The sequence below is a fragment of the Candidatus Magnetominusculus xianensis genome (assembly GCA_001541255.1).
In the GTDB taxonomy this organism is placed as follows: domain Bacteria; phylum Nitrospirota; class Thermodesulfovibrionia; order Thermodesulfovibrionales; family Magnetobacteriaceae; genus Magnetominusculus; species Magnetominusculus xianensis.
Genome location: LNQR01000018.1, coordinates 1 through 57,671, shown reverse-complemented (window position 1 = coordinate 57,671; position 57,671 = coordinate 1). Strand labels below are relative to the sequence as shown.

Below are 57,671 nucleotides of genomic sequence, written 5' to 3'. Positions count from 1 at the left end.
TAGAATTTTTGCTATTGACCGGTAAACAAGTATCTCTTCACAGAATTTACGAAATTCTCAACCTGTGGAAACAGTTCCAAGACATCCTCATCTAATATGTCTGCATATTCCACATAGTCGCCTTTTTGTCTAAGCTCAAATACGCGATGTAAAATCTTAGACATAGATTTATCGAAAACATTTGTCTTAATGAATTCCTTATCGAACAAAGCAATTGCACCAGAGTGTTTTGACGTTCCCATCTGTTTTGTTTGAAGCAGCGCCAACACGCTGTAAAACAACGCAAACGGTTTAGTATTGCACGGTTATTCATGCCTTCTTTTTGCAATAATAGGGCTTCTTTAAGGCAGTCCTCTGCCTGTTCAAGTCTATATTTTACAAGAAGAAGTATTTCCTCATTCATACCAGAATGCCTTCCCTGTACACCGTCTTAATAAATGACGATTCCCGTATTGGGCTGTCTCTCAATTCACCAATGGTAATCACTATGGGAACGACAACGATGTCTTCGGGAAACCCTGCCTCCCACGCACATCCGCTTATTATACTTTCTATATAGCGGTTGGATTCATTTACAATGACTAAAATATCCAGATCGGAATGCTCCGCTGAATCCCCCCTAGCCCATGAACCGAACACAACCAGCTCACAAACCATGATTTTATCTGACAAGAGAGATTTAAACTTGCCTATCACATTGTTTATTTTTTTTTCCATGTGACCCCAAGCTGCAACGAGACATACTCCGAGTAGTGCATGACAGTGGTAGTTTAACTGATTCTGGCGGTGAGGTCAATAGGTCAAATTGGCCTACATCCAGAACAGATAAAAACATCGGCATTGCTGCTATTGATAACATACCTCATAAATGATTATCATATGGGTATGGAAGAGAAACTCGGGCTGAGAGAGAGGGAGTAAATAATGAGCGAAGAACATAAACGGTCTGAATGGGATATCGCAAAGGCTATTGAAAAATTATATCTTGAAGACAAGTTAGATGAAAATGAGATTATAAAAAGAATAGATGTTAGCAAGTATGAGTTGCGCGGGAGTTTGAGGGCTCTGGCCTTAGCCAACCAATATCGTGAGTCTGATTATGGTGATCAGTTCAAGGAATCAATGTTTCCGCTCTTTCTTAAAGCTGTACGCATTCCAGCGTTGAAGGAGTGGCTTGGCTGGGATGACACTACGAATATCGCAGCCAATAACGTAAATCGCGCTCTTTTTTTTAGCTGGCTCTCATACGAACCATTGGAAAGCAAATATGACTCACCATTAATACAGAAACGTGATGATGTCGTTAGCATTTCAAGAATCCTTAGGAATGAACAGGCTTTTGACTATTTACTAAACACACGTGATCTTGCTGGTGCAGTTAGAAATACAGTGACTATCAGTGATTACATCTTAGCACTGCGTAAGTCATTTGGGAAAACATTTGGACCATTTCTGAGCTTATTTGATAAGGCGAATGGTGCTAGCCTTTCAGGTGTTGAGCAGACTAATATTTTCTCTGATAAAATCGATTCTCATTTTAGCTCGATTACGATTGAATCCTATAAATGCTTACGGAATATCTGTATAGACAAACTTGCTCGTATCAATCTCGTGGCTGGTTTGAACAATTCTGGAAAGACATCCTTGCTTGAGGCCATTTATCTGCTTGCCCGCCAGAATGATTTCGACGGTATACTTGGAGTAATTCAGAGGCGCGGTAAAATCCCTGAAGAGCGCATTCAAGCAGAATGGCTTTTGAATCAGATTGCAAGGCCAATTTCTATTAAAGGCGTTTTTGACGGCAAACAGGCCGATGTAACTATCTCTGTCATTCAGGAAGGTGGTGAATCTCTGGATATGTCAAAATATCTGCAATCGGTAGAAATTACCTCCCAATTTGACAGCCACAAACAAGAATCGCTAACTCGCATTTTCAAAGGGCGGGAGAGGGTTTCGCAAGCTGATTCCATTAAGCTCCTGTGCAAAGCAATATACAGCAGTCCATTCTTTCTAAATGAATCCCGACATTATTCAAGTTCTTATCAGAAGAGCGTTCGCTCTAAGGCTCTCCCTAAGATATTCGATTTCATAAGACTAGAGATTGAGCCAAACATTAGTGACATTCGTTTAGTTGAAGATTCTCAGCGGTTCCTTGTAACCGATTCAAGGTTTGATGAGACCCCTGACCTTACCTCCTATGGAGAAGGACTTCAACGCATATTCTTTATGTCACTGCTCTTTGCATCAGCCCAAAATGGTATTTTGTTGATTGATGAATTTGAAAACGCTATCCATGTTGATCTTATGGCAAGATTTGCACCATTTGTCTATAAGCTCGCAGTAGAATTTAATGTTCAGGTATTTTTAACCAGCCATAGTAAGGAATGTATTGATTCATTTGTCCAGAATATTGATAAAAAAGAAGACATATCCTGTTACGCGCTGGTTCCAAATTCAGAGGGAGCCTTAGAGGTAAGGGGATTTGGAGGTCAGAAATACTCAAATCTTTTACGCATAGCTGATGTTGATTTGAGGAAGGCTCAATGATTAAAAGTATCAATGCCCTTCTTACGTTTTGTGAAGGGCCGCATGATGTAGCTTATGTCAGAATGGTTCTACGCAAACTACTGAATTTTAAAATAGTAAAAGCAAAATTTAAAGAGCTTCCTTCACCTTTTAATGCGATATTCAAGAAGACTGTACAAGAATACGTGCAAGGTGATTTATCTTTGGATATGGCCCATAAGTTTTTTCTACCAGATACAATTTTGCAAAATGGTAACCATATGATTCTGTTATTCAACTGCGGTGGGAAAGATAATTATGACAAGGTAAGGACTTTAATATCAGATTATTTAGAAGCCCTGCAGGATGCCAGAACTTTTCCTCAGGGTGCAGAGGATGTCGTTGATTCTACTCGATATTTGTTTGTCTATGATGCTGATGCTAAAGGAATCAAAGATATTTGTTGCGATGTTACAACTAACTTCTGCTCAATAAATAATGGCGAGGATTTTATCACTCAGGATTGGGGAAAGGCTCCTCACTCAGACTTTGGCAGAGTTGCTGGCGATAAAGCTGTTTATGTGTGGGGAGAAAATCCAGGCAGAGGAACATTAGAAGATATTCTTATCCCATTATTTGCTAATGATAATGAGGAATTAATGACGAAGGCAACATCTGCAGTTGTTAAAATGTTTCCTCGGGATACAGACAATAACGACGCCATAATTGCTGTGCCCGCGTTAGCAAAACAAAAGAAGTCAATTTTAACTTTACTGGGTCAAGGGGAAAAGCCGGGTTCATCAATTGCGGTCATCCTTGAACAATCTAAATTGCTTACCGACACTACACTTAAGGACGATGAGAGAACAGGAGCATTTACAAAATTCGTTGCTGAATTCATAAATCTCCGATCAACACGTGTGCTGGAAGTCATGTAACAGACCCTCATTTCAAAACTATCATTCTATCCTTTTGGGTCAATCTCGAATTGTTTAACAAGGGATTTATTAATTTCAGGCTTTCGTTGTATAATACAAAAGGTTTGTAATGAATAACTGGCTGGAATGTCAGCCGTAGAGGGGTATATGGGTATGCGGAATAAAAAGGTACTTGTAATAGATGATGAGTATATTGTGCGGGTCAGTTGTCAGAGGGTGCTGGAGACAGACGGCTATAGTGTGTTTTTGTCTTCCAATGTCATGGACGGCCTTAAGCTCATAGAAGACGAAGGATTTGACCTTGTGATAACCGACCTGATAATGCCCGGAATGGACGGTTTTGAACTGCTGAAACAGGTACGAGGCAGATGGCCTTCACTAAAGGTAGTAGTGATGACCGGTTATGGCACGACAGAGACGTCAGACAAGTCTTTAGAACTTGGGGCAGACGGCGTTATAAAGAAACCATTCCTGCCTGAGGAACTTCTCTCAGTCGCCGGTACAATCCAAAGTAATTATGTAAATTAAGACGCGGAGGCAATATACATGGAAGGAAACATACTAATAGTCGATGATGATGATATAGTGGTCAAAAGCTGTGATAGTGTTCTCGCCCCTGAAGGCTTTACGATTACCGGCACAACCGACTCCAGCAAGGCCATAGAACTTATCAGGGACAACGACTACGATATTGTCATAACGGACTTGAATATGCCCGGCATAGACGGCTTCGAACTGATAAGACAGATAAATGCGCTTAAACCATCGACTGGGATTGTTGTCATCACGGGTTTTACCTCTCAGCAAAACATCAAAGACATCCTGCAGCTGGGAATAATTGATTATATATCAAAGCCATTTTCCCCGCATACACTCCTTGAGACAATATTGAAGGCCACATATCTTATAAAGAAAATAAAGGCCTTATCTACCGCTGAACCAGATACCGAACCTGACGCCAAAAAGAAGACCGAGGCCCTGAACAATATTATAGACGAGTACAAGTCTGTTCCAGGCTCACTGTTGAGGGTTCTTGAGTCTGCCCAGGACCTGATAGGCTATCTGCCACCTTCCGTGCAGAGATTCATAGCCAACGGATTAAGGATTCCTGTTAGTGAGGTATATTCAGTAGTGTCGTTTTATCCTTACTTCACAATGAAGGCGCGAGGCAAGCACCACATAAGGGTATGCGTAGGCAACGCCTGTCACGCAAAAAAATCAGGCCAGATATTGACCAGATTAAAAAGAAACCTGAATTTTAATGAAGATAACATAACAGCCGACGGGAAGTTCTCCTTTGAAACCGTACGCTGTCTCGGTGCTTGTGGCTTTGCCCCTATTGTGGAGATTGACTACGATACCCACGGCGCCGTTGACCCTGATAAGACATTAGATATATTAAAAGATTATCACTGAGGAGGCCCGTATGCCTGCGATTAAAGTTAGAGCCACTGACAGAAGCATTAAAAAATTAACCATAGAAGACTTAAAGATAATCAGAGAAAAATACAAAGACCCCAGGACTATCGGCACAAAGGCGTCTATTCTCGTCTGCGGCGGTTCTGCATGTGCAGCTCGTGGCAGCTTAAAGATTCAGGAGAATCTGTCCGGCGAATTGGAAAAAAAGGGTATTTCATCATCAGAGGTCTCCGTCTATGAAACCGGCTGCAATGGCTTTTGCAATCAATCCCCTGTGATCAACGTCTATCCTGATATGACATTATATCAGGCATTCAAACCCGAAGATGTCCCTGCTATCGTTGACGAACATTTCATAAAGGGCCAACCGGCTGATAGATTTGTATATAAAGACATCAAGGAAAAAAAATCAATCCCTAACCGGCAGGATATTCCATTTTTTAGCCTACAGACAAGACGTGTACTCAACAAAAGCGGTCTCATCCAGCCTGACGACATAGAGGCTTATATATTCCACAACGGTTACACAGGCTTGGTCAGGGCGGTTACTGCTATGAAACCTCAGGAGATAGTAAAGGAGATAAAGGACTCCGGCCTGAGGGGAAGAGGCGGAGGTGGTTTCCCAACCGGCTTAAAATGGGAAATCAGTATGAACAGGCCTGACCATACGAAATATGTTATCTGTAACGCCGGCCCAATCTCAAGAAGCATAATAGAAAATGACCCGCATTCCATCATTGAAGGCATGATAATAGCAGGACGGGCAATCGGTGCCGCAAAGGGCTTTATTTATGTAAGAGAACCGGACAACCTCTTCATACTGAGGCGGCTGCATACGGCAATAGAAAGGGCGCGTGGCTGCGGCTTTCTTGGAGATAATATTTTTGACAGTGGATTTGATTTCACAATAGACGTGTCCTTCGGGGCAGGGACATTCATCTGCGGTGAGGAGACGGCACTTATTCGCTCAATGGAGGGAAAGCGCGGTTTTCCCACTCCTAAGCCTCCATATCCGGCCCAAAGCGGCCTGTGGGGAAGGCCAACAATAGTTGACAACGCGGAGACATTTGCCAATGTGCCGCTTATTATAGCAAACGGTCAGGCATGGTTCAGGTCAGTTGGAACGCATTCCTCCCCGGGGACAAAGATATTTACCCTCGGCGGTGCAGTCAACTTAAACGGCCTGATAGAAATCCCCATGGGAACGACATTCAGGTCAATAGTATATGAAATAGGCGGGGGACTGAAAAAGAAAAGCACACTCAAGGCAGTTCATATCGGAGGCCCGACAGGTGGAGTTATCCCTGAGTCTCTAATCGACACACCTGCTACGTATGAGGATATAACGGCGGCTGGTGTTATCGTCGGCTCAGGCAATCTAATCATCATGGACAATAATACCTGCATGGTCAACGAGGCCTTAGGCGCTATGGAGTTCGGACACGGCGAGTCATGCGGTAAGTGTGTCCCATGCCGTATAGGGACAAAGGTAATGTACGATAAGCTGCTCGACATAACCGAGGGGCGCGGGAAGCTGGAAGATATTGACATGCTTGCCGAATTAGCCTTTGAGGTAAAGCGCACTACGCTTTGCGGACTTGGACAGACATCTCCTATTATGGTGCTGACTGCCATAAAATATTTCAGAGAGGAATTTGAAACGCATATTAAAGACCACTGGTGTCAGGCTGGCAAGTGCAGGACACTGTCAACCTTTGTAATAGAACCGAAGACCTGTACGGGGTGCGGCTCATGCGCCAGGAAGTGTCCGCAGGGGGCTATAAGCGGCGAAAAGAAAAAACCCCACCTGATAGACCAGGCACTGTGCATACAGTGCAGGAGCTGCTTTGAGACCTGTCCGTTTGTTTCTATTCGCATTGAGCCAAGCGTAGCCGAGGAGGTTGATTCATGGTAAACTTAATTATAGACGATAAAAAAATTCAGGTCCCCGATGGGACAACAATACTTGTTGCCGCTAAGGCAAACGGCATAGAAATCCCTACCCTGTGCTGGGACAAGCGACTTACACCGTTTGGTGGCTGCCGCATATGTCTTGTAGAGATAGAAGGGCGTTCAAAGCTCTATACGTCGTGTTCGACGGCGGCTGAAAATGGCATGGTAGTGTATACCTCTACGCCAGATGTGCTGAAGGCAAGGAAGACGGTGTTTGAGCTTCTGCTTGTCCACCACCCGCTGGACTGCCCGATTTGTGACAAAGCCGGTGAGTGTAAACTCCAGGACATGTCATACATGTACGGCTCCAGCAGCAGCAACTATGCTGGGGAGAAAAAGGCCGACCCTGAAGACATAGCCAATCCACTGATAGATATAAACACCAACAGGTGTATAATGTGCGGACGTTGTGTGCGCGTGTGCTGGGAACATCAGGGTGTAGGAGCTATAAACTTCATTGGCCGGGGGTTTGGCACAAAGGTAAGCCCACCGTTTGAGGAAACTCTAAACTGCGAATTCTGCGGGCAGTGCGTGGACGCTTGTCCTGTAGGGGCGCTTGGTAGTAAACCATTCCGCCACCGTGCGCGGGCCTGGTTCCTCGAACAAAAGGACAACATCTGCCCATACTGCGGCGTGGGCTGCACCATTACGCTGGATATTAGAGAAGGAAGGATTCTCAACGCCAGAGGCGTAGACGGCAAGGGTGTAAGCAAGGGAGACCTCTGCACAAAAGGCCGCTACGGCACGGACTACATATACTCCAGCAACAGATTAAAGACCCCGATGGTCAGGAAAAACGGCGAACTCGTCCCATCCTCATGGGAGGAGGCTATGTATGTGATAGCCAGCGGCATGAAACAGGTATTAACCGCTCACGGCCCGGACAGCATTGGGGCGATTGGCTCGTCACGCTGTTCAATCGAAGACAACTATGTGCTGCAAAAATTCATGCGCACTGTTATAGGCACTAACAATATAGACTCCTCGGCATACTTCGGGTATGCAAAGATATTTAAGGCAATAGAGACGGCATTTGGCCTTCACGAACTTCCTATTGATTTTAACTCTCCACTTGCGAAAAAAGTACTGCTCGTGCTGGAGACAGACATAGCGGCAACACATCCTATTTGGGGACTGAAATTCATCGAGGCACGGCAGCACGGGGCGCACCTCATTGTGGCCAGCGCCAGAGAGACAAAACTCACAAGACACGCCAACACATGGCTTAGAATCAAACCCGGCACGGCGCAGGCGCTTGTCTATGGCATCATGAAGACGGCTATTGACGAGGGGATACATTTGAAAAATGAGTCAGCAGGGAATATCGCGAATTTTTCAGAGATGGCGGGGCTGCTAAATGACTATACCCCAGATAAGGTCAGCGAATTAACAGGGATAGGCAGGGATGAGCTGATTGACACAGCAGCCAGGTTCTTATCGGCTGAGAGTAGGCTTGTTACGACTGCTGCCACACCGGCAAGTAATCTTGAGGGATTAAACTCGCTGCTTGCTGCCGCGAATCTCGTAATGCTGACAGGCGACGGCCCGCGTGCCCTTCAAATGCCAGCAGAGTACTCAAACACATTCGGCCTATGGAAGATGGGCGTAACTCCGGGCTATCTGCCCGGCTATGTGAAGATAACTGATAAACCAGGCAAAGACCTGTTTAACATGCTATATGAAAAAGACTCAATCAAGGCGCTCTATCTGATGGGTGAGGACCCGCTGGTAACATATCCTGATTTAAAGAAACTTGAGGATAAGTTTCAGTCGCTTGAGTTTATCGTAGTGCAGGACATACGCATGACCGCCAGCGCACGATACGCACATGTGGTGCTGCCGGCATCGAGCTGGTCAGAAAAAGAGGGCACATTCATTAATATGGCCGGAATTTATCAGGACGTCAATAAAATTGTTGCCTCAACAGGGGAATCAATGCCCGATTGGCAGATTCTCAGAAACCTTGCAAGGGTAATGAATGTCCCCATAGGGGCAGACAGCCTCAAGACCATACGTGAAGAGATTGATTCTATAAAGGTAGACTTGCCGCATGAGAAATGGAAATACGCCCCCGTGCCTTTTGAACTAGCCGAAAAACCTGACACTAAATACCCACTCGTATTGGTTACGGGAAACCTGATGCAGCACTCAGGGGCGCTCTCAGCTATGTCAACAAGCCTTACGCACGTCATATCGGACGCATTTGTACAGGTCAGCCCTCAGGATGCAGATAAATACCTGCTTGAAGACGGCGGAAATGCAAAGGTTGAGTCCAAAAACGGGGCTGCCACGATGAAGGTACGCATCTCTGAGGAGATACCTGCGGGGATGATATTTGTCCCGCTGCACTTCTTCCGCTGGCGCGTAAACGAACTGACCTCTGTGACGCAGGGCCCTGGTGTGCCCATTACTACAGTGCGCGTGATACCGCAGGACTAATTAAGCGTGCTCAAGTCACACTCAAGTCACAGGGTTTAGCCCACGAATGCAGGTGGTTTGGGGTGGTTCAGACTACGGGGCGTGGCCTTCAAGTTTTTCGAGGGGGGACCACTCCAGCTTAATTTATTTTATTCAATGGTATTAATTTCCACTATACAAATGCCGATAAGTAGAGCTATAGTAAATAGAAGAGTTTATATCTTGGAGGTTAGGGATGAGCAACATCGCAGATGAAATCGAACAAAGGACAAATCTGGCCATGTCAAACCAATTGGAGATGCTGACATTTTACCTCAGCGATGACCAGTTATACGGGATAAACGTGTTTAAAATAATCGAAGTCCTTGAGTGTCCGCCCAAAATAACCAAAATGCCTAACTCCCACCAAGCTGTAAAAGGTACAATAAACTTTAGAGGTAGATCCATTACCGTTATTGATTTGTCAGAAGCACTGGAGATGGAACCAGTTGACTATAAAAATAATATAAGCTATGTCATAGTGTGTGAATACAACTATCTTATTCATGGATTTTTAATAAATTCACCGAATACACTTATTAACAGAAGCTGGGAGGACGTGAAAAGCCCCTCGGCTATCATGAGCAAAACGGCGTGCCTGACCGCCCTTGCATATACGGACGACGGCAAGACGATTCAACTGCTTGACGTAGAAAAAATACTCGCAGAGACAATAGGCGTCGAAGAAGAACTCTCCGGTGATTTTCAGGTTAACCTCGAAAAAGAGGCTGTAGCCATTAACTTTAAGGACTACCATCTGCTCGTCGTCGATGATTCAAAGGCAGCAAGGATGATGTTGAAATCAGTCATGGACAAATTGGGCGTCACATATACAATGATGGAAAGCGCGGTTAATGCACTTCAACTACTGGAGGACTTTTCAAAGGGGGACGTCCCGATTACAGACAGGTTTGCCATGATAATATCAGATATTGAGATGCCGGGCATGGATGGGTTCACATTTACGAGAAAGATAAAGGGGGATTCAAGGCTCTCAGGGCTTTATATCATACTGCACAGCTCACTAAGCAACAAGTCCAACGTATCAAAGGCCAAACAGGTCGGCGCTAACGATTTTCTCCCAAAATTCCGTCCAGACGAGATAGCCGGTAAAATCCTGGACAGGATACACACAATTGCAGGTAAGAATTGACCCCGGTAAATTTCATATGATAAAGTATAATTGAATATTAACAGTGTCCTGATGACACTGAGCCGACAGGCACAAACATGGAGGTTTTTCTTAATGGACAGCGCTGCAGTAGGACTAAGGTATATGGCAGACGTTGGTGTATTGGCAAAGTCGTTAGACATTGGGCGCTTCACTGGGGCCATGGCGATGAAGCTCGTTAACTCGGTCCCATCAAACGGGGAGTTGCGGGCACTTGCAACTCCACCATTTAATCCGGTGGGCACAGGTAAACACGTGAGCATATACGCCTGAGACTGCTGCCGCCGCCAGTGCCGCCGCCCTTGCCAATTTTGCCGCAATGTTGATGTCACGATGCGGCTAATAAGGTAGGAAAGGCAGTGAGAGGAGGGCAGGACGGCGCTGGCGTGCGTGTACCATGTCTTAGTCAAGCAGTTTGAAGATGTGTTCCTCTTCGAGGAGTTTTGAGAATTCCTCCGGTGGAATTGGCTTGTTGAAAATATAGCCCTGAACCTCATCGCAATCAAAAATCCTGAGCAGCTCGAGCTGTGCTATTGTCTCCACACCTTCGGCTATTACCTTGATGTTCAGGCTATGTGCCATCGAGATTATCGTTGATGTGATTACGGCGTCAGACGGGTCTGTAGTACAGTTTCTTATAAAGTTCTGGTCTATTTTCAGTATATCGATTGGGAAGCGTTTTAAATATATCAACGACGAATATCCCGTTCCGAAGTCGTCTATGGAGATGTTTACGCCAAGTTTACGCAGTTCGTTCATTATTTGTATACTTAGTTCAACGTTTTGCATCAGGCCGCTTTCTGTTAATTCGATATCGAGATATTTGGGGTCAAGGCCTGTTTCCTCAAGTATTGTGGTTATTTTTTTAGCAAGTGTAGCGTCTTTGAATTGATGAGCGGAGAGGTTTACGCTTACTCGCTGCGGCGGGAAGCCGCTTTGCTGCCACAATTTGTTCTGAGCACATGCCTCACGCACCACCCACTCCCCGATTGGACATATCAGATTTATCTCCTCGGCCAGCGGGATAAATCTGACAGGAGATATCATTCCCATTTCGGGGTGCTGCCATCGAATAAGGGCCTCACATCCTACGAGTTTACCATTCTTAATATCTATTTGCGGCTGGTAGTGCAGCAATAATTCATTATTCTTCAGTGCAGAGGTGAGCGCCTTCTCAAGGTTTATTTTCTCTAAGATGGCCACATCCATAGAAGCGTCATAGAATTTAAACGAGTTTTTTCCATGTTCTTTTACCTGGTACATCGCCATGTCAGCATTTTTTGTCAGTTGCTCCATGTTATCCCCGTTGTCGGGATATATGCTTATGCCAATGCTTACACCAATGTTACATTGCTGCCCGTCCAGAATAAACGGCTCGTTCATTGCCTTCACTATTTTCCCCGCGATATTGGCGGCATCAGTGGGTTTTGTGATTTTAGCAAGGAGGATTTGAAACTCATCTCCTCCCATGCGGGCAACCGTGTCGGATTCTCTAACAGATTCTCTGAGCCGCGCTGCTACTTCTTTTAAGAGCAGGTCTCCCATATGATGCCCCAGCGTATCGTTTACGAATTTGAACTTGTCAAGGTCTAAGAACATGACGGCAAAGTTGAAGTCAGTCCTTTTGGCCTGCAGGAGCGTCTGTCTCAGGCGGTCTTCGTAGAGAGAGCGGTTTGGCAAGCCGGTGAGCATGTCAAAGTGGGCGAGTTGTTTAAGGCGTTCCTCGGCGTGTTTGCGCTCGGTGTCGTCAATTTTTACGGCTATAAAATGCGTTATATTTCCCACTGTGTCTTTTATTGGCGCTATTGAGAGGAATTCCCAGTAGAGTGTGCCGTCCTTTTTTCTGTTACACACGTCGGCACGAAACTCCTCACCTGCCGTTATCGTATCCCACAGGCGTTTATAAAACTCCGGGGGGTGCTTGCCGGACTTCAATATACTTGGGTTTTTCCCTTTAACCTCAGAGAGCGTGTACCCGGTACATTCTGTGAATTTTTGATTTACGAATTCTATACTGCCGTATTTGTCGGTAATAATAATTGAGCTGAGGCTTTGTTCGACGGCAATGGACAGTTTTCTTAGCTCGTCTTCAAAGCGTTTTCTTACGGTGATGTCAGCGGCTACACAGACGATGTCACCGTTTTCAGTCCCTTTCATCATAGAGAAGCTGCACTGAACTGCTATCTTCCCACCGCTTTTGGTTATTAACCATAATTCTATTCTGCTAATTTTTTCCAAGTGGTCAAGTATGCGCACTTCTTTAAGTTTCTCTTCAATAACATTGCCATCTGAAAAGAGATTTGCTGCCCTTTTGCCAATAAGCTCATCCGCGTTATACATCAGGATGCTGCATACAGTGTGGTTAACTGTTTTTATTTTACCATAGATATCTATGACGAAGAGCATATCGCCCATCGCATCAATAACACCGTTAAGATAGTCCTTGGATACAGCCGTGTTTTGCAGGTTATGGGCCATGTCGTTAAAGGCAGAGGCAAGGTCCCGGATCTCGTCGTTTGACTCCGGCAGGGCAATCTCCTGTGAGAAATCCCCCGCTCCGACCTTGCTGACAGCATGGGCAAGTGTCCTTAGTGGTCTCATAAGATTATAAACCTTCAGTCCTCCAAATATGAATATCAGAACACCGGCTGCCGTCATGAAGAGGAGTATGACTCTCAGATGTTCATTTTTATAACCAGAGATAGACTCAAGTTCGTTCGTTATTCGGTTGCTTATGTTAAGGAGTGCAGTACTTTCTTCAAGATATATTGACTTGAGCCTGCTGTTTTGTGCATCTACCATATCTATATCCATAGCGCTGCCCTTGAATGTCTCAAGCATGGAGATGTTTTCCTTAAACACAGCATCCATTCGTGCAGGTGCGGGGGGATATTTAGCCCCGGATATAGTTCCACCCTTGTAGAGCGTGTGAAGATTTAGTTCATACTCGGTGACGGTTTTCGCGAGATTCTCTTTGTCGGAGAAGTCTCCGTATGCGGCTGAGAGTGCGTACTTCGCAGCCATTTGAGAGAGCATTCGCTGTTTGCCCGCAAGATTTATAACTCTGGAGTCGTCCTTTTGCAGCAGTTGGTAGTAATATATGGTGGACAGCTCCAGGACGCCTGTCAAAGTAATCAGAAACAAAAGGATATTTATTTTCTTACTTAGAGATAGTCTCATAAGACGTATTATAGCTTATACATACAAATAATTTCATTGACTGCAAGAGGCGGGGCTGGTAATAAATTTATAGTTTGCCTGAGCGCAGTATTGATATTATCAGCCAAATGCCCAGGAAAAACGCAATTGTAAAGCCCAGAGTTCCTATTGCCGGGATGTCGAATATCTTCGCACCCGTCCCTGAGAGTGTCAGTATCGATGAACTCATTATTATTGATGCTATAACAATACTGAAAGACAACCTGTTGGATGACTTTTCTAAGTCCCTTGTCAGACGGTCTATGCCTGCTATTTGAGACTTTATTGTGAAGTCTCCGGCAATCATCCGCCTTAGAAGTACACGGAGTTTTTTTGGTGTGTCTATTAGTGAGTCGGCGAGGCCGGACAGGTGTCTCTCAAGTTTATCAAACACCCTCTTAGGGCCATATTTTTTCATCATCAGTGTGGATGTGTAGGGTGCAGCGGCAGTGATAAAGTTAAAGGTAGGTGCCAGCTCCCTTACCGTGTTGTCTACGATAAGCAGGCACTTGTCTATGAGCAGCAGAGACGATGGTACCTTCAGCTTATGTTTTATCGCAAGATGCGTCACAGTGTTCAGGTACTCGGCGAAGTTAATCTCCGCAAGCGCACTGTCATAAAGCGGCAGGAGAAGTTCCATCATATCTGACAGGAAGTCCTGTCTGAATCGGTCTACATCCATCTCGTCTGTTATCATCCCCAGCTCAACGAACTGGTCTATCAGTGACTCGAAATCCTTGTGTACAAGGGCAATCAGGAGCGCTGCGATGCTTTCCATTACTACAGGGGTCAACCACCCTGCCATTCCGAAGTCAACGATTGCAATACGCCCGTCATAGAGGACGAACAGATTACCCGGGTGCGGGTCGGCGTGAAAGAATCCATCATCAAGTATCATCTTAAAATACGCGTTTACAAGTGCTGCCGCTATTTCATCCCTGTCAAGCCCTGCCCTGTCTATTGAGTTAATATCGCTTATCCTTATGCCCTCGATTCTCTCCATTACCAGCACCCGTTCGGACGTGAATTCCGGGTACAGCAGGGGAATCTTAATAGTCTTGCCGTCTTTGAAGTTCTTTGAGAAGCGTTCGATGTTTTTTGCCTCTTCAAAGAAATTCAGCTCTTTTTTTATCGTCTTTGAAAACTCAGAGATTATTCCCAGCGGGTTAAAGATCTCTGTGTCCGGTATATACTTGAGCATCAGGCTGGACAACATCTTCATAATGCTTATGTCTGTTTCAACTGTCTCTTTTATTTTAGGGCGCTGCACTTTTACAACCACTATGGAGCCATCCTTAAGGGTTGCCCTGTGTACCTGGGATATTGATGCGGCGGCTATCGGGGTTTCTTCTATCTCCGCGAATATCTCTTCTATGGGTCTGCCGAGTTCTGTTTCGATTATCTCTTTGGCGCTTTCATAGGGGAAAGGCGGTACCTCGTCCTGGAGCTTCTCAAACTCCTGGGCATAGCGCTCTGTTATCAAATCAGGACGTGATGACAGTATCTGTGCGAGTTTAATAAACGACGGGCCGAGTTCCTCGAATACCTGCCTGAGGCTTGCTGCAACTGTGTTGTCTAGGACTACCCCGCCAGTTAGCAGCTTGATACGTTTTCTGAATGGGATCAGCCCATATAGGTTCAACTGTTCAATAAACTGTCCGAAGCCGTGCTTCACTAAAACATTCAGAATCTGTGTTATTCGGTTTATGTTCCTGTAAGTCTTTCTTATTTTGAGGAGTTCGCTGAACATCGCTTCTATTTGGCGTCAGCGCGGCTGTCTTCATAGGCGGCAAGGCGTTGTGAGAGGGCAGCAACTTTTTTATTAAGTTTTTCGATGTCTTCCTTTGTGGCAAGGTTCATCTTACCGATGACCATATCTATTAGCTCTGAGATGTTGATGTTTATACCAGAACCTGCGCTGGTAATCTTTTCAGACCAGTCGCTTAACATAGTCTTGCCCTGAGATTCGCTTAACTGCCCTTTTTCTACCAATCCTTCAATAAACTCCCTGAGCATTTCCTGCGCCCCAAGGGCTGCCATCATTGTGTTTTTTACCATCTCAAATAACATATTGCCTCCTTTAGCACTAGCCATAGGGGATTCTAACATAAAAAGGTAGTTTAATACCAAACCCCTGGGAGTATTATACTTGAATAAATCATCGGGGATTTGTTAGTTTTACATGGGTGACATTAACGGGGATAAATAAGGATAACGAACGATGGAATATATGATAAGGGGCATGATGGCGAGGTTGTTATGGGAGACGGGTGCGGTAAAGGTCTCAGTGGAGAAGCCGTTTCATTTGGCGTCGGGGAATTATAGTCCATTTTATATAAACTGCCGGGCGTTGATATCAAATGCAGCAGTGATGGATATAATCACGGCCTTCAGTCATTACATATGTATGTCGAAGGGGCTAAATTTTGATGTAGTAGCGGGTGGTGAGACGGCTGGGATACCATTTGCGTCATATATAGCTGGCAGGCTGTCAAGACCGATGGTATACATAAGGAAGAAGCCGAAGGGCTACGGGATGGGTTCGCTCATCGAAGGTATATTAAAAGAAGGGGACAGGGTATTACTGGTAGAAGACTTGATAACGGACGGCGGGAGTAAAGAGGGGTTTATAAGTGCAATCAGGGCAGCAAATGCACAGATAAGCGACACGCTGGTGGTATTCGACAGAGAGCAGGGGGGCAATGATTTTTTAAAGCGAATGAACGTTGAATTGCATCCGCTATGCACACTAAAAGGCGCAATAACTGACTGGTCAAAAATGGAACTAATCCCCGACGACACAAAGAAAGAAATCGAGTCCTACCTTGAAAATCCGCAGGACTGGCACGAAAGCCGGGGGCTTGCGTTTAAGTAGGGGGGAGGCGATACCCCTATCAGTCTATTTGTAATTTCCAAATGCGTTTGCCCTGGGCAATGTGCTATTGCACGTGATATTTTTTAACTAATCATGTATACTATCTATGTGTCAGCGTTGAGCTACCACCGGAGGAGGAAGACAGATGTTGAGGTATTTGTTTTTAGCCCTGTTGTTGTGTGCTGCGGTAGTAAGTTCAGTCAGTGTTAGCGCGGCGGAGGAGGGCGCAGCCCCGGAGGTAAAACAGTTCGGCCCCGATGACATCCATACCATCATCGAACTCGACGGCAGCAATGCCATGGTAATGTCTTTTGCAGAGCTGGGCATTGTTGATCTGATTACCGTATCATATTCATATACCAGCGGCGAGGACAACACTACTGTCGAACATGTTCTGGTAAACGCTGCCCCATCAATAATTCCTGTTGAGAAGACTGCCATTGCTAAAATCAATATCAAAGATGACCCGAAATACTCTAAGTTTATTACAATGACTCCTAATATCATATTTTCTCCAGTTGGGGCAAAGTTTGAAAAAGTTCAGACTGTTGAGGCTGGTACTCAGCGTTATTACTTCCTCTTTGTCCTTAGGGATGGCTGCGATGACTGTAATGCTGCCGGATACGCCCGAATTGCCTTTGATTTCGACAAAGACGGTAATTTTATAAAGGTCGTTTTGGTCAAATTGATGAAGACACGCCAACCCCTCTGACCAGTTTAACTGCCCAAAACAAGTGTTTAGAACTATCACAATAACAATCTCCACTCTTCTCTTAGTGGCAGCCCTTATTGGTAGTGCAGGTGTTGAAACTCCTGCCGCCGCAGTTGCGGCAAAGACTTATACCGTTGGGTTCATCTCCGAACCCTGCTATATCAGTAATACACCAGAGGGATACGTCGAGGGGCTTATCGCCGAGATATGGATAGAGATTGCTAAACGGGCCGGCGTGAACTACACGTTTCGGGAATTCAAAGACGCTGCAGGGCTGAGAGAGAAACTAATCTCCGGAGAGGTTGATTTCTTTTTAAACGGTATCAAAAGGACATCAAAAAACGCTGACATTGCCGTGTTTTCACAAGTCTTTCATGTATCGAACCTTTCAATTCTCCTGATAAAGGTATGGAACTTGCGGCTTATTGAAAATTTTAAGGCCGTATCAGTCGTATGGTCTGGGGTTGTGATGCAGATATTTGCTATGTTTATGCTGGTTGCATTTATTTACGCCAACATTCTATGGTTTTTGGAAAAAACTCCAGGTGCGGTAAAAAGCTATAAGAAAGGCATTTTTGATGCAATGTGGTGCGTTGTTGCTATGGAGACCACTATAGGGTTTGGAGACATCGTACCGAGAAAGTTGTTGGCGCGCATGTTTTCTGTTGTAGTGTGGTTTACAGGTCTTTTGCTCATTACACTTATATCTGCTGAGATAATCTCCGAGTTTTCTACAAATAAGATACTCTACACTATCAGGACTTTCTCTGACTTAAAAAACAACACGGTAGCAGTCCCCAACGACCTCAGTATTATCAATGACATGAAAGCCATTGGGGCTAAACCTGTGGTTGTTTCAAATTATAAGGACATCTACGATATATTAAAGAAAGGAAAGGCTGACGCCGCAGTTCTTAATTCCCTGCCTGCCATTGAACTTGCTAAACAAGCATACGGGCTTGCCCCGAACACTATCGATAGTACAACACATGAAGTCCAGTGGCAGGCCGGTATGTCCACAAAGACATTCGATAAAAGGCTTTTTGATGAGATCAACAATATTATATTAGATATGCGCTACGACGGCTCCATTAGCGCTATGCACGACAAATGGCTGCACTGAGAATCCTCATACTAATTCTATCCATCTATGCCCCCGCTGACGCTGAACAAGAGAGCTACAAGGTTGGTGTGCCTTTAGTTCCGGGTATCTGTCAACGGCACCCGGATAATGGATTGAGCGGCTTTGCCGTTGATATGTGGCGGGAGACTGCCCTGCGCTCATCGCTTAAATATGAGTTAGGCTCGTGCGGCAGCATCCCTGAGTGCATGGCAAAGTTTTTTTCTGGCAGCCTTGATATTGTTATTATTGGTATCCAGCCCTCCAGAGAAAACTCGGCAATAGCCGTGTTCAGCCGACCAGTTTATGTCTCAGGCATTCGGATTCTGACGAGGGATAAGCAGCAAAACCCGTTATTAGCTGACATCAATGCGCTGACGACCTTGTACTCACCAATGGTGATACAGTCGATGCTTGTCTTTTTAATATTTGTTTTAATATTTGGCAACGTACTTTGGCTTTTGGAGAGAAAAGACGATGCCTTGATTTCCCGCAGCTACAAAAGCGGTATCTCCGACGCAATGTGGTGTGTACTGGCAATTAAGACAACTATAGGATTTGGTGATGTGGTTCCGAAGAATTCTCATGCCCGATTGTTGTCCATACTGATATGGCTTGTTGGGCTTTTGCTGATTAACCTGATCACAGCAGATATCGTATCTGAATTTGCGGCAACCAAAATGAAAAGCAGCATCATCGGCCTTGAAGACCTCAAGGGTAAGAAAATTGCCGCGGTTAATGACAATATAACAATTTCAGAGCTTAATAAAATTGGCGCTGTAGTTGTCGTCAAACCTACCCTTGAGGCAGTATATGAAGAAATGAAAACAGGGAAAGCTTTCGGAGCAGCCCTCTATGCCGGAGTAGTCACTGTTTATGCGAAAAGGGCAGCGGCTGACGGCCTGTCTGTTAAGATTATTCCCGGCAGGTACAACAACCGCTATACATCAATAGCAATACGAAGGACTGCCATGCTGAAAGACCCCAATCTGCTCAATAAAATAAACCGTGCTATTGACGATATGTACGAAGACTCTTATATGCTTTTTCTTAAATCGAAGTGGCTTGATGAGGGCAGTCGGTAATACAGTAATTGGTATTACTCTTCTATTTTTACTGTATTGCCTATGACCTTGAGTTTCCCTTCGGCATATAGCCTAATCGCAAGGGGATAGATGCGGTGTTCACAGGTCAATATCCTCTCAGAAAGGGAATCCTCACTGTCGTTTGACAGCACCGGCACGGCCTCTTGAAGTATTATAGGGCCGGTGTCAACGCCCTCGTCAACGAAATGCACTGTACAGCCTGCAATCTTTACCCCATACTCAAGCGCCTGACGCTGCGCGTGCAGCCCCTTAAACGACGGCAGCAAGGCCGGATGTATGTTCATGATGCGCATCGGAAAGGCCTCTATCAGCGGCTTTTTAACCACACGCATAAACCCGGCAAGCGCTACCAGTTCCACACCGCAGACTTTTAACTCATCGGCTATGCGTCTGTAAAACATGTCTTTCCCTGTGAAGTCTGCCGGATTCACATACACATGCGGGATATTGTGGCTCTTTGCCCGCTCAATAGCATACGCCTCCGGGTTGTCCGTAATCAGACAGGCAACCCTGGCATTGAGAGCGCCGCTTTTGATTGAATCTATAATAGACTGAAAATTTGAGCCTCTGCCAGAGGCAAGCACGCCTATGTTAATCATTCGCTCCCCCCTTAGATATGTCCTGTCCTTCTATGCTTTCCTTATACAGTATCTTTTTGCTTATGCCGGTTGCCGAGGCTATCTGCTCAACGGCCTCTTTGCGCCTCATGCCACCTTCAATCAATTGCCCTATTTCACTTAAGGCATCCTCGATGCTCAGCCCGGTCTCCTTAAACCCCTCAACAATGACTACATACTCGCCTGCTATCTTTGAGTTTTGCAACTGGTCTATCACATCTGAGACAGTTCCCCTTTTTGTATCTTCGTGGAGCTTTGTCAGCTCATGGCAAAGGGCAATCTTCCTGTCTCCAAATACCTCTAACAAATCGTCGAGAAAATTCAGTATCCTGTGCGGGGATTCGTAAAACACAAGCGTGTGTCTTTCTACCCTGAGCAGTTGTAAGTCCTTTTTTCTCTGAAGTGTTTTTGGTGAGAGAAACCCTATGAATGTAAACCGGCGAGTGGACAGCCCTGAAACAGAAAGCGCCGCTATTGAAGAGGTCGGCCCGGGGATTGGAAATATCTCTATCCCCTCGTCTATCGCATCACGAATCAACACCTCACCGGGGTCTGATATGCCAGGCGTCCCGGCGTCCGTTATCAGAGCTACTGTGTAGCCTGCGTTTAACTTGTCTATTATTACCTTTGACTTTACCTTTTCCTTTTCCCTCCAGTAGCTTATCATCGGACGGGCAATCTCATAGTAGTTGAGGAGTTTTACGGAGTGTCTGGTGTCCTCAACGGCTATGAAGTCCGCCTCCTTGAGGATTCTCAGCGCCCGAAGCGTTATGTCCTCAAGATTCCCTATTGGTGTGGAAACTATATACAGGCAGCCTTTCATCTAGTGCTGGGCGCTGTGGTCTGCCTTATACTTGCTCAGCCATACGATATGGTGTTTCTCCTCTTCGATGATCTCTTCTACTATGTGTTTTTCTTTTACGGCATCCCTTATCGTGTAAAAGTAGAGCAGGGTCTCTTTTTCAAACCCTATGGCAAGGCCCACTGCATTTAACGGGTCTGCAACATTTTGCATGTGAAGCATGGCCTTGTCCTTACCAAGGAAAAAGGCGCTCTCAACGAATGCCCTCATGTACTCAGACACCTCCTGCCAGTTCTCCGGCTCTGCCTCGCTGACTTTTTCTTTTAGCGCTGTGAAGGCTATTATGTGGTTTTTCTCAGCGTCTGCAAGCTTTGTAAAAAGCTCATAGACCTCCCTGTTTCCTCCCTTAAACTTTGTTGCTAACTCATTATAATATGAATTACCAAGCACCTCTGTCCTTACGGCCATCTCTATTACTTCTCTTATCGAAAATGTAGTCATATGACCTCCCACTGGTTAATTTGGGAATTCCTTCTGTAATTCCCTGTTTATTTTAATTATCTCCTTCACGTCAGTACCCACGATGTCCCAACTGTACTCTCCTTTAAAACTCCTTTTCAGCTTTACGTTAATCGCCTTTTTCGCTGGTTTTGCTGCTGTGATATTGTCTTTTGTAATCTCGATTTCGTCATGTCTGGCTGGTGTAGGGCTTGGGGTTACTACAAGCGGAGGCGGGGTGTTTACCACCAGCGCTGGCTGCTCCTTGTTGCAACCTGCAAAGACTAACATCACAGCCAATGCTAAAATAATCGCATTCACCATTTAAAACCCTCTGTAGCCGTTTGTGATGGGAAAACGCCTGTCTTTACCAAATGCCCTTCCTGTTATCTTAATACCAGGGGGCGACTGCCTCCTCTTGTACTCGCTGCCGTCTATCAATGACAAGGCCTTTCGCACGGTTAGCTCATCTATTCCAAGAGCGGTTATCTCCTCAAGACCCATCTCCTTTTCAACATATGACTCGATGATTATATCAAGGATTTCGTATGGCGGGAGGCTGTCGCTGTCTTTCTGATTAGGACGAAGCTCGGCCGTCGGTGCCTTAGTCAGCACACGCTCAGGGATTACTGCCGCCACAGAGTTGCGCCATCTTGAAAGCTTATAGACCATCATCTTTGGTACGTCCTTTATAACTGCAAAGCCCCCTGCCATGTCCCCATATAACGTGGCATATCCGGCTGACATCTCAGACTTATTCCCTGTGGTCAGCACCAGAGGGCCGAATTTGTTTGACATGGCCATCAGGATATTTCCCCTGATTCTTGCCTGAAGGTTTTCCTCTGTAGTATCAGCGGCTTTACCATCGAATGCGGCTGTAAGTTCACCCAGGTAGGTCGAGAAAATCCCTGCTATCGGGATTTCTGTTGTCCTGATTTTGAGATTTTCTGAAAGTTCACAGACATCCTCCCGTGAATCCTGAGATGTATAGGGCGACGGCATAAAGATACCTCTGACGTTTTCAGGCCCGATGGCATCAACGGCAATACAGGCGACGATTGACGAATCAATCCCGCCGCTCAGTCCAATCACAACCGACTTAAATCCATTCTTTGTTACATAGTCCCTTGTGCCGAGGACAAGGGCATTATATATCTCCTCATAGCGGTCCATCTGTCGAACCGGCATTCGTTTAATTAGTTTAAGCGGGGATTTTTCTCCCGGAGCCCTGTCGCAGACAAAGACCCTTTTTATTTCATTGTGACACTCATTGTGACACAGGGCCTTGACCTTTTGTCGTCTTCGTGGGTCATGTAGACGGGAGACAAACACGCCCTCCATATCGAGGTCAACGACGATGAGCTCTTCAGTGAAGCTCCCAGCGCGAGCTAATACCTCCCCCGTAGAGTCATACACTGTTGAGCCGCCGTCAAAGACGAGTTCATCCTGCCCTCCAACCGTGTTCAGATACGCCAGTATGATGCGGTTGTCAAAGGCGCGGGCAGATAACATCGTGTCTTTGGCCTTGGACTTATTGAATCCATAGGGAGAGGCATTGATATTAATAATCAGTTCTGCACCGGCAAGCGACTGCTTATAGGCTGGCCCATCAGGGTACCAGATGTCTTCGCATATGTTAAGCCCCACGAGGCAGCCTGCTATCTCATATACCGGAGACAGAGTTCCGCTCTGAAAATACCTCAGCTCATCAAATACGCCGTAATTGGGTAAGAATATCTTGTGGTATATGTCTATTATCTGATGGTTATAGAGCAGTGCTGCGGCATTATATATATCGTCCTGCTTATCGGCAAACCCTACGACAGCCGTAATGTCGTTAGTGTGTCTTTTTATTTCATCAAGCGCCTTTATGTTGTCTTTGAGAAAGGACGGTTTAAGGAGCAGGTCCTCCGGTGGATAGCCAGTGATGCAGAGTTCTGGGAATGCCACAATGTCGGCAGAGTGCCTTCTGGCGTCTTCTATGAACGAGATAATCTTTTCACTGTTTCTCTTAATACTGCCAACAGTTGGATTAATTTGAGCAAGGGCCAGCCTCAATGTCTTCACCATCTTCCAATTATAACAAAAAACACTCTCAGGTGATAGTAAAATATTTAAGAATAAGTTAGAATATACAGATATGATACAGACAGGCCGACAAACCGGTGAAGGAGGACAGACATGAAATTAAAAGGCTTAAGATATACAACCGTTGCAATAATAATCTCGTATTCATTAACTGCCTGCGCGACACTTCCACCTGCGGGGACGCCGCTTACGCATGAACAAAGGCAGGAGGCACAGGTATCCTGCATTGCCCAGCATACGGCAGCTGGGGCAGTCATCGGAGGGCTTGGCACATTGGCACTGGATGCCATCCTGCTTGGTCGCACGCGTGGTGACAGGGTGGCGGCTGGGGCAATTATTGGAGGTTCAATCGGCTTTGCCCTTGCATGGGGCAGATGTCTGTACTTATTTGCCGACATCAGGAGTTACCCTGTTGCTGGCACTACCGAGACGATGAACCGTACTGGCTATATGTCATCTTATGGAAGTTATGTAAGATTTGCAAGCATGACCATAAGCCCTGATTACGCCGCACCGGGCGGCAAGGTACGCTTAAACGCCGTTTATTACCTGATGGACTCAGATATGTCCAGACAAGTTTACGTAACAGAGCTTACCACCTTGTACTACTACGATGAAGGCAAGAAAAACTGGGTAGACCTCGGCACAGCCAGCGAAAACAAGACCGTCGAGCTTGGAACAAGAAGGGGTGAGATAAACTTTGACATACCAAAAGACGCCCCAGAGGGGTATTACAGAATCATGCTGAAGGTAACGGCAATGGGCAAAGAAGACTACATAACAAGAGACCTTGCAGTGCGAAAGGGGTAGAGCAGGATTTATCTTTAGAAAGAGCTTTACACAAGGCATTAATCGTTTTAGATGAGGTTATAGAATCCCGCAGGGGATACCAACGTCGGGGCTGCTGGCACATATATTAATATCAAAGTTTGTAGATGCACTGCCGCTATATCGGAAAGATAAAGATATATCAGACAATAGGAGAGAGCGTGATATTTAATAAAGTTTTAGTGACTGTTGTTTGTGTCCTGGTAAGCTTAGTGGTTAATATAGGGGTTGGTTTAGCGGATGGGGGTTATCAGTTTGAGCGTCTGTGGCCAAGGCTGCCACAGCCGTGGTATTTTCAAGCCCCGTCTGCTGTAGCAGTGGATTCGTCAGGCTTTGTATACGTAGCAGATACAAATAATAACCGAATCCAAAAGTTCTCTGCTGATGGAAAATTTATAACCAAGTGGGGAACTACAGGAAGTGGTGATGGGCAGTTTTCATACCCCAAAGGCATAATAGTGGATTCATCAGGCTTTGTATATGTAGCAGATACAGGTAATGGGCGAATCCAAAAGTTCTCTGCCGATGGGATATTTATAACCAAGTGGGGAACCACAGGAAGTGGTGACGGGCTGTTTTTATACCCCATGGGTATATCAGTGGATTCATCAGGCTTTGTATACGTGGCAGATTCATTTAATTCTCGAATCCAAAAGTTCACCACCGATGGAAAATTTATCGCCAAATGGGGGAGTGAGGGAAGTGGTGACGGACAGTTTTCCTATCCCGATGGTATAGCAGTAGATTCGTTAGGCTCTGTATACGTGGCAGATTCATTTAATTCTCGAATCCAAAAGTTCACCACTGATGGAAAATTTATCGCCAAATGGGGAAGTAAAGGAAGTGGTGACGGACAGTTTGATAACCCCAAAGGCATAGCAGTGGATTCATCAGGCTTTGTATACGTGGCAGATTCATTTAATTCTCGAATCCAAAAGTTCACTCCTGACGGAAAGTTTATTGCCATGATAGGAAGTTATGGAAGTGGTGAAGGGCAGTTTAATTACCCCACAGGTATTTCAGTGGATTCGTCAGGCTTTGTATATGTGGCAGATGCAAGTAATGGGCGAATCCAAAAGTTCACCCCCGATGGGATATTTATAACCAAGTGGGGAACCACAGGAAGTGGTGACGGGCAGTTTACCTTACCAATAGCTGTAGCAGTGGATTCGTCAGACCTTGTATACGTTACAGATTCAGGTAATCACCGAATCCAAAAGTTCACCCCCGATGGGATATTTATAACCAAGTGGGGAAGTCAAGGAAGTGGTGATGGACAGTTTTATCACCCCATTGGTATAGCAGTGGATGATTCGTCAGGCTTTGTATACGTGGCAGATACAAATAATAACCGAATCCAAAAGTTCACTTCCGATGGAAAATTTATCGCCAAATGGGGAAGTGTGGGAAGTGGTGACGGACAGTTTTCCTATCCCGTTGGTATAGCAGTAGATTCATCAGGCTTTGTATACGTTACAGATGCAGGTAATTCTCGGGTCCAAAAGTTCACCCCCGATGGGATATTTATCGGTAAGTTGGGGATTTCAGTAAATGGGGGCGGGGTGTGGGGTATTTCTGGCATAACAGTGGATTCATTAGGCAATGTTTACGTGTCAGATACATCTATTAGCAGTAAAATCCTGAAATTCAGCCCTTTCGGGCAGTTTATAACTAATTTGGGAGGTTATGGAAAAAGAGATGGGCGATACATCAGCCCCTATGGTATAGCAGTAGATTTGTTAGACTTTGTATACGTGGTAGATTTCTATCTTGACAGAATCCAAAAGTTTTCCTCAGAAGGAATATTTATTGAGAAGTTTGGAAGCACTGGAAGCGACGATGGACAGTTGTTAGCCCCTGGTGGCATAGCAGTTGATTCGTCAGGCAATGTATATATAGCTGATCTTTGGAATCACCGAATTCAAAAGTTCACCCCTGTCGGAGAATCTATGACCAGAAAGAGATAGGTAGATAATTATAACCGACAATATCTACAACGATATTGTCGGTAGCTGCAAGCGTCTACACACTTTGACTTTTCCCTGTCCTTAGAAAATACTATGAACATTACCTTGGGTTGAAAGATTCGCGCTGAAGGTTTTGGTATACCTGGCTGTTGAGATAGTGGTAATTTTATGACTTGTCTGCCGTCGGCTGGAATTCTGTATTAATAACCGCGAGGACTTTTTCGCACTCTGCTTCAATCTTGCCGACATGCCTTACTATAGTTTCAATATCTGATTCAGTTATTGGATTTGGGAGCTTTCTTAAGTCCAGTTCAAGTTTAAACGCGCGGTTTTTTAACTGTACTGCACCCATGTTTGCAGACATACCCTTTATTGTGTGTGCCTGTTTTTTCAGCCCATCTATGTCTTTAGCGGCACTTAGTTCTTTTAATTTGGTTATTTGTTCGGGTGCATCTACTAAAAATGCCTTTATCATTATGTTCAATATGTCTTTGTCACCACCTATGCGCCCCAGCACCTCGTCTTTGTCTATGACAGGGAGGATTTTCGGGACTTTTACAGGCTCTGGCACATTTTCTGCCCCAGCTTCAGGCTCAATCACTGTCCTGCTCTCTGTGTATTGCTCTACTATTTCATAGAGCGTTGAGGCCTTTAACGGCTTCGTTATATAGTCCGTCATGCCTTTTTCTAAACATATCTCCTTGTATCCAACCATAGCATGGGCTGTCATGGCGACGATTGGTATATTGGTGTCAATTTTGCTGTCCACAGCGCTCCTGATATATTTTGTAGCCTCAAAACCATCCATTTCTGGCATTTGAACGTCCATGAGTATGATGTCAAACGGCTGCTTTCTTAATGCCTCAACTGCCTCTTTGCCGTTTGATGCTACGTCCACTCTGTAACCTTTTTTCTCAAGAATCCCAAGCGCTACCTTTTGATTCACTATATTGTCCTCTGCAATCAGTATATGTACCGGTCTCCTTAATTCACTTAATGTGTGCCGTGTTATCACTACGGGTTCGTCCCTGGCCCCGCCGCGAAACGTGAGTCTTATAGTCTCTGCCAAACTGTCCTCATCGACTGGCCTGACTACATAGCCATCTATGCCGAGGGTCTTACAGCGGGAGACATCCCCTTTTAACCCCGCCGACACGATCAATATGACCTTGATAGAGTGCGTCGCCGGGTCAGATTTTATCTGCCCTGCTAAGTCGAATCCATCCATGTCGTGTATTTGCAAATCAATCAGGGCGGCGGTATAGTCGCCAGTTTTGAGTTTCCTCAGCGCCTCATACCCGCTTGCCGCGCTTCCTACCTTGTGCCCCTTGTTCTCCAGCACCCTGATATATGAATTCAGAGACAGAATATTACCATCCACAACAAGGATGCTCAGGCTTGACGTGTCTTCAGATGCCTGCCTTGCGGTACTCCTCATCCCAATAGTGCCGGACTTAAATCTGGCTGTAAAGTGAAACGTTGTTCCCTCACCAAGCACGCTCTCCACCCAGAGCCGCCCGCCCATCAGCTCCACTATCTTTTTAGATATCGCCAGCCCAAGCCCTGTGCCTCCGTATCTTCTCGTCATCGAATCGTCAACCTGTGAGAAACTGTCGAATATCATGCCTAACTTATCCTCCGGTATTCCTATGCCCGTGTCCGAGACGCTGAAGTGTAAATAATGGGGTGCCTGAGCAGTTAGTCTTGCGTTGTCATCCCTGCTCACGGCATAAGGGGCTGGTCTGACGCTTACGAGTATTTGTCCTTCGTGGGTAAATTTCACAGAGTTATTCAGCAGATTCACTATCACCTGTCTTAACCTGCCCGGGTCTCCTTTTATCTCTACCGGCACATCATCGTCTATTTCGGTTAACAATTTAACGCCCTTTGTCTGCGCCTCATATGCCAGCGGTTTTATCGTCGTATCGAGAAGCCCTCTTAAGTCGAAGTTTATTGCCTCAAGCTCCATTTTACCAGCTTCAACTTTTGAGAAATCAAGGATACTGTTTACCAGAGACAGCAAATGGGCTGAGGATACCTTAACCAACTCAAGGTATTCCCGCTGTTCAGGGTCGAGATTCGTATCGAGGGCAAGCTCTGTCATACCTATAATGCCGTTCATCGGGGTACGAAGCTCGTGGCTCATGTTGGTAAGGAATGTAGTCTTTGTGCGGTTGGCCGCCTCGGCTACCTCTTTTGCCTGTATCAGGGCCTGCTCTGCCCGCAGTCGTTCTGCTATCTCTAAAGTCAGCTTCTCATTGGATTCAGACAACTGTACAGTGCGGGCATTGACTAGTTCCTCAAGGCGGTTGCGGTAGTTTATCAACTCTTCCTCGGCACGTTTTCTGTCTGTTATATCTGTTGATATTCCGCATATGGCATACACAGTCGAATCATGCCTGTAAAGAAGGAATTTTATGGACACATATGTCCGAAGCGCCTCCTGCTCTTGCCCGTGTCTTATCGTTTCCTCAAGCTCCAGCGGCCTTCCGCTTTGAATTACCATCATATCGTGTTCGTGGAATGGCCCTGTGTCAAATATCTCATAATCCGTCCTGCCTGTTACCTCTTCTTTTGTCTTATGAAACAAGTCCTCGAAATGCCGGTTTACCATTAAATACCGCCCGGTGGTGTCCTTCAGGTATATCACCGCCTGTGCGTTATCCATTATTGACTGCAAGCGCATCCAGCTTTCATGATTGGCATCGTCCACGCGTTTTCTCTGTAGGGCGTTGATAAATGTCTCACCCCCTATCTTCAACAGGGACAACACGTCAGGGGCGTATTCTTTGTGTACCGTCATCGAGTCAAAGCCCAGAAAGCCGTTGAGCTTACCGCCGCGGCTTATGGGTATGGCAATTAATGATATTACGTCGTCTGCCAAAATGAATTCTCTCTCGGCGGCGGCCTCCTCCGGTATGTCCTCTGCCGAGGTTATATATATGTTGTCTAAGGCGTTCAGCTTGCCCATCCACCATGTCAGTGAATCCACCGGAAGCCCCCGCAGCCTTTCTGTCTTTGGAGGCACACCATCCACGTGCCACTCATATACCTCTGTGGCCGTCTTCATGTCCGCTGAGAATATAACCACATACCCCCTGTCAACACCGAGGAAATTCCCTATTGACGAAAGGGCGTGGACTATCCAGTCCCCTACCTCCTCAGATGGAATTGTAATAAAGGTTGACGATATGTTGGTTATCAACTTTATAAGCTCGACCAGGTATTGGAGTTTCTTTTCTGTCTTGCGCCTTTGCACAATCTCGTTCAGCATTCGCTGATTTACTTCAACGACCTCCGCCGCCCCTTCCTCTGTCTTGCGCTTGTATTCGTTGAAATTCTCGATGAGATGGTTAAATACAATGGACAGATTTGTCATGTTTTTATCGGGTTGCAGGTTGAATTGCTCTTCGGATATCTTTCTGACTGCTAACATCAGCTCATTTATAGGTTTTTTTATTCTCCTGATTATCAAAAGAGATATTGCCGAATTCACCAGCAGAAGCAGAACGACAAAAAGTGCCAGAGCCAAACCCTCATGTGCCATAAACGGCAGCAACAATCCTATGCCAATAAGGGCTGCCCCGGAACTGGCTAAGATAAGCAGGTCATGTCTAAATGAGGCTGCCGATTGTTGTTTCATCTCTGGTATTAGTTGTCATTACAGGCTTGATTTGCCAAGCACGGTTATGAATTCCTTTAGTATGTCTGCGTCGAATAAATTCCTATTGTCGCGCAGATAGGTAAGCGCCTCATATGGAGTTATTGCCTTAAAACCTGGGCGTGATGTCGTCAGTGTATCATAGGTATTTGTTATGGAGATAATCTTTCCAGATAGATGGAGTTTATCCCCTTTCAGACCAAGAGGATAGCCCGTTCCCATGAGGTTCTCATGGTGTTCAGCAAGCGGCAGCAGCGTCTCAGGCGTGATTCCCTTGTATAGTTTGACTATGTCAAGCCCTTCTGCCACATGCCCCTTGAGTAAGCTCAACTCGAAGTCCGAAAGGCGCGGCATAGGTTTGTGCAGCACCTCAGGGGGGATTGTACTCATCCCTATATCATGCAAAAGACTCCCCATGCCTATGGCAAACAACTCGCCCTCGGACTGTATTCCCATCGCTATGGCCGTTGCCACGCAAAACACAGAGACATTCACCGAATGAGTATAGACATAGTAGTCGTGTTTGTTTACCGTAAACAGATTGGTTATTAATCCCTTTGTGTCAATTATTGATGAGATAACATTTCCTACTGTCTCTTTACACGCCTCCATCTTCTTGGGGCTTCCGGGGTCGTTGAACAGTTCATTGACGAGTATCTTGGCGTTTTCTTTTATCAGCATGTTTTTAGTGGCCTGAGATTTGGCTGCACCGGTATTCTTTACCGCCATTCTGAGATACTCCCGGTACTTTTGTACATCAGAACGGGTTATCAGGAGTTCACCGTGTGAGGTCAACATATCTTTTGTGATTAATACCTTACCCCCATCGTTGTGATTTACAGATAAGGGGACAATCTCCATGCCTGTCTTAACATAAAGGTTGAAATTAATCTCAGTTGCCTCTATCAGGCTAAGCTTGTCTATTTGGATGAGGTCTGTTTTTGCACTGATATAGTCTGTGAATGCCTTATCCTCCGGCTTAGGGGCTTCCTTTTTAGGAGCTGCGGGTATATCTGGGGGGGGGGTCTTTTCAACTGTGTGGTGAGTGCTCTCGCATATTTTTTCATCACATGCAGCATCTAATCCCTTTTCTGTATCGATATAGACATAGTCAATACCGGACTCCATGATTTTATCTAACTGGCTCTGTGACTTTATCTCGAAATGATGTCTGAGGAACGGCGTCTGAAACCACGACGCATCAAACCCGTCTATGTACATCCCTATGCGTACTGTGCCTGTGGGAATTCTTTTTCTCATCGCCTTATCTTATGCTATGTCAGATTTACATTTCGCCGACATCCACCAATTGCGGCTCAACCGCACATTGCAGCCTTTAGTATGATAACATAAATTACTACAGATATGTTAGCAGTTTATAAAATAATTATACACCGTATTAATAGAGCAGGTAATTAGAGCGTATATCCATGAAACGCTTAAGCGGCTCCTTCAGCTCCATTTTAATTTGTGTTGGGTCTATGTTTTTCTTTATGGACAGTAAGACATCATCGCTGATAAGCCCTACCGTCTTGTCCACAGCAAACTCCACTGGATAGAGGTTATACAGGGCAGAGGCCAGTTCTATTCCCATTGCCGGAGAGTTAAGTGCATCGCGGTCTGTTACGATAATCCGCACTCCATAGCACTGCTTCCCTGCATAGTTATTGTTTATTGGCGTAAACTCTACGGGCATGAAGCGCACGCCGGTAATCTTCCGGTTATTCAGATATGTTGAGAGCCTTTTCGCGTCTATCCACGGTGCCCCAACCACTTCAAACGGCATGTCTGTACCCCTGCCGACGCTTATATTAGCGCTTTCAATGATGCCGGAGGCTGGATAGAGTGTTGCCTGTAGTACACTTCTGATATTTGGTGACGGGTTTACCCACATCAGGCCGGTCTCATCGTACCAGTCTGACCGTCCATAGCCCTGCATCTTGATAACCTTTAATTTGACCCCTATATTATACTCTGCATTAAACATCTCCGCCAGCTCGCCAATTGTCATCCCGTACCTGACTGGCAGTGGATAGTAGTTTGTAAACGATTTTAGACCCTTTTCCCGTATCGGCCCCTGAACAAATGCTGCCGTAATAGGGTCAGGCCGGTCAAGTACGTAAAACGCGATTCCCTTTTTTGCAGCGGCCTCCATTGCATAGCCCATCGTTGTTATATATGTGTAATACCGGACGCCGACATCCTGAATGTCATATACCAGGGCGTCAAGCCCCTCAAGCATTTCAGGCGCCGGGCGATAGGTCTTGCCGTAGAGGTTGTAAACGGTCAGGCCAGTCATGGAATCTGTGATTGATTCTGTTTTTATCACCTCATCGACATCGCCCAAAAACCCGTGCTCAGGGCTGAAGACGGCCTTAAGTTTTACGTTAGGGGCATTATGCAGGACATCGACTGTGCGGCTGCCCTTTGAGTCTACCCCTGTGTGATTGGTGATAAGACCAATTTTTAGTCCGGCAAGGGAGGCGAATTTCTCTTCCTTAAGTACATCTATACCTGTTTTGACGTTTCCGCCGCGTGTCCCTTTGGTGTGGTAGCTGTTTAACAGTTCATAATAGCCAGTTGTGGTGCGGCCGCTTGTCAGGACACTCTCGGCCTGGGCAGGTCCCATGGCTGAGGCGGCAATGGTTGATATCTCCGCCCTCAGAGACAGAGAATCCCCCTTTCCATCGGGGTGTACATGGTTAGTCAGGACAATGACATAGGTCTTTGAAACTGGGTCAATCCACATAGACGTCCCTGTAAACCCCGTGTGACCATACGAACCGACTGGAAACAGTATGCCGCGATTTGAGGAATACGGAGAGTCAATATCCCAGCCCAGCCCGCGCAAGACCGTCTTATTCACCGGCGACTGAGAGCTGGTCATCTTTGCAACCATCAGCGGGCTCAGAATATGTACATTCTTGTGTGCCCCCATGTTAAGCATTGTCTGAGCGAATATTGCAAGGTCATCGGCGGTAGAGAAAAGCCCTGCGTGCCCTGTTATGCCGCCCATGCTATATGCCATCGGGTCGTGGACTTCTCCCTGCATCAGCTTTCCCTTTCTAAACTGCGTGGGCGCAATACGGTCATGTGCCGAGGGCGGTGTTTTAAACGCGGTGTCTTTCATCCCCAGTGGTCTGAATATATTTTCATAGCAATACACGTCAAGCGGTTTGCCGGAGATTCTGCGGACGAGCTCACCAAGCACTGCAAAATTTATATCGCTGTAAACAAAGGCAGTCCCGGGTGTAGTTCCGGGCTTTTCCTTGAGAATCAAATTAAGGCCGGTGTTATAGCCGTGCCACTCAGGAAAGACGTCAAGGCCAGCCCTAAGCCCTGAATAATGAGTAAGGAGCTGGCGTATGGTGATAGTATCCTTACCATTGGTCTTAAACTCCGGCCAGTACTTGCTGACCGGGTCCTCAAGGCGCAGCCTGCCCTGTTGTGCTAGCTGAAGCACTGCTGGGGCAGTGGCCACTACCTTTGTCAATGAAGAGACGTCAAAGATAGTATCAACAGTCATTGCCTCCTTCTCAGGCAGGAGTGTTCGATACCCGAATGCCTTCCTGTATATGACGCCGTCCTGCCCTCCGATTATGACTACGGCACCCGGGATTTTTCCCTCCTGGATTGCCTGGTCAACTATAATTTTTATATTTTCCAACTGGTCCTCGCGCGATGATTCTGCTGTCACCGGGGTCTCTGCCGTACACGCCGGAACAGTGATTGCCCAAAACACGGCTAACATTAACATTATTAATAAATTTTTTTGGGGCAGACACAGCGTTTGAATCATTGTTTCTCCTTAATTAAAATAATTTCGGACGGCTCAGGATATTCTTTGAGGATGAGTATATACATTGAACCTCGTCCCGCGCAGGAATCCTACCATAGTAACTCCGGCCTTTTCTGCTATTTCGACAGAGAGCGATGTGGGGGCAGTCCGGCTTGCCACTATTGGAATTGACCAGCGGGCACACTTTGACGCGATCTCAGATGAGAGCCTGCCGCTTAACAGCATAACTGAGTTGGACAGATCGAAATCCTCTAAAATCGACGCCCCGATTACCTTGTCAACGGCATTGTGCCTGCCAATGTCCTCGGCGAAGGCTATTATTGTGCTGGCGTCTGAGATGGCGGCGCTGTGAATGCAGCCTGTGTTCTGGTATGAGAGGCTTTGGCGCTGAAAATCTCCGAAAAGGCGGAGAAGGGACTCCGGCGAGATATTCACTGTTGAGGTAACCGAGTTGGCGATAATTTCTTTAGGTATGGTAATTCCGCCGATACAGCCTGACGTGATGGCCTTCCCAGCCAACGAGACCTCGCCTGTGGCGTCTATATCGACAACAATGTCATCCCCCATATTAATCGACATCTTTTCCGTACACCATGAGCCTTTAATTATCCCCTCGCCCATTATAAACCCCACGACGAGTTCCTTAATCATCACAGGGGAGCAGTAAAGCGACAGGATTTCGTTAGAATTAACGCGCAGCCGCAGTTTCTTCTCGATGGCTATAGGGTCAGGGGCACTTGTCTTATTTGAGCCGACTACCCGCTGTATTGTTCTTTCAATTATCACGGCGACGTAATTATAAATGAACGGGAGTGGTTATGTCATTATGACTTTTCCCATTTTATAATTTTCAGGTCAAGCACAAAGATTGAATACAGCACCGGCACAAGTATCAAGGTCACTACCGTCGCAAACGACAGACCTCCAATTTGTACATAACACAGCGCTTCCCACAATGGGCCGCCGTGAAGCGCAAGAGGCACAAGTCCAAGCACTGTTGCCCCTACTGTTATCAGAATTGGCCTCAGACGCAGTATCCCGGCGTCCATGAGGGCCTCCCTCAGCGGCTCACCCTCCTCGTGTTTTTCCTCTATAAAGTCAAACAACACTATAATATGGCTCACTATTACACCTATCAGACTGATAACACCCAGAAATGCCATAAACCCAAAGGGCTGACCCATTATCACCAGAGATATAAGCGCTGCTGCTATCCCATAGGGAATGGCCGCAAACACTACTAATGGTTTAATCGCATTTTTAAACTGCATTACAAGGGCAATGAATATCAACAAAATCGATACAATAAGCACGATGGCAAGGTCGTTGAATCCCTTGCTTTGCTCTTCATGTTCCCCGCCTATCTCCAAGACATATCCTGGAGGGAGATTCTTTCTAATCTCATCAATTTTGGCCTCAGCCTTAGCCAATACCTCCGAGGGAAGGACACCCGGAATAGGATAACACGAGACAATTATTGTCCTGAACTGGTTGCGGCGGTATATCTCCTCTGTTTCGAGGCCGTAGTGGAGACTTGAGACCTGTCTGACAGGCACCTTTACTTTACCATTCGATGAAAACACGTAGAGGTTTTGAATATCAGACAATTGAGCGCGCTCATCCATTCTCAGGCGTGCCGTGATTGGTATTTGTTTGTGTCCTTCTCGGAGGCTCGACAGTTGATAACCATTTATGCCCATTAGGGCAGAGGTTGCCACGTCTCGGTTCGTTACACCAGCAAGGTTTGCCCTGTCACCATCGACACTCAGTCTCACAGAGAATATGTCCTCGCCAAGGTTGTCTCTAATCCTTTCAGCCTCTGCAATGGAACTAAAGACAGTCTTGAGCTGCCCAGAAATCTTTCTCAACGTGGGTATATCGTCGCCAATGATGCGAACTGCAACCGGTGCGCCTATGTTAACTCCGGTCTCAAGTTGTCTTACGTCTATCATGGCACCGAAAATGTTTGCAGTCAGTGCCTTCTGGATGTCATCTACGATATGGCCTGTGTCGTGTTTATCGTTTACCTTTATGATGATTTGGGCATAGTTTTGCTGCTGTGCCTCGGGCGATACGGTAAACCAGAAACGCGGCCCTCCTCCCCCGGCAAATGTCGTCAGTGAGTCAAGTATCCTGCGTGGTTTACCATCCTTAGCGGGGTGGGATTTACCGTATTTCTCTGTTGTTTCCCGTATTATACCTTCGGCCTGTGAGGCTATTTCGCTTGTCTTGCTAAGAGGTGAGTCAACAGGCAGCCAAATATCAACGTAGGAAAGATAGGACAGGTCTTTCGGGAAAAAACTTGTTTTCAGCTCTTTTAAGAAAAACCCACAGATAATTATAAAAATCACCGACACTACAAAGACCTTTTTTCTGTTATCTATGGCAAAGCCGCAGAAGGCGTAGTATCTTTTTGCGAATGCACCTTCTTTGATAGACTTTGTTTCCTTTTTCGGTCTTAACAGGTAGTAACTCAGCATCGGTATAAACGTCATGGATACAACCCGTGAGGCAATTAAAGAACACGCAAGCACTATGGGCAGCGAGTAGATAAATGTACCCGTATCCCCCGGCAGCAACAGAAACGGCAGATAGGCAACTATGTTTGTAACAGTAGCATACATGATAGCATTTGCCAGCTTGGTAGGTCCAAGCCACGAGGCAATAAGAGGTGGCTGTCCTGCATTGAGTTCGTTTGTAATGGCATCCCCGGCAACTACTGGGTCGTCCACCAAAAGCCCAAGGGCGATTATCAGCGAGGCAACAGATACCTGCTGCACATCGATTCCCAGAAAGAACATCATCCCAAAGGTCATAAACAGTGTAACCGGTATGGACAGGGCCATAAGAAACGCGCTGCGCCAATCCCAAAACCCTATCAGGGCCACAACTATGACAAGCACAATTGCCTCATAGAGACTTTGCATAAACAGGTCAATGCTCTCACTTACCTGTTGAGGCTGGTCGGATACACGCGAAATTACGAGGTCGTTAGGGAGGAGTTTTCTCAGCGTATCTAACTTAGCCTGAACTGTCTCTCCAAATTTGCCAATCTTCTCCCCTTTGCGCATCTGTATTGATACGGTGATTGCCCTTGTGCTAATCCACTTGCCGTCTGGGCCGTAACGACCATATGTGTTTAGAAAAGATGGCGGTGAATCATATTCCCTGCTGATATCAACGAGGTCACGCAAATATACTGGAACACCTTTCTGTGTGCTGTGTATTATAACATCGCCGACGTCCTGTGCGCTTTTGAACTCGCTCGATGGGTTTATGTTTACTATTTTCCCCAGCACCTCTATCCGTCCACCTGATGTGGGTGCATTTCTAGCATCTATCATATCTTTTATCGTTGACAGTTGAGTACCGTATGAGGCCAGCCTGAGCTGGGAATAATGCAGGTAGATACTTTCGTTGAGTACGCCGGTGCGATTGACCTTTGCCACCTCTGGTACGGTTTGCAGGTGTTTTTGCATTGTGTCGGTGAAGTCGTCAAGCTCACGGTAACTGTACTTGCTGCCAACTGCAACAGATATTTTAGCCTCTGTCTCAGACGGGTCTCTTATCACCACCGGCATCCATATGTCGGGGTGCAGTTCCTGGGCCTGCATCCGTGCCTCGGCAAACTTATACAGAAGGTGAATGATCTCCTCGTCTTTTAGCGGCGTCTGCATATCAAGCCCTATGAAGCCCGCTCCACTGATTGGTATATGTTGACCGGTCACGCCATTGTCTGTCAGATATTTTATAAAGTTGTTAAACTGGCGGTTAATCGATTCCACCTTCAGTGAATAGGGGAAGTTCAGTATGAATGCTGCGCGCGGGGCGCTGCCAGAAGTGTGAGACCTCGCCCTTTTTATCTCATCTGAGATGCCCTTTGCCCTTAGCGCAATCTCTGTGGCGTCTGAAAGCGGGCTTGCTACAGTAATCATCAGGGCGTCTGTGTCGCCATAGTCCTTCACAAAGACAATCGGACCAGCCCCCTCTGGAAGGTCATTAATGCTGTTGAGCTTGAGGTTTATATCGCTGAATTCTTTCCCCGTGTCCTTTGTTTTTTCTGTCAGTTCTACAGTGACGACTGAAATGCTGCCCCTTGAGGATGTCTCAAGTTTCTTTACGTTTGGATTTTGGGCTATCTTCTCTTCAATCCTTCTCGTTACCAACTGTTCGACATCAACTGCCTTTGCACCCGGCCACGAACACAGGGCCTGGGCTACGCGTACCGGCACATCCGGGTCTTTTAGCTTGGGCATCGACATATACCCCAATATCCCCCAGAAAATCGTCACAAAAAGAAATACCCACGATACATGGCGGTGTTCCGTAAAGAACCTTGCCGTGTTGTGTGTGTTTTCTATAATTTCCTGTCCGGTTTTTCCGTGCATAGTTTAATCCGCAAGTTTTACTTGCTCACCATCCAACACGTAATTCTGTCCGCTAACAATGACCTTCTCCCCTCTATGTAGTCCCTTTTCGATAGATACCCTGTTGGCTAATATGCGGCCAATGGCGACTGAGTGTTTGCGGGCTATGAGTTTACCCCCCTGGTCTTCGACTACGAATACGGCAAACCCGGTGGAATTGCCGGTGGAATTGTCAGAAGGACGCACAATTGCGTTAAGCGGTACTGTAATTTCAGCGCTGGCTACTCCTGCAACACTTTCCATATGCATAGAGGCTATCATCCCGGCCTTTATAGCCTGGTTTGAGTTTGGAATTTGGACTTCTATGTTGAAGACCCTGCTCTGGTCATCTGCAAATGGGGCTATGCGGGTTATCTGCCCCTTGAAGGGCGTTGATTGGAGCGCTTCAATAAATACGTTCACCGTATCGCCATTCTTAAATGTCCCAATTATCATATCCGGCACACCAAAGACCACTTTTACAGTGGATGTGTCGGCTATGGTAAAGGCATTGACCGACGGGCCGACAAGTGAACCGTCTTCTATGTGGCGCTGGAATATAACCGAATCAAACGGCACTATGAGCGAACACTCATCGAGGGCGATTTGAGCCTCCCTAAGCTGTGCAGCAGCCGCAGTGTGGTCTGCCTCGGCAGCCCCTAATGCCGCTTGTGCATCGTCGTACTGCGGTTTTGTGATACTCTTTGTGGAAAAGAGATTATTCGCCCGCTCATAATCAAGCATTGCCTTAGTCAGTTGGGCCTTTGCCTTAGTCAGTTGGGCCTTTGCCTGAGCAGCCTTCTCACGGTAGGTCTTTTGTTCTATGCTGGCAAGCACAGTCCCTTTTTTAACAAAATCACCATCTTGAGCGTTCCTCAATCTTCCATCTATACCCTTAACCTGAAGGACTCCTGTGACATAACCGCTTGATTTAAACGCCATATTGAGCAGTGCACTTGGCACTACAGAGGCCGAGTACTTGAGTTCATTGCTGTCTTTGAGGCCCTCTACGACGGCAGTCTTTACAAGTGTCAGGGGCTTTACGTATTTTTCCTCCTTTTTGCATCCAGAAACAGTTGTTATGATTAGCATTGATATCACGGCTGTCAGCGCTCTCATTATTTCTCCCCCCTATGTATCACAGTCACACTATTATTCCTCAGACAGGGCCTTGTCCAAATCCGCACGTGCACTGAAGTACGCACCATGTGCCTCATGGCAGAGACGGTCGGCCTCGGCCATTGCAGCCTGGTCTTTGAGCAGGTCTTTTAGTAATATGGAGCCAGCCTTGTACATGTTCAACGAAGTAGAAAGTTTGTCCTGTGCCGATTCGCGGTTCAGGCGTCTGACATCAAGCAGCTTTCTGGTCTCAGCGAACTTTCTTTTTGTCTTATTTATATCGACAACGGCCTTTTCGCGGGCTGCTTCTATGTCGTTTTCTGCCTGTTGAAGCGCCCTCTTCCTTGCCGCCAGTTCATGCCAGGTCTTTCCCCAGTCGGGCTGCTTCCATGTCAGCACGACAGAGGCAAAGGTAAATCCTACGGAAAGATTGCTCAGCGTATGATAACTAAAGGCAAGGCTGAGGTCAGGGATGTACTCTGATGCCTTGCTCTTTTTCGCAAATTCGGCCTGCATTGCCGTAAGTTCAGACATCCTGATATCAGGGCGTTCCTTAAGGGCACGCATGGTTGACTCCGAAAAATCCTCTTCCTTAAGTACCATCTCCGGCTCCGGCACAGAAACTACCTCGAAAGGCGTACTTATTTCCCTTGCCAGGAGTTCATTCATCTGTTCTTTCATAGTGATTATTGTGTTTTTTATAGTCATCTCATCGTATTCATATTTTGCAAGCTGTGCCTTTACCTCAAGGACCTCGTACCTTAGTACGGTCTCCTGTCTGAGCTGGTCATCAAGCAGCCTTGCCAGCTCCCTGTAAAATGCCATTGCCTCGCTAATAGCCGATAGTGTACTTTCAGACTGAACCAATTCATAATAGAGCTTCTTTACACCGTTTACGATGTCTTGGCGTGTTTGCCGTTGTCTCTCTGCGGCTATTTCGTGTGTCTTTCTCTCTATTTCGACTTCCACTGATATACGGTATAATTGCGAAAGCGGCTGTGTTATCTTAACTGCACCAGATACGTCGGTATCGGCTGGAATTGTTACAGCAGTTGTGCTGGAATCCCCTGAATACAATTGACTACTGGGGGAGGCATCACTCATAAGATTGAATTTCATATCTTTCAGTGTCCTTGTAACTGAGGCACTGAATTCAATCGATGGGAAAAAGGCTGTCTTAGCCGCCTTTAGCGTATCCTCTGTCTTTTGAACCTCAAGCCATGCGTTTTTCATAGCACGGTTGGTGGTTTTTGCCATCGAGACCGCCTGGTCAATTGTAAGTATCTGTGAGGCCGCCGGTTCAGCTTGCCGCTTTTGCCCCGTCTCACAATATGCGGGCAGGTTAAACAACACAGCTATGACAACGGCAGCAACTATAAGCCGCTTCAATCCTGCTCTGAACAAATTCTCTTCGCTCATCTTCCCCGTGAGTGGACTCCATCCCCCTGGCGTGTGTGCCTGCTTGCAATTCAGAATGTCAGCCTTGCTCACACATACATATTTACAATACTACCGGTGCCTTCCGGATTTGCGGCCATTTGCTGACCTTGTGCGCCTGCCTTATTTATAAGGTCAACGACTGCTGCACCTTCGATTTCCATCATATCTAAGCTCTTCTTTATAACGCTGACATTAGCCCCTTCTGCAATAATACCCGATGACAACCCCACCCCAGACATCATAACTCCACCTCCATTTTCTTTGCAATTGCTGTTTCCAAACCCTAAGCTACCCCATGTTCAACTCACTACGTACACTCTTATATATCGGTAATTAGAAACGATTCCTTTAATCAGATAATCAGCCTAAAAACTTGCGAGTGATATTTACCAGTTGTTCCGGCTTGAACGGCTTTATAATCCAACCGCTGGCCCCTGCCAGCCTTCCCTCCTGCCGCTTAGTGACATGCGCCTCTGTAGTCAGCATAATAATAGGGATAAAGCGGCACGCAGTTATTTTTCGCACCTGCTCAACAAACTCAAGACCGTTCATATTTGGCATGTTTACGTCAACAAACATCATCTCTGCCTTTGTGTCATCTGAGTTAACAATTTTGTTTAACTTCCTTAGGGCGTCGCTTCCGTCAACCGCCTCCATTACCTCATATCCGGCATTTGTCAGTGTCAAACCAACAAGCTGTCTTACACTGGGTGAATCATCAACTATCAGTATTACTCTTTTCATCTCTGTAAGTATATTGTACATTAAAACGATTAAAAAAGTTAAATTATTTTGCTCGGTGTGTGTAAAGCTACAGCGTTATCATTCTATTGAGGGCGTTCCATGCCAGCTCCCTTATTTCACTGCTTACCTTCACTACGTGCTGCATTTCTCTCAGGGCGATATATACGGACTGAAGTGTAGTTTTTTTCATGTTCGGACACACCATATCTTTTCTAAGCGGATAGAATATCTTCTCAGGGTTTTCCTTTCTCAGCCTGTACAGAAGCCCAATCTCTGTCCCCACGATAAATTCCTTAGCAGATGACCTGGCTGCAAACCTCAGCATCCCCGACGTGCTTGCCACAGCGTCTGCCATTTCCAGGATGTCAAGTCTGCACTCAGGGTGTGCCATAAAAACTGCATTGGGATGGCTCTTCCTTGCAGTTTCTACATCCAACGGTCTTACCCTGTCGTGAACATGGCAGTATCCATCCCATGATATTACCTCTTTTTTTGTATTTTTTGCTGCCCATGCGGACAAATTCTTATCGGGAACACAGATTACCCGCTCATCCGGCAGGGATTCTATAACCTCTACGACGTTTGCCGACGTACAGCATATATCGCTTTCAGCCTTGACCTCGGCGGTTGTATTGACATAGGCAACGACTGGTACGCCGGGATAGTCCCTTTTTATGTCCCGAAGCGTATATTCAACGGGATATACATAGCGCGGCGGGTCTTTATATCCGGGGAATGCCCCGTAGAGCTCCCTATGCGTACCGGCGCTAATCATATCGGCCATCGGGCAGAAGGCATCTGAGGCCGTCAGCAGCACTATCTTGTCTGGCGATAGTATCGAGGCACTCTCGGCCATGAAGTTCACTCCGCAAAATACGATTACATCACAGTTTGTTTGTGCGGCCTTACGCGACAGCTCAAGGGAGTCGCCCGTCATGTCGGCAATTGCCTGTACCTCATCCCTTTGGTAGTTGTGTGCAATGATTAGTGCGTTTCTCTGTTCTTTTAGTCTTTGTATTTTATAGTTCAGGTCATCGTTCATAAGATGTTAAAATCTTCCCGTCAGTTGATTATTAGCGTACTGTGGTGTGTTTGTATACAGCACCGTGCCGTTGGGCATGGCTACCTTGAATATATGTGAGTTAGTGCTTTGGCTTGAGGCACGGTTATATGCAGTGGGGTAATATGGGTGATAGTTACCGCCGCTATAAGTACTCAATACCTTAGCGACATATTCCTGGGTCTCAGCGTATGGGGGGATTGTCCCATAGCGGTCAACGGCATTCGGGCCTGCGTTGTATCCGGCGAGGGCTAAGGATACGTTACCGTTAAACTTAGCCAATAAGTATTTTAAATATCTGGTTCCGCCGTCGATATTTTCCGTCGGGTCATAGGGGTTGTTGACAGACAGGAGATTTGCTGTGCCCGGCATCAGCTGCATCAGCCCCATAGCCCCTTTCGGAGACAGCGCGCCGCTGTTCCAGTTTGATTCTGCTTTTATTACAGCCTTTATGAGGGCTGGATCAATTTTATGTTCTGCCGCCTTCAGGTGTACGATTTCCTCGTAGCCCTTAAACTGCAATGTTTGCTTTTGTCCGGTATTCACCGTTTGAGCTGCCACAGTTGGCGGGGCAGGCGTGGGACTTACCGCTTGAACCGCTGGCCTTTGGGCGCTTGGGACGGGTTTAGCTGGGCTGCCGGGCTGGACTGCCTTTAGCGTTTGTTTCGTGACCGGCTGGCTTGGTTTTCTTGCTACTGCTTTTTTCGGGGGAGATTTATATAACCTCACATAGTTGTTATCTCCATTAGCGCCTCCTGGGACGTCTGTATAGTGAGTAATTCCATTGGCATCAACGAACCTGTATATGTCGGCATCTGCCGCTGCACAGAGCGCTGTCAATAGCGCGGCTAACAGGACGGTTATAATATTTTTCTTTAGTTTTCTAAGCATATATAGCAGTACAGCTCATGCCGTCAAACACCTGACAGTCAAGCAGCAGGGCCGCCGCTGATATTTCCTTAATACGGCGCACCCACTGCTCAACTTATTCTGTTATATGGCAACCGGTATAATCCGGTAACCCCCGGAAACCCATCATCCGGCCTGACTCCACTCTTCGTCAACTCAACTACTTACCATATGGCCGATACTATTCCCTATTTGATAGTACCTGATATATGCCGACATAGGCCGGTAATATGTTAAGGCCGTTATACCTTTTTAATAAAAAACGATATGACGTTTCCGTTTTCTTTTGTATCAAGCAGTTCATGGCCTAGCCTGCTCAACAGGGCAGGGATATCTGACTTTGAACCGGCATCGGTTGACTGTACCTCAAGTATCTTTCCTGACGCTAAACCGTCAATGGCCTTTTTGGTCTTTAACACCGGCATCGGGCAATTCAACCCCTTTGTATCTAGTATCTCATCGGGCTTTATATCTGCCATTACAACCTCCACAATATACCTTATTTATTGGTAACTTATTGGCCAATGGCCATTAGCTAAGGCTATTTTACTTCAACCACAAGAAATTGTCAACATCACCCCGAAAAATTTACGGAAGACGCACATCTACTGCTTTTAATGTATAACCAAATGTCAATTGAAATTTTTCCCAGACGGATTGGCAGTAGAGCTACCTGACACCGCCTGATGCTTTGCGGCATTCAGATAAGAAACCGCCGCCGTGAGGGTTGGCTCAAGCACCAGTGCTTTCTCAAAATAGGGGATAGATTCACCGGGTTTATTCAGCATCAGCAGCGCTACGCCTATGCCTACATATGCACTGGTGTTAGCGGGGTCAAGCGCTATGGCCGTCCTGAAGTGCATGATTGCGTCGTCTTTCCTGTTCGTCCAAAGCATCAGGTTGGCCGCGTTTACATGTATTACTGCGCTGTTGGGATAAATGGAAAAGGACTTTTCAAAGGCGGCAACAGCCTCGGCGTCTCTCCCTGTTTGACTCAGCGCACACCCAAGATTATTATACGCAAGGTAATTATCCCTTGTTACGCTCACAGCATGTGTAAACAGGGTAATTGAGTCCTTCCAATAACTTAACTGTTTCACTGACAACCCCGCACACACTAAGATAGTTATTACGCCCAGGGATAGAGCCGCCTTCCCGTAATCTTTTAACAAATGCGGCACACCCATCGCAGCCATGATAAACAGCCCTATATACGGTATATATGTGTACCTGTCTGCCATTGAGTGAAGCCCCGTCTGGACGATTTGAATCACTGGGACTAAAGTGCCTGTAAACCAGAACCAGCCGGTAAATAAATATGGAAATCTCTTAGCCCGCCAGAGGACAAATCCAGTGGCAAGGGCAATAAGGGCAAACGCCCCAGCCCCTGTCATTAGTGAGATTGCTTTTTCATGGGGATACATTACAGACAAATCATATGGCGCTATGAAGTTCACGACATATCTTACATAGGAAACAAACGCGTTTAACAGGCGGTGCTTAATAGGAAACAGTTCCAATGTCTTAATTGCCCCGCTTTGTTTCTGAGCAGCTACTGTCAGTACCGACACCACTGCACAAAGTACAAACAGCGGGATTTTCTCTAATATAAGACCACGCACATCAGCCCTGGGCCGAAACCGGCCAAGCGGCCAATAATCAAGCAGCAACAGCACAAACGGCAGCGTCACAATCATAGACTTCGACATCAGCCCTAAGATAAAACAAAACACCACCAGAGCATAATTCGCCATCGAGGGGTTTCTGACATACCGTGTATATGCCAAAATGGTGGTCATCCAAAAAAATGCACTAAGCACCTCTTTACGTTCGGCAACCCATGCAACACTCTCCACGTGCGCAGGATGGACGGCAAACAGCGCAGCTATAAAGGCGGCGCGCTTAAGTGGAACCCCAAGCCGTAAAAAGACAAAAAACAGGACAACAACATTGGCCGTATGAATAAGCAGGTTACTAAGGTGATGCCCCTCGGGGCGCAGACCAAACAGACTGACATCCAGCATATGAGAAATCCACGTAAGGGGAAACCAGTTGCTAAACTCAGTAGACGTTAAAGCCCATCTTATATTTTCTACTGTAAGTCCGGTGTTTACATGCGGATTATTAATGATATAGAGGTCATCGTCAAAGTTGATGAATTCATAGCCCCTTACCGGGAAAAAGACCAACAGCGTAAGGGCGACCAACAATAAAACAGCCACATAGACAGGGTCACATCTGGCAGCACTCATCCTGTGAGAAGTGTTTTCTATGTCAACCTTCAGCTCTGTCATGTTATATCTTAATTATAGCTTATCAGCGCCCGCGTGTAGAACGGTTGTCGCCTGCTGCCGCCTTATTAATGGCAAGCCTGGCCGGGTCATCAGCGGCCTCGGTAACATGTCCGGCCTTCATATATGCGCCGCTGCGATACGCTGGGGTATCGCTTGGGGAGGCAGTGATGCGGTTTGGGTATTCGGCTGTCTCGCCGCTGTCGTTTTTAATCCTGCCAAGCAGTTTATTTTTACCGGCCTTGAGGTATGTAATAGCCTTGTTTAGTATGGCCCGGTTGTTGTCGGTCTGGTCGTAGGCGGCAAGGATGAGGGAAAAAAGGATGAAATAGAGCAGACTCAATTTTAGTTTCGCACCAAATGTTATGGTTTGTGCTGCGGCAGGCTCTGGGGGAAACTGGCGCTGCGGCTGATGCTTCGGCTCTGGGGGGATTGGGATGCTCAGTATATAACCACAAAATAAGCAGAGCGCGGTTGACTGGTCATTTATCGCGCTACAGTTTGGGCAGACGACCTTGATATTCATTGTGTGCCCGTAGTGTGGCGGCTCTTGATTTGTTAAATCTGCGGCTACTGCTGTTGAGCCTGTCGGGAAAGAATGAATCCGTGTCCCGGCGCTTGGCTTAACTATTAATTGTCCCGGTAACTGTCCCGGCATATCCTCCCGTTCAGTCGTCCATGAATTCATCGAAAGCGGCAGTTCTAAATCCCCCGCTTCAGCGCTTATCGCATCAAGCTGCCCTAAGAAATCCGGCAGTTGTTCGTATGGGGTGAGGCACGATGCGGCAATTGCCTCAGTCAGGGTCTTTATCTGTTCAACCGGTGCAGCGCTAAGAGTTCTGAACAGCAGCGATTGGTTGGTGTTGAGGAAATCTCTGGCGCAAAACAGTAAGTTGTCGCCGTTATAGTATTTCTGCCATAAACTTAAATCATGTGCCAGCGCGGTTAATGCCGTAAATATGACAACAGCAGAGAACGAATCAATGTGCTCATCATAGTGGCAAGTCTTTCGTTTTGGGTGCTGATAGTTCGGGTGTCCGGATTCGCAGCTAGTGTTAAGCGTCATTTCGGGGCAGTATAGGCCGTCGTAGTCGATGAGGCGCAGCCCTCCCTCCTGATTAATCAGTATATTGCCATGCTGGAGGTCTCCATGAGCGATGCGATGGCCGCGGAGTGTTTTGTACATCTCAAGAAATCGTCCGCGCACGCTTAGAATGCCTTGCGTGTCTTTCTTAGCAGCACAGATGTCGATGTATCTGTCCAGAGGGATACCGTCTTGCCACGGCATTTTTAATATAGGATATGCCTGAGCGTTTACGCTTATCCCTCTGGCAATGTACTGGAATTTCAGAAAATACCCGCAGTCAATCTTATTCAGATAGTTTGATATTTGTTCACAGCGCGTTTGCATGTCATCTGGGGCGTTCAGGAAGCATTTTATTGCGTACTGTGCATTAGCAGTGAATATTTTATAGACAGAGGCAAAATTGCCTGACCTGACACGCGGCAGCCCCAGCTTGTCTGTTTGAACGGCGCCGTGTTTTAGTTCATCATCGAAAAGAGACAGGCGCGGGTTCTGAAGGGCCTGCTGGTACTGCAGCGGCAGCGGGTATTTCCTCACGGCAGTTTTCCAATGGTTAGTATAATGGCCGTTGCATCGTCGTTTTTCATCTGCTTTGTCTGTCTCAGTCTTTCTATTAAAAGTTTAAATATCGCCTCGTTTTTTATCTTACCAAGTGTTTTCCATGGAAATAAACCACCCTCACAGCCCTTTAAAAACCATTCTGCAAGGGCATCAGACAAGAGAAACATTGTATCACCCTGTCGTATCTCCCCGCTTTTTATTAAGATGTGAGCATCTGGTGCGCCGTGAAGACTTGATATTAAGTTGGGGGTGTTGTCAAAGTCCCCCGGGTTTTTGATTGGAAAGGCATGAATCAGCTCATCGCCCCTAACAATAAATACGCACACATCGCCTACGCTGACGGCCTCCCATCTATAGACATTTTTTTGAAAAAATGACCGCTTTTTCGGGTCTGTAGCTGGGATTAGCCTTACACCGGTGAAGGCGGCATGAGCGCCGTTGTCTGCCTTAAGCTGTGCATACCACGGCAGTGTCCTTGTTGATATGAGCTCGCTCCACTTTGCACCTGCCTTGTCTATAGCTGCCAGCATGATGTGCCTCAGACCTGAACTTTCCCCTGAATTTTTCGGGGCATCCGATGTAATAAACGAATCCACCAGCATATTGGCGAATTCTCCTGAGAATATGGACTCGGTTGCCCCGTCGGCAATACACAGGCTATATTTATTAAAGCCGTATGCGTCTTCGTAGCACTCCGGCTGATTGCCATTTTTTTGAATGCCATAGGCCTTAAGTCCGTTGATGGGTTTAGCTGTGTTTATCTTAGGTTCCCAACCCTCGTGCCAATGTCGATGAACTTAATCAGCGAAACAAGGTCTGCGTTAAAACCAAAGCCGCGCGACTGCGCCAGGACATTATAGCCGTCTTTTCGTGCGGCCTGAGTCATCGGCTCTGGAAGCAGACTTGACATCTCAAACAGGGACTTCCCCAGTTGGTCTGGCAGCAGCGCATCCGTATCAGGATACAGTATTGGTACCGCCTTTTTAGAGGATATGTGAATATTAAAAAACAGGCAATTGCCGTTGTTTGTGCCAAGCCTGTACAGGTCCATCGCGTAGGGAATTGGATTTCCGTCAGTGGAATCACCGTCTGTGATATTAATAGCAATGGGTGGGTAGCTGTCAGGGTGGGCTGCTGTCCAACGTTCAAGGATAGTCTTTGCATATGTAATAGCCTTACACATCGGGGTAGCGTTATTGGCCACTGGCTCAAACCAGATGGGGAATTTCACAGGTTTCTCCGCCGTGCTGCCGCCTTCAGCGGGGAACTGCTGCATACGCTCTTCGATTCTCAGGGGATTGTTGCCAAGCGCCTCAATTTTAATAAGCTCATGTCCGGCAAATATGCCGGAGAAGGCAGGGGCTACTTCGGGATTGCCATATCCTATGACGCCAATCTCGAAATAATCGCGAATACCATCGTCTTTTGTGCATTTCAATATCAGATTTGCGATTAATTTGTTTATTGTATCTGCAACCCCCTGGCTCTTGGATATGGTGTCACTGCCTCCGAAGGGGTCACTCATCGAGCCGGACTGATCAATTAGAAATAGAAAGCAGCCCGGATTGCTTCGGCTTATCTCTGCGTCGTACATAACGTATGTTCTCCTCGTTTATTCACTCAGAATCAACAACAACCTCATAAGCTCGGCCATGGCTTCTCTGACTGACGCCACTTCTCTTCTCATGCCTCCAATCTCTTTGGCATATATGGCGGAAGAGTCTTCTCTTAAGCTGGTTTCCATGCCAGTTATATTGTACTTGACGGCATAGACTGCGTCTTCCATTTGGCGGGATATTTCTGATATTTTCTCTGCTATTACCTTGATTTCACCGGCTTCCACTTCTGCATCTGTCACCTTTTTGATTTCAGCAGCCAGGAGTGTTATCGCAGTTTCTATTTCGATTATCCGGCTTTCTATCTTTTCGAACGTTTGACCTGGTGAAAGCCCGTGTGTTTTTTCTATATCTATTACAGTGTTTACAAGGTCAATTATGGCATATTTCATGGCGTCGAGGGATGCATCCAGATATCGGGGTATGTCTGATAGTTTCTCGTCTACAGCCGTAATTTCAGTTCTCAGGGCAACATCGCTTTCAGATTCTCTGTTGGCGTATTTTTTTACTTCTGTATCAAGATTTGCTATTGACGAATCGATTGTGCTGAGCCTGCTATTGAGTGTTTCTATAGCCACGATGTTATCTTTATAAATGGTTTCTGACGCAGCGCTGCCGACTGACTCTGTTAACGCTAAGGGCTGCCGCTCAGAGTACTCTATCTGCTTTACCATGATCACAGAAAGTGCTTCCTCAATGGCCTTGATTTCCACCTTCAGGGCAGAAAACTCCTTTTCATACTTACTTTGAATGGCATCTGTAAGAATGCGCTCCAAGTCAACTGCGCTATTGGTCATGGCATTGACCGCGTCGTCTATTTGCTTTGAGACAGTTGATATTTGCCCGCCGACTGCTCTTATTATAGTTGATACGGCGGTTGACACTGAGGCAGTGAGTTCTGCGTTTTTATCATCAATTTGCTTTGAGACAGCCGATATGTGCCCGCTGACAGACTTTATCTCTGTTGAGAGGGCAGCGGCGAGTTCTGAGTTCTTTTCCACTGTGGCGTCTTTGAAGTCCGACATCTCTTCCTTCAGGGCCTTTAGCCCGGCAAGCCCTTCTTCATGCCGCGTTTGGACGACTTCGGTCAGGGCAAGACGCGTGTCTGTTATTTTATTTTTAATAGAACTGGCGGCGTCTTCCATTTGCCGTCCGACAATTGATGTTTGTCCACCAACGGCCTTTATCTCTGTTGAGAGGGCGGCGGTGAGTTCTGAGTTCTTATCAATGATCTCGTCTTTGAAGGTTGAGAGTTCTGCCTTCAGGCCGGTAAGCCCCTGTTCGTGTTGTGTTTGGGCGGTTTCAGTCAATGCCTGCCTCGTGTCTGTTATGCTGTTATTAATTGAAGCAGCGGCGGCGTCCACATGGCCTGAAAGGGTTGAAATCTGTCCGCCGACGGCCTTTATCTCTGTTGAGAGAGCGGCGGTGAGGTCTGAGTTTTTATCAATGCTCTCGTTTTTGAATGCTGAGAGTTCTGCCTTCAGGCCGGTAAGCCCCTGTTCGTGTTGTGTTTGGGCTGTTTCAGTCAGTGCCTGCTTCGTGTCTGTTATACTGTTGTTAATAGAAGCAGCGGCGGCATCCATCTGGCCTGAAAGGGTTGAAATCTGTCCGCCGACGGTCTTTATCTCTGTTGAGAGGGCAGCGGTGAGTTCTGAGTTTTTATCAGATGCATGTTTTATTTCTGAGTCAATTTTTGTGAGCTTGTCGGCTGTGGCGGCAACCTCGCCATGTATTTTCTTAAGCTCTGACGACTGATGTTCGTCAACAGTGTCGGGCTTCCTGGTCTTAGTAATCATATGGACAATGAGGATGAGGCTTACTGCCGAAAGTCCTATGAGCAAGTAAAAAAGCGTTTGGCTGACGGGGCGCTCAGCGGCTCCTTTTGTGTCCACTTTGGAATAATCTGTGGGATAAGCAGGTGATGAGTCAACAGGGGGCTTACTGTCTTTAGCGGTAGAGAATTCTTTTTTTGCCGTTACATCGGCGCCGTTAATGGCTGCTTTAACAAATGCCGTGTATTTGCCGCTTGGCGCGGAGAAAGGAAACTGAAACTGATACATTGCCTTAAGCCCCGAGGCAGAAGCCCTTGCTAAAAGTGCTACATCTTCGTACTTAGGGAACTGATAGGACTGCCCGCCGCTGACCTCCGAAATTGTCTTTAGGAAATCGAGATATTTATACTTACCAAGCGCTATTGTGTATACAGGGATGCCTGCGTCCTTAACAGCGGTGATAACATCGGCCTCATCGGCGCTGCTGTGTTCATCTTTGCTGTCTGTGATTAATAAAATGGCAGTCTTAGGTGTCGCAGAGGAGGAGGCTTGTTTGAGGCACTCTGTGACAGCCTTAAAGAGTACGGTTCTGTTTTCATTTGCCCGCAGTTCATCGACCTTGCTGTAAATTATGTCTTTGTCTTTGGTGAACCCGATGAGTTTATTAACATCGATGCCAAAGGTGAAGAGGGCGGCATAGTCATTTTCTTTGAGATAACCCATGAACTGGGCAATAATCTTCTTTGCCTCGACAATTGGAACCCCTTTCATGCTCCCGCTTATGTCCACAGCAATGATTACAGAGAGCGGGTCATCGGAGGTCTGTTTAAATGAGAAATCAGAGATTCTTTTATCATCTATGTAAAGCGTAAAGCTGTCTTTTTTTAATCCCCCGATGGGATTTCCCATCCTATCATAGACAGCCGCTGACAAGGAGACCCTGCCGTCGTATGGCATAGAAACATCTGAAATCTTTATAGATGGGGAAAGGGCGTCCTGCTGCTGGGATATGTTGTCTTGGTGCTGCCCGAAGGCAGCCGTACAGCAAAGCACAAGGGCTAAAAACACATAACACGACATTGTTAATTTATGACCATATCTTTGAAATCCTGACTGCAACTGTGGCGCTGATTTTACCGGCATGTCAGATACCCAGCCCGCAACTCAGCCATTAGCGCCAACCGCGCAGATTAACAAAGTCCAACCGCATATATCAACAAAGGCCAATCGCATAACTCACCTGACACAACCATACTTTATAGGTATCGGTATTTTTTTGTCAATAATTTTGTGTCACCTGTGTCAAGGGCAAGCAAAAAATGTCATATTCAGATAAAAAACATGTGGAATGGCAAAAAGACAGATTTGACACAGGGATTTTTTGTGTGGTATCATCATTGCGTGGAATTTATTGAATACAAAACCGTACAAATAAAATTTGTAATTATAAGGAGGTGAACACAAATGAAGAAGATATTAATGTCGTTGGTGTTAGTGCTGGGATTTGCCTCAGTGGCAATGGCAGGCTATGACAAGTGCGCAGGTTGCCATAATGGAAAGGTATCGCCTGATAAAGCAGCCCTCACGGCAAAGTTTAAAACAGCTGCCGATTTTATAAAGGCCGCTAAAGAGTCAAAAAACCCGATGATGAACGCAGTTAAAGGCAACGAAGCTGATCTAAAGGCAGCCGCCGCAGATTTAGGCCTTAAGTAATTGTACAATTTATAAGGGCAGGTAAGGATCCCTTGCCTGCCTTTGCCAATAACTACCGACATGCTAAAGTATATCTCCATCGTCGTGCTAATACTAACATTGATGTGCTGTGCTGGCATGTCCGTTGAACCCAAATCAGCGGCCGTAGGTACAGGGGCAATCTGGTCACCTGACCCAAAAATAATAGATAAGATGAGAGAAGAATGCTGGAACGTTAATCCATTCCTGCTAATCCCTCAAAAGGCAGCCCAATGCTGTATAGATATTATGAAAGGGGTAGGGGCGCCGCCCGAGGCCGTCGCCTTCTCAAGCGCAATGCTTAAAAACCGCACTGATACCTTTTGCTATATGTCGTCATTTAGGAAAATCTCGATAGTAGACATGGCAAACATAGTGTGTCCATTTAAAGATGACTCAACATCGGATATGGTCTTACTAAACGGGCAACCCGCCATTGTCTGGATAAATGACCTGAATAACCTAAACAAAATAGACTTGTTTTCTGAACCGGAATATGGTAAAATGCTTAGGAGGCACAATGAGGCATTGTTGTGGCCTTTTACCAGCGGGCTTACAGGGGTGAAGAAACTACCAGGCGGTGGAGAGCGATACATGTTTAACTTCAGGCTGTTAAATGGTTGCGAGGGGTGTCCACTTTCAGGGACTATGACAGTAGCGTATGATTTCAGCGCAGATGGTCATTTTATGGGCGTTACTTTAATAGAATTAGTTACGGCTGAGTAACAATGAAATTCTCTACGAAATTAACCCTTTTGTTTTTCAGCATAGCCCTGGCATTTCTGTCGGCTGGGTCTTACTTTGTGTATGTGTCTGAGGTGAGTATCGTTGAAGATCAAATAAAAGCCAACATGGAAACGCAGGCCTTCCATACAATCGATAAAATAGACAGACTGCTTTTTGAAAAATATGCAGATATAAAGCAATTGGCCTCTGACCCGGTACTTGTTTCAAAGGAATCAAGCCCGGAGGAAATTAATCAAAGATTAAATTTCTATTTAACCCACGACAAGACATACAAGTCGTTGTCATTTTTTAATATGGATATGGTACGTGTTGTGGACACATCAGGTAAAGAAATAGGTCAAAAGCATCCGTTGACAAATTATTGGGTGAAAATCAAAGAGGGCAGCAACTTTGTAACAGGTATATATGAGTCAGTGTCGTTAAAAGAATATGTTTATTATTGTGCCTCGGTGGTGAAGAACGAAGATGGCAAACCTATAGGAGTTGTAGTAGCGAGAGTGCTTATAAATACGATATACGATATAGTCGATAATGCATCAGGAATGGATGGAAAGGTCAACGCAGCCAATACTGAAGTAGAGTTGGTCGATAAAGACGGCCTGATAATCTACTCCAACAAAAACAAAGCTTTAAAGGCAGCCTCTGCGGACTGGGAGTTTGCAAGCAAGTTGATAGCGTCTGGAGCTAAAACAGGCAGTATACGCCACAAGCACCAATACGGCGATGAGGAGATACTTGCCTTTTCTATTGAACGGGGCTATCAGGGTTTTGCTGGTAACGGCTGGTCGATAATAATGGATATGCCTGCTAAAATTGCCTTTGCTCCTATTGTGAAGTTGAGAGACAGAAAGATATTTGTCTTCCTTGTTATGACTTTTATTGCACTTGTAGTCGTATATCTTTTTGCCCGAACGCTCTCAAAGCCAATAATAAAAATAGGAAGTGCTGCAAGGGAAATCGGAATGGGCAATCTTGACATAAAGTTAGAGGCGAACTCACGAGACGAAATAGGGGAAATGGCCAAATCGTTTAATAAGATGGTCGAGGATTTAAGACTCTACAGGGACAAAACGGCAGACTACGGCAAGGAACTTGAGGCACAGAACTCAAAACTTGAGCAATGGGCAAGGGAGCTTGCAATTCACAACAGGGAGAATCAGATATTCAGCAATATGGGCGATCTCCTGCAAGCCTGTAACTGTGTATCCGAGGCCTGTGAAATAATATCCAATACAGCCTCGCGGTTATTCCCATTTGAATCTGGAGGTATCTATATCTTCAACGCATCGAGAAATATCATCGAATCAATATCCACATGGGGCGCTGTAGGCTCTAGTGAGCAGGTGTTTACCAAGGATGACTGCTGGGCGCTCAGGCGTGGACGCGCCAACATAATATTAACGACTGAGGATGTCCCCCGCTGCCACCATGTAAAGGACTCTATCGCAGCATATATGTGTGTACCGATGTCAGCGCAAGGCGAAACGCTGGGAATGTTCCATTTAATGCTTGGTGTACAGACTGAAGACGTAACGCTGATAAAGGAGAAAGAGCAGCTTGTGCAAAAACTTTCTGAAAACGCAGCGCTTGCGATTGCAAACTTAAAACTCCGTGAGATGTTAAGCAAACTCTCAACAAGAGACCCCTTAACAGGGCTTTATAACAGGCGTTACATGCAGGAATATCTTGAGAGAGAAAACCAGCGCTGTCTGCGCAAGACAGCCACCCTTGGTGTTATCATGGTAGATGTTGACCATTTCAAACACTTTAACGATACGTATGGTCACGAGGCTGGCGATTGCGTACTAAGCGAATTGGGCATGTTCCTTAAGGCTAACATCAGAAACTGTGACATAGCCTGCCGCTATGGAGGAGAGGAGTTTACGCTGATTTTGCCAGAAGCCACTTTGGATGCAACCCTAGAGCGGGCCAATATGCTGCGTGAGGGGTTTAAGCACATAAAAATTAATGTCAGAGGACAAGTCCTAAGCGCCATAACCCTTTCGATGGGAGTTGCTATCTTGCCAGATCATGGTACAGACACTCAGCAGATATTGAAGAGCGCTGACGAAGCGCTCTATCAGGCTAAACACCAGGGCAGGGACAGAGTTGTTGCTGCGACGCTAGGTTAAATGTCCTGCTTCCTGAGCGCAACACCGTGTATGAAATATGACATGAATTCGGGCATGATTCCAATACGCTGCCTGTCACGGTTGATGTCTTTGATGTGAAAGCCAGTGCTTACAATGACAGATTCGATTTCCCTGTTGAGATGGCAGCCGCAGAAAATTGTCTTTGTTACAGGGGTCAGGATATTCTGCAGCCCCCTGTCTATAGGGTTGTGTGCCGCCACATGTTCAAAAAAATGAAAGGCACCGCCCGGCCTGATAACGCGATAGATTTCCATTAATGCTTCACTAAGGCCGCCAACGCTGCAGAGCGTCATGGTAGAGACCACTGCATCAAATGCGTTGTCTGCAAATGACAGCGTCTCTGCACTGCCCTTTACAAAGGTTATGGGGATGCTTGAACCGGAGATATATCGCTTTGCGCGTCTAATCATCCCCGCGTTTGGCTCAAGCGCGGTAACAGACCTTATACCAGAAGTATAATAGGGCGTGTTTGCCCCAATACCAAAGCCTATCTCAAGCACATCACCAGCGAGACCGTTAAGCGTATCACGCCGGAGATTCTTTACGATGTCATTTGAAGAGTCACCCATCTTCTCCATAAACCATGGGAAAAAGTGCTCACAATACAGACCCATCTCAACCCCCGCTTGTTCCATGTCTTTATCTACAGAACAGCTTATTATACCATAAACAAGTCATAATACGGGGAATTTAGTATTAAGTGGAAAAAATAAACTTGTTCTTTTCTTCGTTTACTGGTATTATATATATCTTATGATGTGGTACTTAAAGTTAGTTCTGAGATATGCGGCAGTAGCTGTAGTTTTTGGCCTTGTTGCAGTATCAGTTTTCCCTGGGACATCAGCGGCGTCGGTAAATAGATTTGCGCTCTCAGAACCATGGCCTTATCCATGTCCGGCACCTATGAGGCATCAGGTAGATTTTTGGATAAAGATATTCACCAAGTACACGACTAAACAGGCTGTTATACACGATAACAGATATTTAAATATTATTTATTCAGCGATTGACCTTACAGAGGAACAGAGCAACTCGAAGAAGGCCAGAGTTGGAGTGCTGTCTTTTGAGATAAGTAAATACAGGGAAATCCTGCTTAAGCTGGATCAACTCCCACCGGATGACCCTGACAAGATAAATGAACTCTCACCAGAGGAGTTGCGCGTATATGAGATGTTTAAAGACATTGAGGGACCTAACAAGTTCTCTGAGGCAGCCGAACGTCTAAGGGCACAAGTAGGACAGAAGGACCGTTTTCAGAAGGCGATAGCAAAATCGACAATGTATATGAAGGACATGGAAAGGATTTTTAGAGAAGAGGGCGTTCCACTGGCGTTGACACGGCTGCCATTTGTCGAGTCGGCATTCGAGTTAAGCGCCTATTCATGGGCAAGTGCCGCCGGAATATGGCAGTTTACCGAGTCAACTGGCAAGATATTTCTAAGAATGAACGCCATTGTGGATGAAAGAATCGACCCTATGAAGTCAACCAGGGCTGCGGCAAGGCTTTTAAATGAAAACTATGCACAGCTTGGCTCATGGCCTTTAGCTGTGACGGCATATAATCACGGCGCGGCAGGGATGTCAAAGGCAATGAAAACACTCTATACTAAAGATATATCAGAGATAGTGGAGAAATACAAGGGACCTGCCTTTGGATTTTCGTCGAGGAATTATTATGCCGAGTTTTTAGCCGTTTTAGAAATCCTTGAAGACTACCAAAGTTATTTTGGTGATATAGATTTTAAGGACCCGGAGGAGTTCGAGGTGCTGCGCACGGGCAGACCAATAAAAGTAAGTACCCTTGCATCAGCGTGTTCTCTGGACGATATACGGCGCCTGAACCCTGAATTAAAATCATCAGTTATGGAGTCAAAGGCTTCGCTTCCCAACGATTATTTTTTAAAACTGCCGCCCGGCATAAAAGATTCCTTAAAACATGCAGAGACGCCGCTTCCACCCGAACACAAGTCTGTAAATAAAAAACGAAAGACCGATACCGCTTCAAAATACACTAGTAAAAAAAAACAAGAGACTCCATCAGAGGAAAAGTCAGTTCACATAAAACCAGACACGCCTCATACGGAAAGCGCCAAAAAAACAGTCAAAAAAACACCGACAGACACAGAAAAAGCACCTGATGCAACCGTAGCAGACAAAAAGACTGCTGTTGCTGACATAGCTAAAAATATCGCCAAGAATGAGCGTAAGGACTCTGAAAAGAAGTCTGATACAACACCTACTGATACTGCCAAATCTGATAAAAAGACAAACACTGTTACCACTGCTAAAAATACCGGAAAGCCTGAACTCAAGGGCTCTGAAAA

The 57,671-nt window shown here is 46.1% G+C and carries 46 protein-coding genes and 1 pseudogene; 19 read left to right on the top strand and 28 right to left on the bottom strand.

Translation table 11 applies throughout. From position 1 onward, the window contains the following. Positions 1-11 precede the first annotated feature (11 nt). Together ASN18_RS01920 and ASN18_RS01915 are read right to left on the bottom strand one after the other, a co-directional pair. Entirely contained in the window at positions 12-281 is a 270-nt protein-coding gene (locus ASN18_RS01920; protein WP_085050911.1) for a HEPN domain-containing protein, read from the bottom strand. Positions 282-399: 118 nt separating this feature from the next. Further along, positions 400-717 carry a nucleotidyltransferase domain-containing protein gene (locus tag ASN18_RS01915; protein WP_085050910.1) on the bottom strand — a complete coding sequence of 106 codons (318 nt, stop codon included), beginning with the start codon at positions 715-717 and terminating at the stop codon, positions 400-402. A gap of 207 nt (positions 718-924) precedes the next feature. On the opposite strand from ASN18_RS01915, the gene ASN18_RS01910 reads away from it, so the two are divergent. The 8 genes from ASN18_RS01910 to ASN18_RS01875 all read left to right on the top strand — a co-directional run bounded on the left by ASN18_RS01910 (position 925) and on the right by ASN18_RS01875 (position 10,716). Next, positions 925-2,547 (top strand): AAA family ATPase, encoded by a 1,623-nt coding sequence (locus ASN18_RS01910; protein ID WP_085050909.1) that lies wholly within the window; start codon positions 925-927, stop codon positions 2,545-2,547. Next, positions 2,544-3,443, top strand: coding sequence for a hypothetical protein (locus tag ASN18_RS01905; RefSeq protein WP_085050908.1), 900 nt, complete (start codon positions 2,544-2,546; stop codon positions 3,441-3,443). Before ASN18_RS01910 ends, ASN18_RS01905 begins: the two co-directional genes overlap by 4 nt. Before the next feature lie 153 nt (positions 3,444-3,596). Further along, positions 3,597-3,971: a response regulator gene (locus ASN18_RS01900; RefSeq protein ID WP_236861432.1), complete on the top strand. Its 375-nt coding sequence runs from the start codon at positions 3,597-3,599 to the stop codon at positions 3,969-3,971. Positions 3,972-3,989: 18 nt separating this feature from the next. Continuing rightward, a complete protein-coding gene (locus ASN18_RS01895) occupies positions 3,990-4,859 on the top strand; it encodes an NAD(P)H-dependent oxidoreductase subunit E (protein WP_085050906.1) in 870 nt (289 codons plus the stop codon). Positions 4,860-4,869: 10 nt separating this feature from the next. Continuing rightward, a complete protein-coding gene (locus tag ASN18_RS01890; protein ID WP_085050905.1) occupies positions 4,870-6,777 on the top strand; it encodes an NADH-ubiquinone oxidoreductase-F iron-sulfur binding region domain-containing protein in 1,908 nt (635 codons plus the stop codon). After that, the gene (locus tag ASN18_RS01885; protein WP_085050904.1) at positions 6,771-9,254 is read left to right on the top strand and encodes a molybdopterin-dependent oxidoreductase; all 2,484 of its coding nucleotides are present in this window, start codon (positions 6,771-6,773) and stop codon (positions 9,252-9,254) included. Before ASN18_RS01890 ends, ASN18_RS01885 begins: the two co-directional genes overlap by 7 nt. A gap of 214 nt (positions 9,255-9,468) precedes the next feature. Then, positions 9,469-10,425: a chemotaxis protein gene (locus ASN18_RS01880; RefSeq protein WP_085050903.1), complete on the top strand. Its 957-nt coding sequence runs from the start codon at positions 9,469-9,471 to the stop codon at positions 10,423-10,425. 30 nt (positions 10,426-10,455) lie between these two features. Next, positions 10,456-10,716, top strand: coding sequence for a hypothetical protein (locus ASN18_RS01875; RefSeq protein WP_157072781.1), 261 nt, complete (start codon positions 10,456-10,458; stop codon positions 10,714-10,716). A gap of 129 nt (positions 10,717-10,845) precedes the next feature. Here ASN18_RS01875 and ASN18_RS01870 read toward each other — a convergent pair whose 3' ends face one another. The 3 genes from ASN18_RS01870 to ASN18_RS01860 all read right to left on the bottom strand — a co-directional run bounded on the left by ASN18_RS01870 (position 10,846) and on the right by ASN18_RS01860 (position 15,711). After that, positions 10,846-13,623, bottom strand: coding sequence for an EAL domain-containing protein (locus ASN18_RS01870; protein ID WP_085050901.1), 2,778 nt, complete (start codon positions 13,621-13,623; stop codon positions 10,846-10,848). A gap of 67 nt (positions 13,624-13,690) precedes the next feature. Next, entirely contained in the window at positions 13,691-15,391 is a 1,701-nt protein-coding gene (locus ASN18_RS01865; RefSeq protein WP_085050900.1) for an ABC1 kinase family protein, read from the bottom strand. A 5-nt stretch (positions 15,392-15,396) separates the two neighbouring features. Then, complete coding sequence (locus ASN18_RS01860) at positions 15,397-15,711, bottom strand: phasin family protein (protein WP_085050899.1); 315 nt, start codon at positions 15,709-15,711, stop codon at positions 15,397-15,399. A gap of 151 nt (positions 15,712-15,862) precedes the next feature. Between ASN18_RS01860 and pyrE the strand changes: the two genes are divergently transcribed. The 4 genes from pyrE (at position 15,863) to ASN18_RS01840 (ending at position 19,433) form a co-directional block, all read left to right on the top strand. Beyond that, a complete protein-coding gene (gene pyrE / locus ASN18_RS01855; RefSeq protein ID WP_085050898.1) occupies positions 15,863-16,516 on the top strand; it encodes an orotate phosphoribosyltransferase in 654 nt (217 codons plus the stop codon). 145 nt (positions 16,517-16,661) lie between these two features. Further along, positions 16,662-17,228: a hypothetical protein gene (locus ASN18_RS01850; RefSeq protein ID WP_085050897.1), complete on the top strand. Its 567-nt coding sequence runs from the start codon at positions 16,662-16,664 to the stop codon at positions 17,226-17,228. A gap of 22 nt (positions 17,229-17,250) precedes the next feature. Beyond that, positions 17,251-18,351, top strand: coding sequence for a transporter substrate-binding domain-containing protein (locus ASN18_RS01845; RefSeq protein WP_085050896.1), 1,101 nt, complete (start codon positions 17,251-17,253; stop codon positions 18,349-18,351). Continuing rightward, positions 18,339-19,433 carry a transporter substrate-binding domain-containing protein gene (locus ASN18_RS01840; RefSeq protein ID WP_085050895.1) on the top strand — a complete coding sequence of 365 codons (1,095 nt, stop codon included), beginning with the start codon at positions 18,339-18,341 and terminating at the stop codon, positions 19,431-19,433. Before ASN18_RS01845 ends, ASN18_RS01840 begins: the two co-directional genes overlap by 13 nt. 14 nt (positions 19,434-19,447) lie before the next feature. Here the strand turns inward: ASN18_RS01840 and purN are convergent, their stop codons facing one another. The 5 genes from purN to ASN18_RS01815 are packed head-to-tail and all read right to left on the bottom strand — an operon-like array spanning position 19,448 to position 23,438. Further along, positions 19,448-20,053, bottom strand: a complete 606-nt coding sequence (purN, locus tag ASN18_RS01835; RefSeq protein WP_085050894.1) for a phosphoribosylglycinamide formyltransferase — start codon at positions 20,051-20,053, stop codon at positions 19,448-19,450. Then, positions 20,046-20,894 carry a 16S rRNA (cytidine(1402)-2'-O)-methyltransferase gene (rsmI, locus tag ASN18_RS01830; protein ID WP_085050893.1) on the bottom strand — a complete coding sequence of 283 codons (849 nt, stop codon included), beginning with the start codon at positions 20,892-20,894 and terminating at the stop codon, positions 20,046-20,048. The genes purN and rsmI overlap by 8 nt, the downstream gene beginning before the upstream one ends. Further along, positions 20,895-21,374 carry a ferritin family protein gene (locus ASN18_RS01825; protein WP_085050892.1) on the bottom strand — a complete coding sequence of 160 codons (480 nt, stop codon included), beginning with the start codon at positions 21,372-21,374 and terminating at the stop codon, positions 20,895-20,897. Between the two features lie 15 nt (positions 21,375-21,389). After that, entirely contained in the window at positions 21,390-21,695 is a 306-nt protein-coding gene (locus tag ASN18_RS01820; RefSeq protein WP_085050891.1) for a hypothetical protein, read from the bottom strand. Continuing rightward, entirely contained in the window at positions 21,696-23,438 is a 1,743-nt protein-coding gene (locus tag ASN18_RS01815) for an NAD+ synthase (RefSeq protein WP_157072783.1), read from the bottom strand. It lies immediately after the preceding gene. A 114-nt stretch (positions 23,439-23,552) separates the two neighbouring features. On the opposite strand from ASN18_RS01815, the gene ASN18_RS01810 reads away from it, so the two are divergent. The 3 genes and pseudogenes from ASN18_RS01810 (at position 23,553) to ASN18_RS01805 (ending at position 26,254) form a co-directional block, all read left to right on the top strand. Next, positions 23,553-24,269, top strand: a complete 717-nt coding sequence (locus tag ASN18_RS01810) for a hypothetical protein (protein ID WP_085050889.1) — start codon at positions 23,553-23,555, stop codon at positions 24,267-24,269. Positions 24,270-24,333: 64 nt separating this feature from the next. After that, a pseudogene (locus ASN18_RS18050) lies at positions 24,334-24,423 on the top strand (IS66 family transposase); the annotation flags it as partial. 25 nt (positions 24,424-24,448) lie between these two features. Further along, positions 24,449-26,254 carry an SMP-30/gluconolactonase/LRE family protein gene (locus ASN18_RS01805; protein ID WP_236861431.1) on the top strand — a complete coding sequence of 602 codons (1,806 nt, stop codon included), beginning with the start codon at positions 24,449-24,451 and terminating at the stop codon, positions 26,252-26,254. A 166-nt stretch (positions 26,255-26,420) separates the two neighbouring features. Here the strand turns inward: ASN18_RS01805 and ASN18_RS01800 are convergent, their stop codons facing one another. The 17 genes from ASN18_RS01800 to ASN18_RS01720 all read right to left on the bottom strand — a co-directional run bounded on the left by ASN18_RS01800 (position 26,421) and on the right by ASN18_RS01720 (position 51,859). Further along, on the bottom strand, positions 26,421-29,897 hold the full coding sequence (locus ASN18_RS01800) for a hybrid sensor histidine kinase/response regulator (RefSeq protein ID WP_085050887.1): 3,477 nt from the start codon (positions 29,895-29,897) through the stop codon (positions 26,421-26,423). An 18-nt stretch (positions 29,898-29,915) separates the two neighbouring features. After that, complete coding sequence (locus ASN18_RS01795; RefSeq protein WP_085050886.1) at positions 29,916-31,175, bottom strand: cyclic di-GMP phosphodiesterase; 1,260 nt, start codon at positions 31,173-31,175, stop codon at positions 29,916-29,918. 139 nt (positions 31,176-31,314) lie between these two features. Beyond that, positions 31,315-33,714, bottom strand: a complete 2,400-nt coding sequence (locus ASN18_RS01790; RefSeq protein WP_085050885.1) for an exo-beta-N-acetylmuramidase NamZ domain-containing protein — start codon at positions 33,712-33,714, stop codon at positions 31,315-31,317. A gap of 33 nt (positions 33,715-33,747) precedes the next feature. Next, positions 33,748-34,500, bottom strand: coding sequence for a formate dehydrogenase accessory sulfurtransferase FdhD (gene fdhD / locus ASN18_RS01785; protein WP_236861430.1), 753 nt, complete (start codon positions 34,498-34,500; stop codon positions 33,748-33,750). A 38-nt stretch (positions 34,501-34,538) separates the two neighbouring features. Further along, complete coding sequence (locus ASN18_RS01780) at positions 34,539-38,102, bottom strand: efflux RND transporter permease subunit (RefSeq protein WP_085050883.1); 3,564 nt, start codon at positions 38,100-38,102, stop codon at positions 34,539-34,541. Between the two features lie 3 nt (positions 38,103-38,105). Next, complete coding sequence (locus ASN18_RS01775; protein WP_085050882.1) at positions 38,106-39,239, bottom strand: efflux RND transporter periplasmic adaptor subunit; 1,134 nt, start codon at positions 39,237-39,239, stop codon at positions 38,106-38,108. Positions 39,240-39,272: 33 nt separating this feature from the next. Further along, the gene (locus ASN18_RS01770) at positions 39,273-40,658 is read right to left on the bottom strand and encodes a TolC family protein (protein ID WP_085050881.1); all 1,386 of its coding nucleotides are present in this window, start codon (positions 40,656-40,658) and stop codon (positions 39,273-39,275) included. 68 nt (positions 40,659-40,726) lie between these two features. Continuing rightward, on the bottom strand, positions 40,727-40,921 hold the full coding sequence (locus tag ASN18_RS01765; RefSeq protein WP_085050880.1) for a putative motility protein: 195 nt from the start codon (positions 40,919-40,921) through the stop codon (positions 40,727-40,729). A 118-nt stretch (positions 40,922-41,039) separates the two neighbouring features. Beyond that, entirely contained in the window at positions 41,040-41,423 is a 384-nt protein-coding gene (locus ASN18_RS01760) for a response regulator (protein WP_085050915.1), read from the bottom strand. 67 nt (positions 41,424-41,490) lie between these two features. Beyond that, entirely contained in the window at positions 41,491-42,465 is a 975-nt protein-coding gene (gene nadA, locus ASN18_RS01755) for a quinolinate synthase NadA (RefSeq protein ID WP_085050879.1), read from the bottom strand. 6 nt (positions 42,466-42,471) lie between these two features. Further along, positions 42,472-43,374 (bottom strand): transglycosylase SLT domain-containing protein, encoded by a 903-nt coding sequence (locus ASN18_RS17740; RefSeq protein ID WP_085050878.1) that lies wholly within the window; start codon positions 43,372-43,374, stop codon positions 42,472-42,474. A gap of 260 nt (positions 43,375-43,634) precedes the next feature. Continuing rightward, positions 43,635-43,871: a sulfurtransferase TusA family protein gene (locus ASN18_RS01745; RefSeq protein WP_085050877.1), complete on the bottom strand. Its 237-nt coding sequence runs from the start codon at positions 43,869-43,871 to the stop codon at positions 43,635-43,637. A 153-nt stretch (positions 43,872-44,024) separates the two neighbouring features. After that, entirely contained in the window at positions 44,025-45,686 is a 1,662-nt protein-coding gene (locus ASN18_RS01740) for a tetratricopeptide repeat protein (protein ID WP_085050876.1), read from the bottom strand. A 22-nt stretch (positions 45,687-45,708) separates the two neighbouring features. Next, positions 45,709-47,304: a protein kinase domain-containing protein gene (locus tag ASN18_RS01735; RefSeq protein ID WP_085050875.1), complete on the bottom strand. Its 1,596-nt coding sequence runs from the start codon at positions 47,302-47,304 to the stop codon at positions 45,709-45,711. Next, positions 47,301-47,930, bottom strand: coding sequence for a hypothetical protein (locus ASN18_RS01730; protein WP_085050874.1), 630 nt, complete (start codon positions 47,928-47,930; stop codon positions 47,301-47,303). Before ASN18_RS01730 ends, ASN18_RS01735 begins: the two co-directional genes overlap by 4 nt. A 155-nt stretch (positions 47,931-48,085) precedes the next feature. After that, positions 48,086-48,922, bottom strand: a complete 837-nt coding sequence (locus ASN18_RS01725) for a vWA domain-containing protein (protein ID WP_085050873.1) — start codon at positions 48,920-48,922, stop codon at positions 48,086-48,088. Positions 48,923-48,940: 18 nt separating this feature from the next. After that, positions 48,941-51,859, bottom strand: coding sequence for a VWA domain-containing protein (locus ASN18_RS01720; RefSeq protein ID WP_085050872.1), 2,919 nt, complete (start codon positions 51,857-51,859; stop codon positions 48,941-48,943). A gap of 321 nt (positions 51,860-52,180) precedes the next feature. Between ASN18_RS01720 and ASN18_RS01715 the strand changes: the two genes are divergently transcribed. The 3 genes from ASN18_RS01715 to ASN18_RS01705 all read left to right on the top strand — a co-directional run bounded on the left by ASN18_RS01715 (position 52,181) and on the right by ASN18_RS01705 (position 55,326). After that, positions 52,181-52,429, top strand: coding sequence for a hypothetical protein (locus ASN18_RS01715; RefSeq protein ID WP_085050871.1), 249 nt, complete (start codon positions 52,181-52,183; stop codon positions 52,427-52,429). 117 nt (positions 52,430-52,546) lie between these two features. Next, positions 52,547-53,173, top strand: coding sequence for a hypothetical protein (locus tag ASN18_RS01710; protein WP_085050870.1), 627 nt, complete (start codon positions 52,547-52,549; stop codon positions 53,171-53,173). Positions 53,174-53,175: 2 nt separating this feature from the next. Then, positions 53,176-55,326, top strand: coding sequence for a diguanylate cyclase (locus ASN18_RS01705; protein WP_085050869.1), 2,151 nt, complete (start codon positions 53,176-53,178; stop codon positions 55,324-55,326). Here the strand turns inward: ASN18_RS01705 and ASN18_RS01700 are convergent. Beyond that, positions 55,323-55,982: a class I SAM-dependent methyltransferase gene (locus ASN18_RS01700; RefSeq protein ID WP_085050868.1), complete on the bottom strand. Its 660-nt coding sequence runs from the start codon at positions 55,980-55,982 to the stop codon at positions 55,323-55,325. The two genes, ASN18_RS01705 and ASN18_RS01700, sit on opposite strands and share 4 nt — an antisense overlap. A 118-nt stretch (positions 55,983-56,100) precedes the next feature. On the opposite strand from ASN18_RS01700, the gene ASN18_RS01695 reads away from it, so the two are divergent. After that, a partial coding sequence (locus tag ASN18_RS01695) for a lytic transglycosylase domain-containing protein (RefSeq protein ID WP_157072780.1) occupies positions 56,101-57,671 on the top strand: 1,571 nt, incomplete at its 3' end.

What these genes read in the sequence shown, in the direction of transcription:
- ASN18_RS01915 (WP_085050910.1), bottom strand. Translation starts at nt 717, where the DNA reads ATGGAAAAAAAAATAAACAATGTGATAGGCAAGTTTAAATCTCTCTTG.
- ASN18_RS01910 (WP_085050909.1), top strand. Translation starts at nt 925, where the DNA reads ATGAGCGAAGAACATAAACGGTCTGAATGGGATATCGCAAAGGCTATT.
- ASN18_RS01905 (WP_085050908.1), top strand. Translation starts at nt 2,544, where the DNA reads ATGATTAAAAGTATCAATGCCCTTCTTACGTTTTGTGAAGGGCCGCAT.
- ASN18_RS01900 (WP_236861432.1), top strand. Translation starts at nt 3,597, where the DNA reads ATGCGGAATAAAAAGGTACTTGTAATAGATGATGAGTATATTGTGCGG.
- ASN18_RS01895 (WP_085050906.1), top strand. Translation starts at nt 3,990, where the DNA reads ATGGAAGGAAACATACTAATAGTCGATGATGATGATATAGTGGTCAAA.
- ASN18_RS01890 (WP_085050905.1), top strand. Translation starts at nt 4,870, where the DNA reads ATGCCTGCGATTAAAGTTAGAGCCACTGACAGAAGCATTAAAAAATTA.
- ASN18_RS01885 (WP_085050904.1), top strand. Translation starts at nt 6,771, where the DNA reads ATGGTAAACTTAATTATAGACGATAAAAAAATTCAGGTCCCCGATGGG.
- ASN18_RS01880 (WP_085050903.1), top strand. Translation starts at nt 9,469, where the DNA reads ATGAGCAACATCGCAGATGAAATCGAACAAAGGACAAATCTGGCCATG.
- ASN18_RS01870 (WP_085050901.1), bottom strand. Translation starts at nt 13,623, where the DNA reads ATGAGACTATCTCTAAGTAAGAAAATAAATATCCTTTTGTTTCTGATT.
- ASN18_RS01865 (WP_085050900.1), bottom strand. Translation starts at nt 15,391, where the DNA reads ATGTTCAGCGAACTCCTCAAAATAAGAAAGACTTACAGGAACATAAAC.
- ASN18_RS01860 (WP_085050899.1), bottom strand. Translation starts at nt 15,711, where the DNA reads ATGTTATTTGAGATGGTAAAAAACACAATGATGGCAGCCCTTGGGGCG.
- pyrE (WP_085050898.1), top strand. Translation starts at nt 15,863, where the DNA reads ATGGAATATATGATAAGGGGCATGATGGCGAGGTTGTTATGGGAGACG.
- ASN18_RS01850 (WP_085050897.1), top strand. Translation starts at nt 16,662, where the DNA reads ATGTTGAGGTATTTGTTTTTAGCCCTGTTGTTGTGTGCTGCGGTAGTA.
- ASN18_RS01840 (WP_085050895.1), top strand. Translation starts at nt 18,339, where the DNA reads ATGGCTGCACTGAGAATCCTCATACTAATTCTATCCATCTATGCCCCC.
- purN (WP_085050894.1), bottom strand. Translation starts at nt 20,053, where the DNA reads ATGATTAACATAGGCGTGCTTGCCTCTGGCAGAGGCTCAAATTTTCAG.
- rsmI (WP_085050893.1), bottom strand. Translation starts at nt 20,894, where the DNA reads ATGAAAGGCTGCCTGTATATAGTTTCCACACCAATAGGGAATCTTGAG.
- ASN18_RS01825 (WP_085050892.1), bottom strand. Translation starts at nt 21,374, where the DNA reads ATGACTACATTTTCGATAAGAGAAGTAATAGAGATGGCCGTAAGGACA.
- ASN18_RS01820 (WP_085050891.1), bottom strand. Translation starts at nt 21,695, where the DNA reads ATGGTGAATGCGATTATTTTAGCATTGGCTGTGATGTTAGTCTTTGCA.
- ASN18_RS01810 (WP_085050889.1), top strand. Translation starts at nt 23,553, where the DNA reads ATGAAATTAAAAGGCTTAAGATATACAACCGTTGCAATAATAATCTCG.
- ASN18_RS01800 (WP_085050887.1), bottom strand. Translation starts at nt 29,897, where the DNA reads ATGAAACAACAATCGGCAGCCTCATTTAGACATGACCTGCTTATCTTA.
- ASN18_RS01795 (WP_085050886.1), bottom strand. Translation starts at nt 31,175, where the DNA reads ATGAGAAAAAGAATTCCCACAGGCACAGTACGCATAGGGATGTACATA.
- ASN18_RS01790 (WP_085050885.1), bottom strand. Translation starts at nt 33,714, where the DNA reads ATGATTCAAACGCTGTGTCTGCCCCAAAAAAATTTATTAATAATGTTA.
- ASN18_RS01780 (WP_085050883.1), bottom strand. Translation starts at nt 38,102, where the DNA reads ATGCACGGAAAAACCGGACAGGAAATTATAGAAAACACACACAACACG.
- ASN18_RS01775 (WP_085050882.1), bottom strand. Translation starts at nt 39,239, where the DNA reads ATGAGAGCGCTGACAGCCGTGATATCAATGCTAATCATAACAACTGTT.
- ASN18_RS01770 (WP_085050881.1), bottom strand. Translation starts at nt 40,658, where the DNA reads ATGAGCGAAGAGAATTTGTTCAGAGCAGGATTGAAGCGGCTTATAGTT.
- ASN18_RS01765 (WP_085050880.1), bottom strand. Translation starts at nt 40,921, where the DNA reads ATGATGTCTGGGGTGGGGTTGTCATCGGGTATTATTGCAGAAGGGGCT.
- ASN18_RS01760 (WP_085050915.1), bottom strand. Translation starts at nt 41,423, where the DNA reads ATGAAAAGAGTAATACTGATAGTTGATGATTCACCCAGTGTAAGACAG.
- nadA (WP_085050879.1), bottom strand. Translation starts at nt 42,465, where the DNA reads ATGAACGATGACCTGAACTATAAAATACAAAGACTAAAAGAACAGAGA.
- ASN18_RS17740 (WP_085050878.1), bottom strand. Translation starts at nt 43,374, where the DNA reads ATGCTTAGAAAACTAAAGAAAAATATTATAACCGTCCTGTTAGCCGCG.
- ASN18_RS01745 (WP_085050877.1), bottom strand. Translation starts at nt 43,871, where the DNA reads ATGGCAGATATAAAGCCCGATGAGATACTAGATACAAAGGGGTTGAAT.
- ASN18_RS01740 (WP_085050876.1), bottom strand. Translation starts at nt 45,686, where the DNA reads ATGACAGAGCTGAAGGTTGACATAGAAAACACTTCTCACAGGATGAGT.
- ASN18_RS01730 (WP_085050874.1), bottom strand. Translation starts at nt 47,930, where the DNA reads ATGCTGGTGGATTCGTTTATTACATCGGATGCCCCGAAAAATTCAGGG.
- ASN18_RS01725 (WP_085050873.1), bottom strand. Translation starts at nt 48,922, where the DNA reads ATGTACGACGCAGAGATAAGCCGAAGCAATCCGGGCTGCTTTCTATTT.
- ASN18_RS01720 (WP_085050872.1), bottom strand. Translation starts at nt 51,859, where the DNA reads ATGCCGGTAAAATCAGCGCCACAGTTGCAGTCAGGATTTCAAAGATAT.
- ASN18_RS01715 (WP_085050871.1), top strand. Translation starts at nt 52,181, where the DNA reads ATGAAGAAGATATTAATGTCGTTGGTGTTAGTGCTGGGATTTGCCTCA.
- ASN18_RS01710 (WP_085050870.1), top strand. Translation starts at nt 52,547, where the DNA reads ATGTCCGTTGAACCCAAATCAGCGGCCGTAGGTACAGGGGCAATCTGG.
- ASN18_RS01705 (WP_085050869.1), top strand. Translation starts at nt 53,176, where the DNA reads ATGAAATTCTCTACGAAATTAACCCTTTTGTTTTTCAGCATAGCCCTG.
- ASN18_RS01700 (WP_085050868.1), bottom strand. Translation starts at nt 55,982, where the DNA reads ATGGAACAAGCGGGGGTTGAGATGGGTCTGTATTGTGAGCACTTTTTC.